Annotated in this window: 56 protein-coding genes and 1 pseudogene (1 of these 57 only partly in view); 27 read left to right on the top strand and 30 right to left on the bottom strand. The window is 61.4% G+C overall.

The features are described 5' to 3' along the window. A protein-coding gene (locus AACZ55_RS02690; RefSeq protein ID WP_339642778.1) for a copper chaperone PCu(A)C crosses the window boundary here: on the top strand, window positions 1-236 show its 3' portion. It extends 304 nt beyond the left edge of the window; only the last 236 of its 540 coding nucleotides appear in the window; the start codon falls outside the window, past its left edge; the stop codon is at window positions 234-236. Window positions 237-264: 28 nt separating this feature from the next. Here the strand turns inward: AACZ55_RS02690 and AACZ55_RS02685 are convergent, their stop codons facing one another. Continuing rightward, window positions 265-597: a nuclear transport factor 2 family protein gene (locus AACZ55_RS02685; protein WP_339642776.1), complete on the bottom strand. Its 333-nt coding sequence runs from the start codon at window positions 595-597 to the stop codon at window positions 265-267. Between the two features lie 58 nt (window positions 598-655). Between AACZ55_RS02685 and AACZ55_RS02680 the strand changes: the two genes are divergently transcribed. Then, on the top strand, window positions 656-1,075 hold the full coding sequence (locus AACZ55_RS02680; protein WP_339642773.1) for a helix-turn-helix domain-containing protein: 420 nt from the start codon (window positions 656-658) through the stop codon (window positions 1,073-1,075). A 106-nt stretch (window positions 1,076-1,181) separates the two neighbouring features. Then, on the top strand, window positions 1,182-1,388 hold the full coding sequence (locus AACZ55_RS02675; RefSeq protein ID WP_339642770.1) for a hypothetical protein: 207 nt from the start codon (window positions 1,182-1,184) through the stop codon (window positions 1,386-1,388). A 6-nt stretch (window positions 1,389-1,394) separates the two neighbouring features. Here the strand turns inward: AACZ55_RS02675 and AACZ55_RS02670 are convergent. The 4 genes and pseudogenes from AACZ55_RS02670 to AACZ55_RS02655 form a co-directional block, all read right to left on the bottom strand. After that, a pseudogene (locus AACZ55_RS02670) lies at window positions 1,395-2,046 on the bottom strand (LysE family translocator). Between the two features lie 127 nt (window positions 2,047-2,173). Continuing rightward, entirely contained in the window at window positions 2,174-2,668 is a 495-nt protein-coding gene (locus tag AACZ55_RS02665) for a TlpA disulfide reductase family protein (protein WP_339642767.1), read from the bottom strand. After that, window positions 2,665-2,961: an addiction module antidote protein gene (locus AACZ55_RS02660; RefSeq protein WP_339642765.1), complete on the bottom strand. Its 297-nt coding sequence runs from the start codon at window positions 2,959-2,961 to the stop codon at window positions 2,665-2,667. Before AACZ55_RS02660 ends, AACZ55_RS02665 begins: the two co-directional genes overlap by 4 nt. Window positions 2,962-2,965: 4 nt before the next feature. After that, window positions 2,966-3,262, bottom strand: a complete 297-nt coding sequence (locus tag AACZ55_RS02655) for a type II toxin-antitoxin system RelE/ParE family toxin (protein WP_339642762.1) — start codon at window positions 3,260-3,262, stop codon at window positions 2,966-2,968. A gap of 141 nt (window positions 3,263-3,403) precedes the next feature. On the opposite strand from AACZ55_RS02655, the gene ilvA reads away from it, so the two are divergent. Both ilvA and AACZ55_RS02645 read left to right on the top strand, forming a co-directional pair. Further along, window positions 3,404-4,930: a threonine ammonia-lyase, biosynthetic gene (gene ilvA, locus AACZ55_RS02650; protein WP_339642760.1), complete on the top strand. Its 1,527-nt coding sequence runs from the start codon at window positions 3,404-3,406 to the stop codon at window positions 4,928-4,930. Between the two features lie 65 nt (window positions 4,931-4,995). Further along, window positions 4,996-6,264 (top strand): MFS transporter, encoded by a 1,269-nt coding sequence (locus AACZ55_RS02645; RefSeq protein ID WP_339642757.1) that lies wholly within the window; start codon window positions 4,996-4,998, stop codon window positions 6,262-6,264. A gap of 64 nt (window positions 6,265-6,328) precedes the next feature. Here the strand turns inward: AACZ55_RS02645 and AACZ55_RS02640 are convergent, their stop codons facing one another. The 4 genes from AACZ55_RS02640 to AACZ55_RS02625 all read right to left on the bottom strand — a co-directional run bounded on the left by AACZ55_RS02640 (window position 6,329) and on the right by AACZ55_RS02625 (window position 10,270). After that, window positions 6,329-7,597, bottom strand: coding sequence for a TRAP transporter large permease (locus AACZ55_RS02640; RefSeq protein WP_339642755.1), 1,269 nt, complete (start codon window positions 7,595-7,597; stop codon window positions 6,329-6,331). Next, window positions 7,597-8,103 (bottom strand): TRAP transporter small permease, encoded by a 507-nt coding sequence (locus tag AACZ55_RS02635; RefSeq protein WP_338607397.1) that lies wholly within the window; start codon window positions 8,101-8,103, stop codon window positions 7,597-7,599. The genes AACZ55_RS02640 and AACZ55_RS02635 overlap by 1 nt, the downstream gene beginning before the upstream one ends. Beyond that, window positions 8,100-9,086 carry a TRAP transporter substrate-binding protein gene (locus tag AACZ55_RS02630; protein WP_339642752.1) on the bottom strand — a complete coding sequence of 329 codons (987 nt, stop codon included), beginning with the start codon at window positions 9,084-9,086 and terminating at the stop codon, window positions 8,100-8,102. The genes AACZ55_RS02635 and AACZ55_RS02630 overlap by 4 nt, the downstream gene beginning before the upstream one ends. A gap of 77 nt (window positions 9,087-9,163) precedes the next feature. After that, the gene (locus tag AACZ55_RS02625; protein WP_339642749.1) at window positions 9,164-10,270 is read right to left on the bottom strand and encodes a Xaa-Pro peptidase family protein; all 1,107 of its coding nucleotides are present in this window, start codon (window positions 10,268-10,270) and stop codon (window positions 9,164-9,166) included. 246 nt (window positions 10,271-10,516) lie between these two features. Here AACZ55_RS02625 and AACZ55_RS02620 point away from each other — a divergent pair, with 246 nt between their 5' ends. Beyond that, window positions 10,517-11,026 carry a winged helix DNA-binding protein gene (locus tag AACZ55_RS02620; RefSeq protein ID WP_338607400.1) on the top strand — a complete coding sequence of 170 codons (510 nt, stop codon included), beginning with the start codon at window positions 10,517-10,519 and terminating at the stop codon, window positions 11,024-11,026. A 169-nt stretch (window positions 11,027-11,195) separates the two neighbouring features. Here AACZ55_RS02620 and AACZ55_RS02615 read toward each other — a convergent pair whose 3' ends face one another. Genes AACZ55_RS02615 through AACZ55_RS02605 form a run of 3 tightly spaced genes read right to left on the bottom strand, consistent with a single transcriptional unit; the run spans window position 11,196 to window position 13,103 of the window. Further along, complete coding sequence (locus AACZ55_RS02615; RefSeq protein WP_339642746.1) at window positions 11,196-11,840, bottom strand: SCO family protein; 645 nt, start codon at window positions 11,838-11,840, stop codon at window positions 11,196-11,198. Then, on the bottom strand, window positions 11,827-12,705 hold the full coding sequence (locus AACZ55_RS02610) for a copper chaperone PCu(A)C (protein WP_339642745.1): 879 nt from the start codon (window positions 12,703-12,705) through the stop codon (window positions 11,827-11,829). The genes AACZ55_RS02615 and AACZ55_RS02610 overlap by 14 nt, the downstream gene beginning before the upstream one ends. 44 nt (window positions 12,706-12,749) lie before the next feature. Continuing rightward, window positions 12,750-13,103, bottom strand: coding sequence for a hypothetical protein (locus AACZ55_RS02605; protein WP_339642743.1), 354 nt, complete (start codon window positions 13,101-13,103; stop codon window positions 12,750-12,752). Between the two features lie 353 nt (window positions 13,104-13,456). Between AACZ55_RS02605 and ytfQ the strand changes: the two genes are divergently transcribed. The 4 genes from ytfQ to yjfF all read left to right on the top strand — a co-directional run bounded on the left by ytfQ (window position 13,457) and on the right by yjfF (window position 18,060). After that, complete coding sequence (gene ytfQ / locus AACZ55_RS02600) at window positions 13,457-14,431, top strand: galactofuranose ABC transporter, galactofuranose-binding protein YtfQ (RefSeq protein ID WP_338607407.1); 975 nt, start codon at window positions 13,457-13,459, stop codon at window positions 14,429-14,431. Window positions 14,432-14,546: 115 nt separating this feature from the next. Then, a complete protein-coding gene (locus AACZ55_RS02595) occupies window positions 14,547-16,064 on the top strand; it encodes a sugar ABC transporter ATP-binding protein (protein ID WP_339642740.1) in 1,518 nt (505 codons plus the stop codon). Then, window positions 16,061-17,074 carry an ABC transporter permease gene (locus tag AACZ55_RS02590; RefSeq protein WP_338607409.1) on the top strand — a complete coding sequence of 338 codons (1,014 nt, stop codon included), beginning with the start codon at window positions 16,061-16,063 and terminating at the stop codon, window positions 17,072-17,074. The genes AACZ55_RS02595 and AACZ55_RS02590 overlap by 4 nt, the downstream gene beginning before the upstream one ends. Beyond that, window positions 17,071-18,060 (top strand): galactofuranose ABC transporter, permease protein YjfF, encoded by a 990-nt coding sequence (yjfF, locus tag AACZ55_RS02585; protein ID WP_338607410.1) that lies wholly within the window; start codon window positions 17,071-17,073, stop codon window positions 18,058-18,060. The genes AACZ55_RS02590 and yjfF overlap by 4 nt, the downstream gene beginning before the upstream one ends. Before the next feature lie 10 nt (window positions 18,061-18,070). On the opposite strand, the gene AACZ55_RS02580 is transcribed toward yjfF, so the two are convergent. Further along, window positions 18,071-18,361, bottom strand: a complete 291-nt coding sequence (locus AACZ55_RS02580) for a GNAT family N-acetyltransferase (protein WP_339642736.1) — start codon at window positions 18,359-18,361, stop codon at window positions 18,071-18,073. A 413-nt stretch (window positions 18,362-18,774) separates the two neighbouring features. Here AACZ55_RS02580 and AACZ55_RS02575 point away from each other — a divergent pair, with 413 nt between their 5' ends. The 3 genes from AACZ55_RS02575 (at window position 18,775) to AACZ55_RS02565 (ending at window position 22,091) form a co-directional block, all read left to right on the top strand. Then, a complete protein-coding gene (locus AACZ55_RS02575) occupies window positions 18,775-19,206 on the top strand; it encodes a universal stress protein (RefSeq protein WP_339642733.1) in 432 nt (143 codons plus the stop codon). A gap of 82 nt (window positions 19,207-19,288) precedes the next feature. Then, entirely contained in the window at window positions 19,289-20,866 is a 1,578-nt protein-coding gene (locus tag AACZ55_RS02570) for an alanine/glycine:cation symporter family protein (protein ID WP_339642730.1), read from the top strand. A 214-nt stretch (window positions 20,867-21,080) separates the two neighbouring features. After that, window positions 21,081-22,091, top strand: a complete 1,011-nt coding sequence (locus AACZ55_RS02565) for a beta-1,6-N-acetylglucosaminyltransferase (protein ID WP_339642727.1) — start codon at window positions 21,081-21,083, stop codon at window positions 22,089-22,091. A gap of 114 nt (window positions 22,092-22,205) precedes the next feature. Here AACZ55_RS02565 and AACZ55_RS02560 read toward each other — a convergent pair whose 3' ends face one another. Beyond that, window positions 22,206-22,610 carry a MerR family transcriptional regulator gene (locus AACZ55_RS02560; protein WP_339642724.1) on the bottom strand — a complete coding sequence of 135 codons (405 nt, stop codon included), beginning with the start codon at window positions 22,608-22,610 and terminating at the stop codon, window positions 22,206-22,208. A 79-nt stretch (window positions 22,611-22,689) separates the two neighbouring features. Between AACZ55_RS02560 and AACZ55_RS02555 the strand changes: the two genes are divergently transcribed. Next, window positions 22,690-23,679, top strand: a complete 990-nt coding sequence (locus AACZ55_RS02555; protein WP_339642721.1) for an SDR family NAD(P)-dependent oxidoreductase — start codon at window positions 22,690-22,692, stop codon at window positions 23,677-23,679. 27 nt (window positions 23,680-23,706) lie between these two features. On the opposite strand, the gene AACZ55_RS02550 is transcribed toward AACZ55_RS02555, so the two are convergent. From AACZ55_RS02550 to AACZ55_RS02540, 3 genes are all read right to left on the bottom strand, one after another. Then, entirely contained in the window at window positions 23,707-24,090 is a 384-nt protein-coding gene (locus tag AACZ55_RS02550; RefSeq protein ID WP_338607417.1) for a VOC family protein, read from the bottom strand. A 120-nt stretch (window positions 24,091-24,210) separates the two neighbouring features. Beyond that, window positions 24,211-26,106 carry a glucose/sorbosone family PQQ-dependent dehydrogenase gene (locus AACZ55_RS02545; protein WP_339642719.1) on the bottom strand — a complete coding sequence of 632 codons (1,896 nt, stop codon included), beginning with the start codon at window positions 26,104-26,106 and terminating at the stop codon, window positions 24,211-24,213. A 152-nt stretch (window positions 26,107-26,258) separates the two neighbouring features. Then, window positions 26,259-26,897 carry a type VI secretion system-associated protein TagO gene (locus AACZ55_RS02540; RefSeq protein WP_339642717.1) on the bottom strand — a complete coding sequence of 213 codons (639 nt, stop codon included), beginning with the start codon at window positions 26,895-26,897 and terminating at the stop codon, window positions 26,259-26,261. A 155-nt stretch (window positions 26,898-27,052) separates the two neighbouring features. Between AACZ55_RS02540 and AACZ55_RS02535 the strand changes: the two genes are divergently transcribed. Next, window positions 27,053-29,956 carry an insulinase family protein gene (locus AACZ55_RS02535; RefSeq protein ID WP_339642714.1) on the top strand — a complete coding sequence of 968 codons (2,904 nt, stop codon included), beginning with the start codon at window positions 27,053-27,055 and terminating at the stop codon, window positions 29,954-29,956. A gap of 13 nt (window positions 29,957-29,969) precedes the next feature. Continuing rightward, the gene (locus AACZ55_RS02530; RefSeq protein WP_339642806.1) at window positions 29,970-30,323 is read left to right on the top strand and encodes an MmcQ/YjbR family DNA-binding protein; all 354 of its coding nucleotides are present in this window, start codon (window positions 29,970-29,972) and stop codon (window positions 30,321-30,323) included. Here the strand turns inward: AACZ55_RS02530 and AACZ55_RS02525 are convergent. Continuing rightward, a complete protein-coding gene (locus AACZ55_RS02525) occupies window positions 30,320-31,633 on the bottom strand; it encodes a sorbosone dehydrogenase family protein (protein ID WP_339642711.1) in 1,314 nt (437 codons plus the stop codon). The genes AACZ55_RS02530 and AACZ55_RS02525 overlap by 4 nt on opposite strands. Before the next feature lie 228 nt (window positions 31,634-31,861). Between AACZ55_RS02525 and ilvD the strand changes: the two genes are divergently transcribed. The 3 genes from ilvD (at window position 31,862) to AACZ55_RS02510 (ending at window position 36,954) form a co-directional block, all read left to right on the top strand. Next, a complete protein-coding gene (ilvD, locus tag AACZ55_RS02520) occupies window positions 31,862-33,706 on the top strand; it encodes a dihydroxy-acid dehydratase (protein ID WP_338607423.1) in 1,845 nt (614 codons plus the stop codon). 134 nt (window positions 33,707-33,840) lie between these two features. Continuing rightward, window positions 33,841-34,803 carry a DMT family transporter gene (locus AACZ55_RS02515; protein ID WP_338607424.1) on the top strand — a complete coding sequence of 321 codons (963 nt, stop codon included), beginning with the start codon at window positions 33,841-33,843 and terminating at the stop codon, window positions 34,801-34,803. A gap of 345 nt (window positions 34,804-35,148) precedes the next feature. Next, window positions 35,149-36,954 carry an ABC transporter ATP-binding protein gene (locus AACZ55_RS02510; protein WP_339642706.1) on the top strand — a complete coding sequence of 602 codons (1,806 nt, stop codon included), beginning with the start codon at window positions 35,149-35,151 and terminating at the stop codon, window positions 36,952-36,954. On the opposite strand, the gene AACZ55_RS02505 is transcribed toward AACZ55_RS02510, so the two are convergent. After that, window positions 36,951-37,649, bottom strand: a complete 699-nt coding sequence (locus AACZ55_RS02505; RefSeq protein WP_338607426.1) for a hypothetical protein — start codon at window positions 37,647-37,649, stop codon at window positions 36,951-36,953. The two genes, AACZ55_RS02510 and AACZ55_RS02505, sit on opposite strands and share 4 nt — an antisense overlap. Then, window positions 37,646-38,170 carry an RNA polymerase sigma factor gene (locus AACZ55_RS02500; protein ID WP_339642703.1) on the bottom strand — a complete coding sequence of 175 codons (525 nt, stop codon included), beginning with the start codon at window positions 38,168-38,170 and terminating at the stop codon, window positions 37,646-37,648. The genes AACZ55_RS02505 and AACZ55_RS02500 overlap by 4 nt, the downstream gene beginning before the upstream one ends. Window positions 38,171-38,316: 146 nt before the next feature. On the opposite strand from AACZ55_RS02500, the gene AACZ55_RS02495 reads away from it, so the two are divergent. Then, entirely contained in the window at window positions 38,317-39,639 is a 1,323-nt protein-coding gene (locus tag AACZ55_RS02495; protein WP_339642700.1) for a S8 family serine peptidase, read from the top strand. A 63-nt stretch (window positions 39,640-39,702) separates the two neighbouring features. On the opposite strand, the gene AACZ55_RS02490 is transcribed toward AACZ55_RS02495, so the two are convergent. The 4 genes from AACZ55_RS02490 to AACZ55_RS02475 form a co-directional block, all read right to left on the bottom strand. Beyond that, window positions 39,703-40,113, bottom strand: coding sequence for a hypothetical protein (locus tag AACZ55_RS02490; RefSeq protein WP_339642697.1), 411 nt, complete (start codon window positions 40,111-40,113; stop codon window positions 39,703-39,705). 79 nt (window positions 40,114-40,192) lie between these two features. Beyond that, window positions 40,193-40,882 (bottom strand): hemolysin III family protein, encoded by a 690-nt coding sequence (locus AACZ55_RS02485; RefSeq protein ID WP_338607431.1) that lies wholly within the window; start codon window positions 40,880-40,882, stop codon window positions 40,193-40,195. Window positions 40,883-41,024: 142 nt separating this feature from the next. Further along, window positions 41,025-42,062, bottom strand: a complete 1,038-nt coding sequence (locus AACZ55_RS02480) for a sensor domain-containing diguanylate cyclase (protein ID WP_339642693.1) — start codon at window positions 42,060-42,062, stop codon at window positions 41,025-41,027. Window positions 42,063-42,170: 108 nt separating this feature from the next. Continuing rightward, window positions 42,171-43,394, bottom strand: a complete 1,224-nt coding sequence (locus AACZ55_RS02475) for a lytic murein transglycosylase (protein WP_339642690.1) — start codon at window positions 43,392-43,394, stop codon at window positions 42,171-42,173. A gap of 216 nt (window positions 43,395-43,610) precedes the next feature. Between AACZ55_RS02475 and aac(3) the strand changes: the two genes are divergently transcribed. Beyond that, window positions 43,611-44,414: an aminoglycoside 3-N-acetyltransferase gene (aac(3), locus tag AACZ55_RS02470; protein WP_339642687.1), complete on the top strand. Its 804-nt coding sequence runs from the start codon at window positions 43,611-43,613 to the stop codon at window positions 44,412-44,414. Between the two features lie 12 nt (window positions 44,415-44,426). Here the strand turns inward: aac(3) and AACZ55_RS02465 are convergent, their stop codons facing one another. Beyond that, window positions 44,427-44,897 carry an SRPBCC family protein gene (locus AACZ55_RS02465; RefSeq protein WP_339642684.1) on the bottom strand — a complete coding sequence of 157 codons (471 nt, stop codon included), beginning with the start codon at window positions 44,895-44,897 and terminating at the stop codon, window positions 44,427-44,429. A gap of 158 nt (window positions 44,898-45,055) precedes the next feature. On the opposite strand from AACZ55_RS02465, the gene AACZ55_RS02460 reads away from it, so the two are divergent. Next, on the top strand, window positions 45,056-45,403 hold the full coding sequence (locus AACZ55_RS02460; protein WP_339642681.1) for a metalloregulator ArsR/SmtB family transcription factor: 348 nt from the start codon (window positions 45,056-45,058) through the stop codon (window positions 45,401-45,403). Beyond that, a complete protein-coding gene (locus tag AACZ55_RS02455; RefSeq protein WP_338607437.1) occupies window positions 45,403-45,894 on the top strand; it encodes an SRPBCC family protein in 492 nt (163 codons plus the stop codon). Before AACZ55_RS02460 ends, AACZ55_RS02455 begins: the two co-directional genes overlap by 1 nt. 144 nt (window positions 45,895-46,038) lie before the next feature. Here AACZ55_RS02455 and AACZ55_RS02450 read toward each other — a convergent pair whose 3' ends face one another. Both AACZ55_RS02450 and AACZ55_RS02445 read right to left on the bottom strand, forming a co-directional pair. Beyond that, the gene (locus tag AACZ55_RS02450) at window positions 46,039-47,478 is read right to left on the bottom strand and encodes a TrkH family potassium uptake protein (protein WP_339642677.1); all 1,440 of its coding nucleotides are present in this window, start codon (window positions 47,476-47,478) and stop codon (window positions 46,039-46,041) included. 141 nt (window positions 47,479-47,619) lie between these two features. Beyond that, window positions 47,620-48,024, bottom strand: coding sequence for a curlin (locus tag AACZ55_RS02445; protein ID WP_339642675.1), 405 nt, complete (start codon window positions 48,022-48,024; stop codon window positions 47,620-47,622). Window positions 48,025-48,276: 252 nt separating this feature from the next. Here AACZ55_RS02445 and AACZ55_RS02440 point away from each other — a divergent pair, with 252 nt between their 5' ends. Then, on the top strand, window positions 48,277-49,467 hold the full coding sequence (locus tag AACZ55_RS02440; RefSeq protein WP_339642672.1) for a hypothetical protein: 1,191 nt from the start codon (window positions 48,277-48,279) through the stop codon (window positions 49,465-49,467). Between the two features lie 53 nt (window positions 49,468-49,520). On the opposite strand, the gene csgH is transcribed toward AACZ55_RS02440, so the two are convergent. From csgH to AACZ55_RS02425, 3 genes are all read right to left on the bottom strand, one after another. Next, the gene (gene csgH, locus AACZ55_RS02435; RefSeq protein WP_339642669.1) at window positions 49,521-49,931 is read right to left on the bottom strand and encodes a curli-like amyloid fiber formation chaperone CsgH; all 411 of its coding nucleotides are present in this window, start codon (window positions 49,929-49,931) and stop codon (window positions 49,521-49,523) included. 77 nt (window positions 49,932-50,008) lie between these two features. Then, window positions 50,009-50,443 (bottom strand): curlin, encoded by a 435-nt coding sequence (locus tag AACZ55_RS02430; RefSeq protein ID WP_338607442.1) that lies wholly within the window; start codon window positions 50,441-50,443, stop codon window positions 50,009-50,011. 162 nt (window positions 50,444-50,605) lie between these two features. Then, window positions 50,606-51,055, bottom strand: a complete 450-nt coding sequence (locus AACZ55_RS02425) for a YcgN family cysteine cluster protein (protein ID WP_339642665.1) — start codon at window positions 51,053-51,055, stop codon at window positions 50,606-50,608. A 126-nt stretch (window positions 51,056-51,181) separates the two neighbouring features. On the opposite strand from AACZ55_RS02425, the gene AACZ55_RS02420 reads away from it, so the two are divergent. From AACZ55_RS02420 to AACZ55_RS02410, 3 genes are read left to right on the top strand one after another with little or no spacing between them, the layout of a single operon-like run. Continuing rightward, window positions 51,182-53,371, top strand: a complete 2,190-nt coding sequence (locus tag AACZ55_RS02420) for a PBP1A family penicillin-binding protein (RefSeq protein ID WP_339642662.1) — start codon at window positions 51,182-51,184, stop codon at window positions 53,369-53,371. 4 nt (window positions 53,372-53,375) lie between these two features. Next, window positions 53,376-53,951, top strand: coding sequence for a DUF1214 domain-containing protein (locus tag AACZ55_RS02415; protein ID WP_339642659.1), 576 nt, complete (start codon window positions 53,376-53,378; stop codon window positions 53,949-53,951). Continuing rightward, window positions 53,948-54,493 (top strand): hypothetical protein, encoded by a 546-nt coding sequence (locus AACZ55_RS02410; RefSeq protein ID WP_338607447.1) that lies wholly within the window; start codon window positions 53,948-53,950, stop codon window positions 54,491-54,493. Before AACZ55_RS02415 ends, AACZ55_RS02410 begins: the two co-directional genes overlap by 4 nt. Window positions 54,494-54,852: the final 359 nt, after the last annotated feature.

Below are 54,852 nucleotides of genomic sequence, written 5' to 3'. Positions count from 1 at the left end.
ACACCGGCGGCGAGCTGACCTTCACCGCCATTCCCGCCCTGCCGATCCCGGCCGGCGCCGATATGGTCTTTGCGCCCAACGGTCTCGCCATCGCGCTTTCCGGTCTCACCGCGCCGCTTGCCGAAGGCGAGCATTTCGATCTCGAACTGGAATTCGAGAGCTTCCATCTCGACCTCGAAGTCGAAATCGAATCCGCCACCGCCACCCAGCACAGCCACGCCGGCCACAATCACTGAGCGGCAGCCGGTCTGCCCGTTTCGGCGATCACCGGATTTTCAGCCTGGTGATCGCGTCCCCATCGAGGGTGAACGAAAACGTCAGCTTGACCGGACTGCCGGCGAATTGGCCCGCCACCGGACCCTTGAGGATCCAGATTCCCGCCTCTTCGTGCGCTGTTTCCGGGGTGAATATCGCGCGCACCGCGATGGTGGCACTCTCTATCCATGCCTCGATTTCCGCCCTGCCCTGCGGATGGTGCCCGTCGCCCGAATCGTCGACCACCGCATCCTCGGCGAAGGCGGCCGCCATGCCTTCGGCATCCAGCCTCTGGCCAGCGGCGATATAGGCGGCAATCGGGGCGGGCAAATCGAGGGGCATTTTCGTCTCCAGGTGGATCGATGTTGCGGGAAACAGAAGATGGCTCTAGGCTGTGCTTATGACAAGTACAGACGAAAAAGTAGGGTACTTACCAAAAGGTGAGCGTCATACCTATTCCGCGCTCAGCGGCGCCCAAAGCGTTCAGAACACGCTTCGGATCGTCGAGGGCCGCTGGAAGCTGGTCATTCTGTTCCAGTTGTTCGGCGGCCAGTGCCGCCGCTTTTCCGAACTCGAGCGGGCCATTCCCGGCATTTCCCAGAAAATGCTCATTCAGCAGCTTCGGCGGCTCGAAGAGGACGGGGTCGTGGCCCGCATCGTCCATCATCAGGTTCCGCCCAAGGTCGAGTATCACCTGACCGAATGGGGCCAGGCGCTCTGCCCGGCACTCGACGCCCTACTTGTCTGGGCCGAAGCCGCACCCGAGGCCGTTCGCAATGCGCTGATATCGAGTGATCCAGCCTTGGCGCAAGAGGCTTGAAGTTCGCCCTGCGCGGTCCCCGGTTAACCCAGGCTGGGCGTGTGCAACGAAACAGCGGCCGGCCGTTTTCCCCTGCACACCGAACCTCACAAAAGGAGTTCGCGCCATGCAAGGCAAGAAAACCCACGAGCAGTTCAAAAGAAATCTCGAGCACAAATCCGACGTGCCCAAACCGGGCGAGGTCGACCACCATCCCGAGCAGTCCCACGGCCGGGCTCCGCGCGACAAGGATGCCCGCGAGAGCGAGTACGCCGTCAGCCGCCACGGCATGGATCAGGAAGATCGCCAGCACAATTCAGGCGGCGATTCCTGAGGCCAATCAACTCGCTGGACGTTTGGCGAGGGTCAGCCCAACGCCAAGCGCAATCATAGCGCCCCCCCGATCCCTGCCGCAGGCGGCGGATCAAGCCCGGATTGCGGGCGGCTCCGGTTCGTATGCCTCCGGCGGCGATGGCTACAAAGATATCGGCCAGTGTGTTGAGCGCAACCGATACGAAGCCGAGCACAAGGAATTGCAGGGCTATATTGCCCGAAGCCGGGTCGACGAACTGCGGAATGAAGGCGAGGAAGAACGCCGCCGTCTTGGGGTTAAGCGCCTCGACCACCACCCCTTCGCGAAACGCCCGCCGCGGACCGACCGGAGGTTCGGCCGGGGCACCCGATAATGCCTTGGCCGCATCTCGGCGCGCCGAAAGAATGGTTCGGACGCCGATCCACACCAGATAGGCCGCGCCGATCACCTTCAGTAGGGTGAACAATTGGGCGCTGGCCAGCACGATTGCAGACACTCCCAAAGCGCCAGCCAGAACATGAACCATGCCGCCCAGCCCCGTGCCGAAACTCGAAGCAATCCCCTCGGCGCGCCCGCCAGCCAGCGTGCGCGCCGCAACGTAAAACAGTCCGGGTCCGGGCGTAATCGCGAGCAAAACGCACGCACCGACATAAAGGGCAATCTGGGTCAAATCAGGCATTTCGGTCTTAATGCTCCATTCCACGATAACGAGGGGCCCCACGCCGACGAGCCGCCATTTACGCTAAAGGAAATTCGCGGGTGGCGTGATCTCCAGTTGCTGCCAATTTCAGGGAACCAGTTCGGAGCTATTTGAACGGCGCAAGGGGGGCCATTATTTCGGCCCTGGTGCTCGGATCGTCCCAATCCACCGCCCCCTGCCGCCGAAACACGATCTCCCCGCCGCCATCGACAACGAATGTGCTCGGATAGCCCAGTATCCCCAGCACGCTACCCACATTGCCCTCGATCTGCTGGTGGCTCTCCAGCCCCACCCCGAGATCGCCGAGATAATCGGTGATCCGCTCATACCCGGCGGTATCGACCGAAACCACCACCAGGTCCCCCGGCTCCAGCCCCTGCGCAAAGGCATCGAGTTGCGGCAATTCCTCAAGGCATGGCGCGCACCACGTCGCCCAGAAATGGATGATCGTCGGCCCGTCAACCAGATCGCCCAGCGCCGCCGTCTCCCCCGCCGCGTCGCGCACCGTGACCGCCGAAAGATCGACGCCCGTCTCCTGTCCCGCGGCAGGCCCCGGGACGACCAGCAAAGTTGCGGCAAGGCAGAAACCGGCGAGTCTCATGCTGCAGACTTGAATCCGAGACGCAGCCCCAGCGCATGGGCAATTTTTACAATCGTGGCAAAGCTGGGATTTCCATCCTCTGAAAGCGCTTTGTAGAGTCCCTCACGGCTCATTCCGGCATCGCGCGCCAGCTGGCTCATATTTCGGGCGCGGGCGATCGTTCCAAGCGCCTGCGCGATAAAGGCAGGGTCGTCGCCGCCTTCTTCCATCACCGCTTCGAGATAAGCGATGATGTCCTCATCACTCTTGAGATAATCTGCCGTATCGTAGCGGCTGAATGTTTCGTTGTTCATCGTTTCAATCCTTCCACTGCGCGGCAATTTCCCTGGCCCGGACGATATCGGCTTTCTGCGAAGACTTGTCGCCACCTGAAAGCAGAATGACAACGACCGGTCCTTTTTGCATGTAGTAAACGCGGAAGCCCGGACCATAATCGATCCGCATTTCGGAAATCCCGCCGCCGACGGGTTTGACGTCACCGGGATTCCCGTTCGCAAGCCGATCCAGCCTTGCCAGAATGCGCGCCATGGCCCGTCTGTCACGCAGATCATGCAGCCAATTGTCAAATACGGCACTCTTTATCAGCGCGATCATATGTTAACTGTAGTTATCACCTTGGAGTGTGTCAACCATGGTTGACAGAAGCAGCCGGCGTGCCAATGCGTCGCGACGCCCAAGTGACACACACGCCCATCGGCGCTATGTCGGGGACACGACGCGACCGAAGGCTTTGTCATGCACGAAATCATCCGCTCCATCCTCTCCTCGTCGGTCTATGACGTTGCGGTCGAGACCCCGCTCGAAAAGATGGGCCCGCTGTCCGACAAGCTCTCCCGCCCGGTGTTTCTCAAGCGCGAGGATCTCCAGCCGGTCTTTTCCTTCAAGCTGCGCGGCGCCTACAACAAGCTTGCCGCGCTCACCGATGCAGAGCGCGCAAAAGGCGTCATCTGCGCCTCGGCCGGCAATCACGCGCAGGGGCTCGCCTATTCGGCCACCCGCATGGGCACGCGCGCGGTCATCGTCATGCCCACCACCACGCCCTCGATCAAGGTCGAGGCGGTCAAACGCCTGGGCGGCGAAGTGGTGATAAAGGGCGACAGTTTCGACGATGCCCGCATCCACGCGCTGGCCCTGTGCGAAAAAGAAAACCTCACCTTCGTCCACCCCTATGACGACCCCCAGGTCATCGCTGGTCAGGGCACCATCGGGGTGGAAATCCTGCGCCAGCATGGCGGCCCCATCGCCGCGATCTACCTGCCCATCGGCGGCGGCGGTCTTGCCGCCGGCGTCGCGGCCTACGCCAAATTCCTGCGCCCCGACATCAAGCTGATCGGGGTTGAGCCCGAAGACGCCGCCTCGATGAAGGCCGCGCTGGCCACCGGGCGCCCCGTGCCGCTGAACGAAGTGGGCATCTTTGCCGATGGTGTCGCGGTCAAACAGGCGGGCGCCCACACCTTCGAAATCCTCAAGGACACGCTCGACGACATCGTCACCGTCTCGACCGACGAAATCTGCGCCGCCATCAAGGATGTGTTCGAGCACACCCGCGCCATTGCCGAACCGGCGGGCGCGGTATCCCTTGCCGGCCTGCGCAAGCACGCCCCGACCCTTGAAGCCCGTGGCGCCGCCATCGCCATCTGCTCGGGCGCCAACATCAATTTCGACAGGCTGCGCCACGTCGCCGAACGGGCCGAACTGGGCGAGCGCGCCGAAGCGGTTCTGGCTGTCACGATCCCCGAAAAACCCGGCGCCTATCGCGCCTTCATCCGACTGATGGGTGCCCGCGCCATCACTGAATTCAACTACCGCATCGCGCCGGGCAATTCGGCCAATATTTTCGTCGGCATCGGATTGAAGCGCGGCGAGGCGGAAAAGGCCGAGATCATCGCCATGCTGCGCGAGCATGGCCACAAGGTGCTCGATCTGAGCGACAATGAAGTCGCCAAGCTCCACATCCGCTACATGGTCGGCGGTCGCGTCGAGGGGCTGGAAAACGAACTTCTCTACCGCTTCGAATTTCCCGAACGCCCCGGAGCGCTATTGCGATTCCTCGAGGGCCTGGCGCCCGACTGGAACATTTCCCTGTTCCACTACCGCAATCATGGCTCCGATTACGGCCGTGTCCTCACGGGCGTCCAGGTTCCCCCCGCCGAGCGCGAAGCCTTCGAGGCCTATCTCGATACGCTCGGCTATGCCCATTGGGACGAAAGCGAAAACCCCGCCTATACGATGTTCCTCGCCGCCAGTCCGCCCTCGACTTGACCGGCCCGGCAATCTGATCCACACCCACGGCAGGGCTTCCGCCCGGCGCCAACCACAGTCTCCCTATGTCCCTGACGTCACCATCACCCCCCTTGCGCGAACTCACCGGCCGCCAGCGAAGCTGGATCGGCGGCGGGTATCTGGCAATGTTTTCCTCGCTTGCCGGGCAGACCCTGTTCATTGCCCTTTTCGGCGCCGCCATCCGCGCGGAATTTTCCCTGACATCGGGCCAGTACGGGCTGATTTACACCGCGGCGACGCTGTGCTCGGCCATTGTCCTGATGTGGGCGGGCGGGCTGGCCGACAGGGTTCCGGCGGCCCATCTGGCTGCGGGCTCGGCCATCGGCGCCGCCATGATGTGCATCCTGATGAGCGTGGCGCCCAACGTGGCAATACTGGGGATCGCATTGTTCGGGCTGCGGTTTTTCGGGCAGGGCATGCTCACCCATGGTGCCGCGACCGCGCTCAGCCGGTGGTTCAACAGGTTTCGTGGCCGCGCGCTGGCCATTGCACAGCTGGGCCTGAACACGGGCGAGGCGGTTCTGCCGGTCCTTGTGGCGTTCGGGATCGCGGCGATCGGCTGGCGTCAGGTCTGGCTGGTCGCGGCCGCGGCACTGATCGTCGTGCTTGCACCGGTCATCGCCTATCTGTTCTCGAGCCCCCCGGACGGAAAACGCGCGCGGGCAGCCGGTGAAATCAATCCCGATCCCGCCGAAACCCACGCCACGGGAGACCAGTGGACCCGGCGTAAGGTGCTCGCCGACCCCCTGTTCTGGCCGGTCCTGATCGGGCTTTTGGCCATGCCGGCGATTTCCACCGCGATCTTTTTTCACCAGTCGGTTCTGGTTGCCGAAAAGGGCTGGGGCCTTTTGACCTTCGCCGCCTTCTTTCCGGTCATGTCGGTCGCCTCGGTGATATCCTCGATTGCCGGAGGCTGGCTCGTCGACAGGTTTGGCGCCTACCGGCTGCTGCCCCTTCTGCTGGTCCCGGCGAGCATGGCCTATATCGTCATCGCCACAACATCGGCCTTCTGGGCCATCCCGGCGTTCTTCCTGCTCTCGGGGCTGACCAATGGCGCGAATGGAACGGTGATGAACGCCATGTGGGCCGAACTCTATGGCACGCGTCATCTGGGGGCGGTGCGCGCCATTGCGACATCGGCAATGGTCCTGTCCTCCGCCGTCGGACCCGGGATCGTGGGCTTTTTCGTCGATGCCGGCGTTTCCATCGGCCAGCAGGCGCCCTTCTTTTCGGCCTATTGTCTGGGCGCTTCCCTGGTTTTCTTCATTTTGCAGAGCCAATTGGGTCGCCGCCGCGCTTCATTTATCGTTTGAAGGACCGGCCCCGGCGCAGCACCGTCCCGGACGGGGCCTGCGCCCCGCCCGGTCCGTGATGGGCTCACCGCATAAGACCCGGCAAAAAGGTCACGATCTGCGGGAAGATCACCATCAGAATGGTAATCCCCATCGTAATCGCCACAAACGGCCAGATATCGACCTTGAACACCGAAATCTTGGCGATGTCGGCGGCGATGAACAATTGCAGCCCCACCGGTGGAGTAATCGTCCCCACCATGATGGTGATGATGACGATCATGGCGAACTGGAGCTGATCGATCCCGAAACCTGCCACGAGCGGCATGAAAATCGGCACGAAGATCAGCATGGCCGCCGTGCCTTCCACAAACAGCCCGATCACCAGAAACAGCCCGATGACGATCACCATGAACACCAGCGGATCGTCGGTCACCGCCCGCAGCCAGTCCTGCATCAAAAAGCCGAACCCCGAAGTGGTCAGCGCAAAGCCGAACACCGAGCCCGCCGCGATGATGAACACCGGCACCGCCGTTGCCTCGACCGTTTCGGCAAGGATGGGCAGCATGTCTTTGGGTTTGAGTTCGCGATAGACCACGAAACCCAGAAACAGGGCATAGGCGCACGCGATCACCCCGGCTTCTGTCGGAGTGGTGGCGCCGCTGAAGATTCCGCCCAGGATCAGCACCGGCGCCAGAAGCGCCGGGATCGCCGAAACCACCGGCCAGATACGCTTGGTCCAGGGCGTATAGTCGTCGCGCGGATAGCCCCGGCGCACCGCCAGAAACCACACCACCAGCATCATGCCGATGCCCACGATCAGCCCCGGCACGATCCCGGCCAGAAACAGGGCCCCGACCGAGATATTGGTCACCGACCCGTAGATCACCATGGTGATCGAGGGCGGGATGATCGCCCCGATGGTGGCCGAGGCCGAATTGACGCCGGCGGCAAAGCCCTTGTCATAGCCCTGCCGCTCCATATGCGGGATCAGGATGCGCCCCTGCGAAGCCGCGTCGGCGGTTGCCGAACCCGACATGCCGGCAAAAAAGATCGAGGCCAGCACGTCCACCTGTGCCGTCCCGCCCGGCAGATGCCCCACGAATACCTTGGCAACACCCAACAGCCGGTCGGTCAGCCCGCCCCGGTTCATGATGACGGCGGCGAAGATGAAAAACGGCACCGCCAGCAGCGTATAGGAGTTGACCGAGCCCAGCATGCGTTCGGCGACGATAGTGATGGGCAGCCCGCCCACAAACAGCGAGAGAACCCCCGATACCAGCATTGCCGCGGCCACCGAGGTGCCGGTGAGCAGCAACACGACAAAGGAAGCCAGAAGCACTGCGAGTTCCATCACAGCACCTCCATCTGGGTCGTCTCGGCCTTGGTGTGGCGGGTCATCAGCCCACGCACCACATAGACCAGCGCGATCAGCCCTCCCACCGGAACGGCGAGATAGAAAACGACGCGGGGCACGCCCTGCACCGTATAAAATGTCGTCGTACGATACTGCCAGGCCACCAGCACGCCCGAATAGAGCATCATGACCATGGCCGCCAGCTCGACAAGTCGCCGGAATTTATCGAACACGCTCCATGGCCGCTCGGGCAACAATCCGACCAGCGCATCGAGACGGATATGGGAATCGCGTGAAAAGGCCACGGCGATGCCCAGAAAGGTAATCCAGACAAAAAGGTAGCGGCTGACTTCCTCGGCCCAGGCCTGGGGATTGCCGAAAAAGTAACGCAGGACAACCTGTATGAAGGTCAGAAGGACGATGGCTGCGACCAGCGCCGACCCGACCGCAAGGAGCAGCCGCACGGGGCGGCTGTCCTTTTTGTCGGAGACCGGCTCGGTCATTGGGCCGCCAGAAGGTCGAGCAGTTCGGCCGACCCGTCACCACGGGCCCGGATTTCCTCGATCAGGGGGGCCATCGCATCGCGGAATTCCTGCGGATCGGCGGGATCGGCCACCGTCACGCCCGCTTCGGTCAGCCGGTCATAGGCCGCTTCTTCGGCCGGGATCGACACGTCTTGGTCGAGCCACAATGTCGTCTGCAATCCCGCTTCCTTCATGAGCGCCTGATCGTCTTCCGACAGCGCCTCGAATTTCTGCTTGTTCATGGCAAACAGCATGGCGCCGAACATGTGCCCGGTCTTGAGCAGGGAACCAGTCACTTCCTCGAAATGCATGTCGAGCGCCGTGGCGGGCGGAGAATCGAGCCCTTCGGCAACCCCGGTCTGCATTGCTGTATAAACCTCGCCCCAGGTCACCGGCGTGGGCCGGGCGCCCATCAACTCGAACATGCGGATAAAGACGTAGCTCTCGGGCGAACGGATGGTCATGCCGTCCATTTCGGCCATGGAGGTCGGCGGCGTATCGGCGGTAAACAGCAGATCGCGGAACCCGAGCCCGAAATAGCCGAGCACTTCGGTGTTGCTCGCTTCACGCAGGCCATCGGTCAGCCTTTGGCCGAATTCGCCGGCAAAGGCGTCCATGGCGTGTTCCCAGTCGCGGAACACGAAGGGCAGCGAGGTTATCGACATCGGCGCATAGGCGGAATCGATGATACCGGTCGAAGTAATGGAAATATCGACCGCCCCCTGGTTGACCAGATCGTAGGCCTCGCGTTCCTGGCCAAGCTGTGCGGCGGGGAAAACCCGGATGGTGATCCGTCCGTCACTCATCTCCCCCACCAGTTCGGCAAAATGATTGGCCGCGAGATCGGCGGCGCCCCCAACGGCGTGGTGATGACCCAGCCGGAAGGTCTGGGCATTGGCCAGACCCGGCATCATGGCAGCAACCACAAGCGCGGCAGTGCCCAACAAGCGCGATAGACCCATGATATTCTCTCCTTTGATTTTGTTCTGATGTCCCATTCAAAAAGAGCCACGGCCCCTCAGCCGCAGCTCTTTGAAATTCAGTAGGTGATCGTCTGGCCGATCACGGGAAGCTCCCGTGGTGCCAGGCCGAGTGTGAGGAGCCTGAAGCCGGTATCGGTCACCACCAGAAGGTCTTCGGTGTGATACATCGCTCCATCCTCGTCGCGGGTGCCGGGCTCGATGTTGATGACCATGCCCGGCTTGAGCGGCGTCTTGTCGCCCGGTCGCAGCATCGGGGTTTCGTGCAATTCCACCCCGAAGCTATGCCCGATATGGGGCATGTGGAAAGGGATGCCGTGCTTGTCGAACTCGGCAACGCACAGGTGAAACAGATCTTCGGCCAGAACGCCGGGTTTTACCGCTTCGATTGTCGCCTTCTGGGCATCGCACAATGCGGCATAGGTCTGTTTCTGCATGTCGGAGGGTGAGCCGGCCGAATAGGTGCGGGCGAAATCGCTCGCATAGGCGCCATACGTGCCGCCCACGTCGAACCGGATCGTTTCGCCTTCCTGGGGGAATTTGTCGATCTCGGCGATGTGGTGCGGCTCGGCGGTGCGTTCCCCGCTCGAAAAGCACATGAACAGCGTGCCGTCGGCGCCGCCCTGGATGATGTTGGTGGCGATCCTGTCGGCCATCTGGCGCTCGGAATCCCCGAGCTTTGCCGCGGCCATGGCATCGAGCACGGCCTGGTGGGTCTGCTTTGTGGTCTTTTCGAGCAGGTCCACTTCCATGTCGGTCTTGATGGCGCGGACGGCGGCGATCTCTTCTGTGGTGTTGACCAGCGTCAGCTCAGGCAATGCCGCCATCAGCCGCGCATGTGAGCTGGCGGGCAGATAGTCGAGGTCCATGCCAAGCCGCCCCTTGCCCAGGCCGGCGCCCTTGAGCGCCTCGATCAGCATGTCGATGGGATTGTCGGCAAATTCGATATAGGTGCGCAGGTCGGTGATCCAGCTTTCCGACCGGGTGGTTCCCTCCTCGATCTTGCAGATCACGGCGAAGGGGTCGGCGTTGACCGGCAGCACGGCGAAGGCCTGGCGCGGTCGGATCTGCTTGACGGTCAGCACATAGGCGCCGGTCACGTAGGTGAAATTTTCCGGGCTCATGGCAATCAGGGCATCAAGGCCATGTGCCTTTGCCAACTGCATCAAACCATCCCGGTTGGGTACAAACTTCATAGTCACTTTTCCTCGCTTTGCGACCCGAAGGCCGTGTACCTCCTTACGCTTGCATCATTCTAAATACATTTCAACGGTAATTTGCATTCAATAAGTGCCCAATATAGGTGCATAATGCTTATTGATTGCGCACCAAAAACAAACATTGTATGGCAGCGCAAACCACAAAAAATCTGCTAGAGGAGATGGTAAGTGTTAATCAGCCTGGAGGGTGTGATGTCTCCGAAGTCCGATCTGGACACCGATGCCGTGATCATGGAAAATTCCCAGCTCATGACCCAGTTCGAGCAGGCGCTCAGCGTCTCCAAGAACGCTTTCGAGCAGTGGGTCGTGCGCTGCGGCGCTGCGGCGGGGATGAAGGGCTATTCGGCTCTCGAACTGCTTGTATTGCACAAGGTATCGGGCAAGGAGCGTCCCAAGCGGATCGCCGACATCTGCTTTTCGATCAAGATCGAGGACACGCACCTCGTGTCCTACGCCCTGCGCAAGCTGGCCAAGGCCGGCTACGTCCAGAGCCGCAAGCAGGGCAAGGAAACCTTCTATTCGGCCACGCCGGCGGGCGGCGAGGTGATCGATCGCTACAAGGCCGTGCGGCGCAAATATCTCATCCGCTCGCTCTCGATGCTGTCCTCGAGCGAGGTCGATCTCGAACATCTCGCCTCGATCCTGCATGCACTTTCGGGCATTTACGAACAGGCCGCCCGCAACGTCGAGTATTCGCTTTAGCGTTTCAGCACAAAAAAGCCCCGCCGGAATTGCCGGCGAGGCTTTGTCGCTAGAGCGTGTCCAGCAAAAGTGGAAACGGTTTTGCGGTTCGGACACGCGATAAAACAAGGGTTTAGAGCAAAGGATTTGAGTCAATCAAATCCTGAACGGCTCTAGACATGGTTCGCGATCAGCCCTCGGCGATCAGCCGCCGGATCTTGCCCAGCGCCGCATCGGGGTTTTCCTGATAGGCGATGGTGCCGAACAATTGCCCGGCACTGTCGATCAGGAACACGGACGCCGTGTGGTTGACGTTGTACCCGCCGCCCTCGAGCGGCGCCTTTTCGGCAAACACGCCCCAGGCATCGATGATCTTGTCGACTTCCGCGGGCTCGCCGGTGATCCCGGTGATCCGCTCGGAGACCCAGCCCACATATTCGCCCAGCACCTCAGGCGTGTCGCGTTCGGGATCGACCGAGACGAAAAAACCGTTCACCGCATCGGCGTCGTCGCCCAGTTCGGCGTACCAGTGCTGCATGTCGGCGAGCGTGGTCGGGCACACATCGGGGCAATGGGTGAACCCGAAAAACACCATCGAGGGCTTTCCGGTAAACACCGTCTGGTCCACCGGCGACCCGGTATGGTCGACAAGCTGGTAGTCGCCGGCTCCGTATTGGCCTTCGGGCGCCGCCGCCAGCTGGGTGGAGGGGCCGGGACGCATCTGGGTCGAATACCACAGAACCCCCGCCCCGGCGGCCGCAACCACGACAAGGGTCCAGAGCACGATCCGCACTGTGTGAAGCATCGAATTGGCCATCGGATCAGTGCCCCTCATGGCTGGACATATCCATGCCCGATGCCCCGAAGGCCTGCACCGCCAGGTCGATCTCGACCGCCCCGGCCCTCTCGAACACCAGCGTCACCGGCACGCTCTCGCCTTGAACGAAGGGCTGGGAAATGTTCATGAACATCATGTGCAGCCCGCCCGGGGCCAGCGTCACCGTCTCACCGGCCGGAATCTCCAGCCCCTCGGGCAAGTGCCGCATGTCCATCACGTCATTGACCACCGCCATCTCGTGGATCTGCACATCGGGCGAAAACGACGATTGCGCCGAGACCAGCCGGTCGGCCTCGTCCCCCGTGTTGGTGATCGTCACATAGCCCCCGCCAACCGGCGCGTTGGGCAGCGTGGCGCGGGTAAAGGCGCCGGACAGTTCCAGATCGCCAACCGTGATGGTGTCGCCGCCATGGTGTCCGTGATCGGCCGGTGCGTCGCCCAGGCTCACCGCCGGCTCCCATCCCAGCACGACATCGCCACACATCTGCTCGACGGCAAACAGAATATCGGTCTCGGGCAGATCGTCCGCGAATGTGCCGGTAAAGGCGAAGGTCTCGTGCCCGTCATCGGGCACCGCGCCGCCCGACCAGACGATCTGGCTGCCTTCGCCATCGTTGCCCGGCGTTTCCAGCGTCCAGCCGTCCTTGGCCTCGGCGCTCACATCGGTAAAGCCGTGAGGCAGCGTGACGCGAATTGTATCGGTTGGTGCGCCGTCGCAGCCATGGGGCAGAACCAGCACACCCCGGAACTGTTCACCGGGCGCCGATTGCGCGGTCTCGAAACTCATATGCGCCATGGCGGGCGATGCGATGGCAAGTGCGGAAGCGGCGGCAAGCGCCGCGCGGGAAGCGATGCGGATCATGAGTGATCTCCAGCATAATAGAGGACTGAACGGTATTTTTGGGTTCAGGCCAGAGCCGGCGGCGCCCGCGACTTGTGGATCGAGAACGGGTGCTGTTCGACCACCAGATCGTCGGCAAGCGTAAATCGGGCCCGCGTAAACCGGGCATAGGCAGGCTCGGACACACAGGGCACCGGCGGCAGATCGGCGATACCGGCCCGGCAGGCATGGCATGGCGCGTGGCCGCTGCCGTCTTCGTCGGGCGCTCCGCCACAGAACGAAAGATCGGCCACCGAGACTGAAAAACCGTCATCGGGCACATCGAGAACAATGGGCTGATGGGCGAACGAGAGAAACACCACCGCCAGCACGGCCAGCGCCTTGATGATTTCTGTGCCAATGTCGCGTGCAAGGCCCATGCCCACGCTTTCCCGCCATTCCGATCCCAGCGCTTTTACAGCAAAGGCACAAAAAGCCAATGCGGCTTTTTGTGCCCGCATCCCTGCGCTTGCGCGCTCAACGGCGCGACCAATTTAGTCATACTTTTTGACCTATTTTTGGCCTTTCCAATCGCTTTCCTCCTCCGTCTTCGGCGGCCCATGCCGGCCGCTATGGGCAAAATGTAACCGATAACAGGCCGCAATTCCGGGCTTTAATGTTCCCGGGTGCACAAGTTTTTCGGGCTTTACATATAGTAATACTATATGCAATCTTCCTTTCCGCGGCACGGCCAGGGGGAGGCTCTGGTCGGCGCCATCAGGAGGAAAAATTCATGAAATTGTTCAAGCAGCTTGCGCTCGGCGTGAGCACATTTGCCCTACTGGGGTCCGCCGCCATGGCGCAGGAAGGCCTTGAAGGCATGACCATCGGCTTCTCGCAGATCGGCTCGGAATCGGGCTGGCGCGCCGCCGAAACCTCGGTCACCCGCCAGCAGGCCGAGGAATGGGGCGTCAACCTGCAGTTCTCGGACGCCCAGCAGCGCCAGGAAAACCAGATTCGCGCCATCCGCTCGTTCGTCGCGCAGGGCGTCGATGCCATCCTGCTCGCCCCCGTGGTCGCCACCGGCTGGGAAGAGGTTCTGAGCGAGGCCAAAGACGCCGACATTCCCGTGGTGCTGCTCGACCGCGGCATCGAGGCGCCCGAAGATCTCTATCTCACCTCCGTCGCATCCGATCAGGTCCTTGAAGGCCGCGTCGCGGGCGAGTGGCTGGCCGAAACGGTCGGTGACGAAGACTGCCGCGTCGTCGAACTTCAGGGCACCGTGGGCTCCTCGCCCGCCATCAACCGCAAGCAGGGCTTTGAAGAAGCCATCGCCGAACACGACAATATCGAGATCGTGCGCTCCCAGACCGGCGATTTCACCCGCGCCCTGGGCAAGCAGGTGATGGAAGGCTTTTTGCGCGCCGAAAACGGCGGCCAGGACATCTGCGCCCTTTACGCCCACAATGACGATATGGCCGTGGGCGCCATCCAGGCCATCAGCGAAGCGGGCCTGAACCCGGGCGAAGACATTCTGGTGGTCTCGATCGACGCCGTCCCCGATATCTTCACCGCCATTGCGGCGGGCGATGCCAATGCCACGGTGGAACTCACCCCCAACATGGCCGGTCCCGCTTTCGAGGCGCTGGCCGCCTATCTCAACGATGGTGTCGAACCCGAAAAGTTCATCATCACCGAGTCCAAGCTCTATACGGCCGAGGACGATCCTGAAGGCGAAGCCGAACGCCGCCGCGATCTGGGGTATTGATCCCAAGCGGGGGAGCCCTTCGCTCCCCCGCCCACACCTCGCCCGAGGCGAAACAGAGGTCCGATGAGGAGCGCGGCGCCCGCTCTTACGGCCAATGTCCAAATACGAGACCCTTATGCCCCAACCCGCCCCCATCCTCGCCGCCTCGGGAATTGCGAAATCCTTTCTCTCCCACAAGGTCCTCGACGATGTCGGCATCGAACTGGTCCCCGGCGAGGTTCATGCCCTGCTCGGCGAGAACGGCGCGGGCAAATCGACCCTGATCAAGATCCTCACCGGCGCCTACACCCATGACGCCGGCACCATCACGCTCGATGGCGCCCCCATTCATCCGCGCGATACCCGCCACGCGCAGGAAATGGGCATCGGCACGGTCTATCAGGAGGTCAATCTCCTCCCCAATATGAGCGTCGCCGACAATCTCTATATCGGCCGCCAGCCCATGAAATGGGGACTGCTCGACACAAAAAAGATGCAGCGCGACGCCCGCGCCCTCCTCTCCCGCTACGATCTGAAAATCGATCCCGGCGCCCAGCTCGACAGCTTTTCGGTCGCCGTCCAGCAGATCGTCGCCATCGCCCGCGCGGTCGATATTTCGGGCAAGGTTCTGATCCTTGACGAACCGACCGCGAGCCTTGACCAGCACGAGGTCGAAATCCTGTTCGAGATCGTCCGGCAGCTCAAATCCCAGGGCATGGCGATCGTTTTCATCACCCACTTCCTCGATCAGGTCTATGACATCGCCGACCGTGTCACCGTGCTGCGCAATGGCCGCCACGTCGGTTCGCGCCCCATCGAGGGGCTGGGCCGCATGGACCTTGTCACCATGATGCTGGGCGAGGCGCTCGAACACGAAGACGCCATGCGCATCGGGGTCACCCGCCAGCCCGGCGAACTTTACGCCTCGTTCAAGAACTATTCGCTCACCGGCAAGGCCGCCCCGTTCGATCTCGATCTGCACAGGGGCGAAATCGTTGGCGTTGCGGGCCTCCTCGGGTCGGGCCGTACGGAAATGGCGCGCCTGCTGTTCGGCATCGACAGACCCGATACCGGCCAATTGACCGTCGCGGGCCAGCCCGCCACGCTGCGCGAACCGCGCGACGCCATTGCGCTCGCCTTCGCCTTCGCGCCGGAGGATCGCAAGCTCGACGGCATCGTGGGCGATCTCACCGTGCGCGAAAACATCATGCTGGCGCTCCAGGCCCATCGCGGCTGGACGAAACCCATGAGCCGCACCGAACAGGCCGAGTTGGCCGATCGCTACATCAAGGCACTCGATATCCGCTGCACCGGCCCCGAACAGCCGGTCAAATTCCTTTCGGGCGGCAATCAGCAAAAGGTGGTCCTCGCCCGCTGGCTGGCGACAAATCCCAAGCTCCTGATCCTGGACGAACCCACCCGCGGCATCGACGTCGGCGCCCACGCCGAAATCATCAAGATGATCAACAGGCTGTGCGATGACGGCATGAGCCTGTTCGTCATTTCCTCCGAGCTCGACGAAATCACCGCCTATTCCTCCCGCGTTCTCGTCCTGCGCGAGCGCGCCATAGCCGGGGAGCTGACGGGCGAGGCAATCAACACCAAAGCGATCATGGAAATGATCGCCAGCGAGCCCGAGGCAAGGCCCCAATGACCCGCTCGATCTTTTCGGTCGTCAAACCGCAATTTGTTGCGCTGATCGCCATTCTGCTCATCAACTGGATCCTGTTTCCCGGGTTCTTCAACCTCTTCATCCGCGATGGCCGGGTCTATGGTTCGCTGATCGACGTGCTCAATCGCGGCGCCCCGGTCGCCATTCTCGCCATCGGCATGACCGCCGTCATCGCCACGCGCGGGGTCGATCTCTCGGTCGGGGCGGTGATGGCCATTGCCGGGGCGGTCGCCGCCACAATGGTGCAGGGCGATGGCAACGCGCTCATTGTCGTGGTTGGCGCCGCGCTCGGCGTCGGCCTTCTGTGCGGGCTGTGGAACGGCGCCCTTGTCGCCGTGCTCGGCCTGCAGCCGATCATCGCCACTTTGATCCTCATGGTCGCCGGGCGCGGCATCGCCCAAACCATCACCGAAGGTTTCATCGTCACCTTCAACGATCCGGGCCTGATCTTTTTAGGCTCGGGCTCCATCCTCGGGCTGCCGACCCCCATCATCATCATGTTGGTCCTTGCCCTCATCACCACACTGGTCATGCGCCTGACCGCTTTGGGCCTGTTCATCGAATCGGTCGGCATCAACCGTTCGGCCTCGTCCTATGCGGGCCTGCGCGCCCGTTCGCTGCTCATTGGGGTTTATGCCTTCGCCGGCTTCTGCGCGGCCATTTCCGGCATCATCGCCGCCGCCGACATTCGCGGCGCGGATGCCAACAATGTGGGGCTCTGGCTCGAACTCGATGCCATTCTCGCTGTGGTCATCGGCGGCACATCGCTGATGGGTGGGCGGTTTTCCATTCCCATGTCGGTGATCGGCGCGCTGATCATTCAGGCCATGAACACCGGCATTCTGGTCTCGGGCTTCCCGCCCGAATTCAACCTTCTGGTCAAGGCCGCGCTCATCATCATCATCCTGATCGTCCAATCGCCGCTGGCCGGCCGCCTCTGGCACTTCGCCACCCGCTCCCGCACCAAACGCCCTGAGGTCAGCTCGAGATGAACCCACGCTACTGGCCGCTGATCGCCACCATCACCATTTTCGTCCTCGCCTATGGGCTGGCCGTCATGCAGTTCCCGGCGCTGTTTTCCACGCGCGTTCTGGGCAATCTCCTGACAGACAACGCCTTTCTTGGAGTCGCTGCGGTCGGCATGACCTTCGTCATTTTGTCGGGCGGCATCGATCTGTCGGTGGGCTCGGTCATCGCCTTTTCCTCGGTGCTGATCGCGGTGCTGGTCACCCAGCTCGGCATCCACCCCCTGCCCGCCTTCGCCATAACGCTCTTGGCCACCACCCTGTTCGGCGCGTCGATGGGCGCCATGATCCATTATCTGGAAGTCCCGCCCTTCATCGTCACCCTGGCCGGCATGTTCCTGGCGCGCGGGCTGACGTTCCTGCTCACCCAGGATTCGATCTCGGTCAGCCATGATTTCTACACCTGGGTGCGCCAGTTCTATTACGTCATGCCCGGCGGCGGGCGCCTCACCTTCAATGGCGGGCTGATGCTTTTGGTCTTTGCCATCGGCATCGTGGTCTGCCACCGCACCCGGTTCGGCGCTTACGTCTACGCTCTGGGCGGCAATGCCCAGTCCGCCGCCCTGCTCGGTGTTCCCGTGGCCCGCACAACCATTGGCATCTATGCCGTTTCGAGCTTTCTCGCCGGGCTCTCTGGCGTGGTCTATTCGCTCTACACGTCCTCGGGCTACCCGCTGGCCGCCGTCGGTGTCGAACTCGATACCATCGCCGCCGTGGTCATCGGCGGCACGCTGCTCTCGGGCGGGTTCGGGTTCATGCTCGGCTCGCTCGTCGGCGTCTTCATCCAGGGGATGATCCAGACCTACATCGTTTTCGACGGGACGCTCTCGAGCTGGTGGACCAAGATCGTCATCGGCGGATTGCTGTTCGGCTTTATCGTCCTCCAGCGCGTCATCATCGCCGCCTCCAAACGCGACTGGCGCAAAAAGAAGGTGGAGGCCGTTCGGGCCTGAATTGAAATGCCTACCCCCGCACCACATCCTGCCATTCGGGATGGCGTTCGATCTGTGCCTTGGCGAACGGGCACAGCGGGATGATCTTGACCCCCTCGGCGCGCGCGTCCTCGATGCCGCGCAGCACCAGCGCCTCGCCCACCCCGCGTCCCCGCAGGGCATCGGGCACGCCGGTATGGTCGATGATCCGCTGGCGCGTGCCCACCATGGTATAGGTCATCTCCGCTTCATGCCCGTCGATGCGGACCACATAGCGCCCCTTGCCCTCACCATCCTCGCGCTCGATGGAAAAGTCGCTCATTTGAAAGTCCTTTCAGATCGCCCGGATGGGCATCGGAAAACAAGGCGGGATAATCGATCCCCCAGGATCTGGCGATGAAGATGCAGAGCCGCGGTCATCGGGTGCACTCTTTTCGATTTCAGGAGCCGATTTTGCGCAGGTTGCAAAGGCGAGGGCAAGTCCACGGCCCGGCGCCGGCCTTGTGGAAAACCCGCCGCCGAATGTGTATCGGGCGCCATGATTTCCCCAGCCCGGAGCCCCCCGGATCGATAATTGAAGACTCCTGCGACAATTTGCGCTTAACTTGTCGTTAAGGGGTCAAAATGGGTATGCCGGGCTGTTGCGGATAATAGAAAACCAGATGGCGCCCTGTTGCGGCGCAAAGCCCCCTTCATCCGATCCGTACTTGTGCTGGCGAGTTGAGGGGAAAATGGATGTCGGACATCTATATAGTGGGCTTCGACGGGACCGAAGCTTCGGGGCGCGCCGCTGATCTTGCGGCCGATCTCGCCAAGACCTCGGGGGCCACGCTGCATCTTGTGCTGGTGCTCGAATGGTCACCTTACAGTTTCCTGAGCCAGGAAGAATTGGCCGAGCGTCACAAGCGGCGTGAGGAGGAACTGGTTCGCGCCGCCAAGGTCGTCGAGCCCATTGCCGCAAAATACCGCGCCATGAGCATCACCACCACCCATGAGGTGCGCTACGGCCATGCCGGTGAAATCATATCGGACATCGCCACATCCTCGGGGGCAAAGCAGATCTTTGTCGGCCGCCAGGGCTCGCGAAAACTCACCGACCGCCTTTTGGGCGGGTTGACCATGGCGCTCGTCCAGATCGCCACGGTGCCGGTCACCGTGGTTCCGTAAGCGGGACACCCAAGGCAAAACCAGACTTCGCCCGCGGCCGACGGCAAAACGGCCCGGAGTGAGCGTTCAAGGGGACATTGAAATGAGAAAACTGCTTTTGGCACTGGCGCTGCTGCTGCCGCTGTTCGCCCTCCCCGCCTTCGGGCAGGAAGCGGCCGGGGAGGCCGCTGAAACCGCCGTCGAGGCTCAGGAAACCATCGAGGAAACCACCCGCACTGTCGACATGATGGTCAACGACGCCATTTCGCCGATCTCCAACGCGGTCGTCAGCGTCATCTTCTATTCCGTGCCCATCGCCGGGGTCGACTTCCCCCTCATCGTGGGTTGGCTGGTCGTCGCTGCGACCATCTTCACGGTCTATTTCGGCTTCATCCAGTTCAGGGTGTTCGGTCACGCCATCGCTCTTGTGCGCGGCGATTATTCCGATCCCAAGGATGCCGGCGAGGTCTCCCACTTCCAGGCGCTCGCCACCGCGCTGTCGGGAACGGTGGGGCTGGGCAACATCGCCGGGGTCGGCGTTGCCATCGCGGTCGGGGGGCCGGGCGCCACCTTCTGGATGATTCTGGCCGGTCTTCTGGGCATGGCGTCCAAGTTCACCGAGTGCACATTGGGCGTCAAATACCGCAACGAGCTGCCCGACGGGCGCGTCTCGGGCGGTCCGATGTACTATCTGTCCAAGGGCCTGGCCGAGCGCGGCATGGCCGGGCTGGGCAAGTTCTTCGCCATCTTCTTTGCCATCTGCTGCATCGGCGGGGCGCTGGGCGGGGGCAACATGTTCCAGTCCAACCAGTCCTTCCAGCAGCTCGTCAACATCACCGGCGGCAACGATGTCAGCCCGCTCGCCGGCTTTGGCTGGCTGTTCGGCATCATCATGGCGCTGATCGTCGGCGCCGTGATCATCGGCGGCATCAAGTCGATCGCCAAGGTCACAGAAAAGATCGTGCCTCTCATGGGCGTTCTCTATGTGGGCACGGCGCTGGTCATCATCCTGATGAACATCGGTTCCATCGGCTGGGCCTTCTCCCAGATCATCGGCGGGGCGTTCTCGCCCGAAGGCGTTGCGGGCGGGGCGATCGGCGCGCTGATCCAGGGGTTCCGCCGGGCGGCGTTCTCCAATGAAGCCGGCATCGGCTCGGCGGCCATCGCCCACTCGGCGGTGCGCACCAAGGAGCCGGCAACCGAAGGCATCGTCTCGCTACTCGAGCCGTTCATCGATACGGTGGTGATCTGCACGATGACCGCGCTGGTCATCATCTTCACCGGCGCACTGAGCACCGGGCTTACGGGCGTGGAGCTGACATCGGCCGCTTTCGGTGCGCAGTTCAGCTTCTTTCCCTATCTGCTGGCTCTGGCCGTGCTGTTGTTCGCCTTCTCGACAATGCTCAGCTGGTCCTATTACGGGCTCAAATCGTGGACCTATCTGTTCGGCGAGGGCAAGACGAAGGAAAATGTCTTCAAGATCATCTTCTGCGTCTTCGTGGTGATCGGCGCCTCGATGAGCCTTGGCCCGGTCATCGATTTCTCGGATTCGATGATCTTTGCCATGGCCCTGCCCAACATCATCGGGCTCTACCTCTTGATGCCGGTCGTCAAGCGCGAGGTGAACCAGTACTTCGCCAAGATCAAATCGGGCGAGATCAGGAAGGTAAAGGGGCACTGAGCGAGAAAACGCTGGCCTCATAAGAGGGTTGCGAGGGGCGGGACAACACCCGCCCCTTTGCCATTGCATCAGCGCTCCTTGTAACGGCAGCGTCCGATCACCATATATTACAATACGCTGTGCCGCTCATCGGAGCGCAATTCTGTCCGGCGTTGTCTCTTTGCGATCAGAAATAGATTTGATTGGTTTTCCTGAGACAGGAAACGCAATCGTTGTGCTCCAGGGTTTCGACAGCTGGGGGCGGCGATCTGTAGAGGTACGCCTGATGATCGCCTATTTTGTGCTGGTTCACCGTTATCCCGCGCAGTTCAAACGTCTCTTCAAGGCGATTTACCTGCCTGGCAATCAATATGTCATTCACGTGGACAAGAGTTCGGGGCCTGAGTTGGCAGAGGACATCGCAGCGTTCCTCAAGCCCTATCAGGACGTGGAACTGCTCGAGGCGCAAGATGCTCTCTGGGGTGGATACAGTCTGGTCGATGCAGAACTGCGTGGCATGGCCCGCCTGCTCGAAATGGACGGCCACTGGACCCATTACATCAATCTCTCTGGGCAGGATTTTCCGCTCAAGAGTCAGAATTACATCCGCGAGTTCTTCGCCGCCAACCCCGGCAAGCAGTTCATTCGCGCGCTCGACCAGCGCAAGGAACGTCCCGACACTCTCAACCGCATCAGCCATCTCTTCGTCGAAGAGCAGGGAAAGATGACCGCAACCGGCGTTGCCCGCCCGTTCCTGTCAAGCGATACGCCGTTTATTGGGACTCAGTGGAAAGCCGTCACCCGCAGCTTTTGCGAATTTGTCTGTCATGATCCCCGGGCCGACCGGTTCAAGACGTTCTATCGGAACAGCTTCATCGCGGACGAAGCGTTTTTCCAGACCGTGATCATGAACAGCGGCGACCAGGGCATCGTCATGAACGACGATTTGCGCATGATCGACTGGGTTCCCGATGGCGATATCAAGCTGCGCCCGCGCAATTACGGCGAGAAAGATCTCGACCAGCTCCAACAAAGCCCCGATCTTTTCGCGCGCAAATTCGATGCAGAGGACGACACGGCAATCCTTTCCCTGCTCGAACGCCATCTGCAATCGCCGGCAGCCAATACTTACCGCATCCCGGCGCCGGCACCCAGGACACCTTCCTATTCGAACACGGTGGACATGGCCTTCGTTGATCGGCCGACCCGTGATGATCGAGTGCACCCGTCGTCATTGACCAACTGATTCCAGTTGTGTCGCATCTGGCATGAATGCCGGCGTTGGGGGCAAATTGTGCGATTGTTCCCTCGCCAACGGCCCACGCCTTCAAGCTTTCCATGCCTTGACGCTGCGCCGGTTTCAATCGCAACCGTCCGCGGCGGCGTATTTCAGGCTGGGATGCTCGAGTTCGGGTGGATCACCGTTCGAGCCTGCATTGATCCATTCGATTTTCTCATCAAGGTAGCGGGCGAGTCGCAGCAGGTCTTCGCCGCGCGCCCGCAAATCGTCGCGGCGCTCCTTGAGGATTTCGAGCTGGCTCTCGTAAGGGGCATGCAAGACCGCGGAAATTTCCTTGAGCGACATCCCCAGCGCCTGACCAAACCTGATGACGTCGGCGACCCGGATGTCGGCCTCTGAGAACTCCTGATACGGGTTCCGCCCGCCCCTGGTGCCTTGCTGAGGCGTCATCAGGCCGGCCCTGACGTAATAGCGGACGGTGTCGACGCTGAGCGCCGTGCGGCGGGCAAATTCGGAAATAAGCATTTTCTTCCATTGACCATGGACCTTACTCCTGGGTTACTAGCTGGTCTCCAGTCCCGCCGCAAGGCCAATGGAGATCAGCATGCAACATCAACAGACCGTCATCATCACCGGGGGCAATTCAGGACTGGGCCTGGCGTGTGCCAAAGCTCTTCTAGCCAATTCACCCGATCTGCAAGTGGTCATTGCCGCCCGGGACGCAGGGCGGGCCCGCGCTGCGGTCGAAGCGCTGCGGCAGGCAGCGCCGCAGAACGGCGCGAATGTCGAAGCGATGATGCTCGATCTGGCGTCGTTGGCTTCGGTGCGCGCCTTTGCCGAAGAACTGGATCGCCGGCTGGCGGCGGGCAGTTTGCCGCCCGTCAAAGGGCTCGTCTGCAATGCTGGCTTTCAGGGCGCTCGCGGGCTGACGGCAGATGGCTACGAGAGAACATTCGGCGTCAACCACCTGGGCCATTACCTGCTGGTCAATCTGGTGCTTCCCCTGCTCGCCCCCTCGGCGCGCATTGCAATCGTGGCCAGCGGCGTGCATGATCGTGCTCAACTGGCAACCCTTCCGTCTGCCCTTGCAGCCACAATGCCCGGTCCGGCATGGAACGAACCCATAAAGCTTGCCCATGGAGAAATGGGTCCCGAGGCCGGAAATGACGATGAAGCCGCCGACCGGGGCCGGCGCTATTCAACCTCAAAGCTTGCCAACATCTACTTCGCCTACGAACTTGCGCGGCGCCTTCCGGCCGGTACGACAGCGAACGCATTCGATCCGGGGCTGATGCCCGGTACGGGCCTTGCCCGCGAATATCCGGCGCCGGCCCGCTTTCTGTGGCGGGTGGTGCTGCCCAGGCTCCTGCCCCTCATGCGCCGGCTCGTCACACCCAACATCCATTCCACCACGGAATCGGGCGCAGCCCTTGCCCGGCTCATTGTCGATCCCGCCCTGGAAAACACCAATGGCCGCTACTTTGAAGGCCTGCGGGAAATCCGCTCCTCGACAGAATCCTACGACCCCAAAAGGGCCCGGGACCTTTGGGACACCAGCGCTCTTCTGACCGGTCTGGCCCCCGTTCCGGCATAGGAGTCAAGAGCCGTTGACCCTGTTCAGTCAGGCACTGTTCAAGTGCAAAATGTTCCCGTCGGGGTCCTTGAACCAGACCATCTTGAACCCGCCCGCGCTGTGGATGCCGTCCTTATAATCGACGCCCATATCGGGATAGTGCTCGAAGGTGACGCCCTTGTCGCGCAGGTCGGCGACAATCGCCTCGATATCGCCGCCGCAATCGAACACCACCGCGTTGGCCTTGTTGGTACCGGCAAAGTCCGAAGGATAGACGAGCAGGTGGGTGCTGCCGGTTCGGTAGACCAGAACGCCGCCCATTCCGTCCTCCTTTAGGTCGAGGCCGAGTGTTTCGCTGTAGAATGTGCGCGCCCGTTCGATGTCGCTGACCGCGACGATGGCCGACGAAACCTTGTCTTTGAGCTGGGCCATGATGGTTCTCCTGTGTGATTACCCTTCAAGGACGCAGGGTGCAGGACCGTTCCGACACGGACCAAAAAAAAGGCGGGATCGCTCCCGCCTTTCAGAACTGAGGTTCAAAAGCGTTCCGCCTCAGCGGGCCGCCGCAACGTCTTCGGTGGTCAGAATACCGAAATCATTGCCGAACGAATTGCGGATATAGGTGCCGATCTCGGCGATGTCGTCATCGCTGAGCTGGTTGCCGAAGGCGGGCATATAGCCGAAGCCGTGAACGATGGTGTTGGCCACAAAGCCGGCATCGGCGAGTTCGCCATTGCCAGCCAGGACCGCACCGGCGCCACCCTGCCCGGCCGGGCCGTGGCACATGGCACAATTGGCCGCGAATTTGGGCGCACCCAGATTGGCGACTTCGGTAACGTCGGACTCGCTGGTGATGCCAGTGGCCGCCGCTTCGTCGCCCGAGTCATCCTCGGCCGGCGCAGGTTCATTGCCCGTGTTGGGATCCTCGAACTCGGCCGGGCCCGCTTCAGCCTGCGGGCTCGCGTTGAAGTCGTTGCCTTCGACAACGCCGCCCAGGCCGCCGCCCTCTTCACCATAGGTGAACATCAGGATCGCACCGGGGTTGTGCAACACCGAGGTGTTGAGACCTTCGCCGAACTTCTGTGCGGCCGAACCGAACGCATCGGTTGCGATGAACACAGTCTTGTTGTCGGGCGAAATGATGACGTCGCGATAGCGGTTCTGGGTCGAGAGCCAGGCGGTCGGCAGGCCATCGGCCTCGGTTCCGTCTTCGCTCAGCGCCTGCACATAGAGCGTGCCGTGCTTGAGGGTCGGGATCAGCACCGAATTGTCCCATTCGGTGATGCCGTCTTCACCCGCGTCGTAATACAGGATCGAGGACGGTGCGATGGTGGGGTCGCAGATATAGCCGCAGATCTCGCCGATCGGATAGTCGTCTTCGACGGCAAAATAGGCAGCCAGCGGATCGACCATGTCGCCTTCGAAATCGCTTTCCTCGAACTGCGGCACGCTGTCGGGCAGCGGGTCGGTATTCTGGTCGACGTCTTCGGGAGCTTCGCTCCAGTTGATGTAGGTGTAAGCCTGATCGTCGATGAAGCCGGACACATTGGGCCAGCCATAATTGCCGCCGGGCTCGATGATGTTGAGCTCATCGCCGCTGGCCGGACCGTGCTCGGCCTCATAGAGCGTGCCATCGGGGCCGAACGCGATCCCCTGCGGGTTGCGGTGACCGTAGCTCAGGATGTGGCTCTTGACGCCATCGATCTCGGGATTGTCCTCGGGGATCGAACCATCGAGGTTGAGGCGCAGGATCTTGCCCGAATAGGTGTGGTAATCCTCGCTGTCGACCTCGTCCTGGGTGGGAAGGGCCTGGGCCAGGTTGGGCCGGCGGAAATTGCGGCCGAAATTGGCGCCCTGTTCACCGATGGAATAATAGATCTTTTCGTCGGGACCGAACACCACACGACCCGCGTTGTGGTCGTTCCAGGCCGGAAGTCCCTCGATCAGGATCATCGGATCGACCAGCTGCTGGAGGTTTTCGTCATAGGTATAGCGCACGATCTGGGCCGAGGGATCGGGCTCTTCGGCAGTGCCGTTGTTGATCGTATAGCCGATATAGACGTAGTCGTTGCCTGTGCCTTCGAGCAATTCGGGATGCAGCGCCATGCCGAGCAGACCCTCATGCTGGGGGCCGGTATAGACGTCCTCGAGAGTGAGGAGCACCTGTTTGGCGCCCGAAACCGGGTCGACACGCGTGACTTCACCGCCGGTGCGCTCGGTCACCCAGATCATGTCATCGGGGCCCCAGCGCAGTGCCCATGGGTTGTCCAGACCGGTGGTCAGCACGCGCGAGGAAAACAGCGAATTGTCGCCGCTTTCGATCTCGACCGGCGTCACCTGGGCAGCAACCATGCTCGTGGAAAGCATAAGGGCTGCGGCGACCGCGCCTCCCATTAGCACTTTCGCAATAGGCGCCCTGCCTTCGCGTCCCGTTTGTCGCGTAGCCATGAGCAATCTCCTGTAAATTTTTGAAAATAGTCTGTGAGGATGCGGCCGCGAAACAGTGCGGCTGCCCGCGCAGGAAACGCACATGCGGCCCGCGCGTTCCACAACAATCAGACTTTAGTTCTATCAAACAAATGTGACAATCGCGAACTGCCCTACCACCCGCATGCCTCGCGGACCGGCTGCAGCGCGGCCTCGATTCCCTCGAGCTGAAAACTGACCGTCACCGAACGCTGGGACTGCGGCGTGGCCCGGACCAGAAGGCGCTCGCTCTGTCGCAATTGCCCGATCACCGCCCGGGCGGCTTCCGTCTCGAAAAATCCGACGGCCAGCCGGTCGGGGGCAAGAGCGACCGATTGGGTCCGGGGCGGCTGGCGGTCGTATTGCAGCGTGAGTGCGGCGCTGTTGGATGTGGGGGTGCCCATCGCCGAACCGGCGAAGCCGAACTGCACGGTCGTCTCGCCATCGAGGCACAATATCGTCAGCCGCGCCGGTGCGCGCCCACCGGCCAGGGCGGGGATAAGCTGCTCGGATTCGAGCGTGGCGAACGGCACTTCGGTCCCCTCGATCTGCGAGACCTCGATCCCGCTCGTCCAGAGCCCCTGGTCGGCATCGGTCTGACTGCCGCCGCCGGTAAACTGGCCCGAGCGGAAAATCGAATCATAGCATGCCAGTCTCTCGCTGGCCGGTCCGATGGCGGCACAACGTTCGGGCGCCATCTGGGCCAGAGCGGGCACCGGCGCTGCCGAAAATCCGGCTAACGCCATTATCGCCGCCAACCCAAATCTATTCATCCGCCCGGTCTCCCGCGATATTTCTCATTGTTGGGCAATGTGGTGGCCCCGAACGCTCAAGTCCATACATTTTCACGACATTGTTTGGGGGAGGTTGGCAGCGGCCATGCCCGCTCCTACATTGGCGCACACGTCCCGCCCAAGAGGAGCCCTTCATGCCGCACCATCCCGCCTTTGAGCTGATCGCCGAGGAAAAGATCAACGAGATCAATTCCTTGGCGCGCCATTACCGGCATAAAAAGACCGGTGCGGAAGTGCTTTCGCTCATCAATGACGATGAAAACAAGGTGTTCGGCATCTCCTTTGCCACGCCCCCCCAGGATTCGACCGGTTTGCCCCATATCCTGGAACATTCGGTCCTTTGCGGCTCGGAAAAATTCCCTGTCAAAAAGCCGTTCGTGGAGATGCTCAAAGGCTCGCTGCACACCTTCCTCAACGCCATGACCTTCCCCGACAAGACGGTCTATCCGGTGGCCAGCCAGAACCTTGCGGACTTCTACAATCTCACCGAAGTCTATATGGACGCAGTGTTTTTTCCGCTCCTGACCCGCGAGACCTTCCAGCAGGAAGGCTGGCATTACGAGATCGAGAACCCGCACGATTCCATGATCTTCAAGGGCGTGGTCTTTAACGAAATGAAGGGCGGATTCTCATCACCCGACCAGGTCAATTACGCCTACGCCCTGCAATCACTTTTCCCCGATGCGGTCTATTCGAACTATAGTGGTGGCGATCCGCGGGTCATGCCCGATCTCACATACGAACAGTTCAGGGATTTTCACAAACGCTACTATCACCCCTCCAACGCCCAGATCATATTCTACGGCGACGATGATCCCGAAAAGCGGCTCGAACTGCTCGACGCCGTGCTATCACGCTTTGAAAAAGGCGAGAAAGCACAAGCACATACGCCGCAAAAGCGCTTCGATTCCCCGCGCCGGTTCGAAAAGACCTATCCGGCCGAGGACGCCAACAAACGCTCGTCTTTCGTCACGCTCAACTGGATGGTCGATCCCACCGACGACATCGAGGAGCAGCTGGCCCGCACCGTGATGCGCCGTGCGCTGGTCGGCAATTCCGCAGCGCCGCTGCACAAGGCCCTGATCGAATCCGGGCTGGGTGAAGCCATCATCTCGTCGGCCATCGAACTCTCCCAGCCGGTCCTCAATTTCGGGCTGCGCGGCGCCAATGGTGACGACGCCGACCGGATCGAAACGCTGATCCTGAACACCCTCGCCCACCTTGCCGAGCACGGCATTGATGACGCGACCATCGAAGCCACACTCAACTCGCTCGAGTTCGAACTCCGAGAGCAGAACACCGGCGGCTATCCTCGCGGAATCGCTTACTTTTTCGGCGCCCTGAACAATTGGCTCTATGGTCGCGATCCCCTTGACGGACTGCGTTTCGAAGCGGCGCTGGCCAGTCTCAAGGCCCGCATCGCGTCGGGCGAGAAGGTCATTGAAAATCTCATCCGAACCACCCTTCTCGACAACACCCACCGCACCACGCTGGTCCTGCGGCCCGATCCCGAACAGGCAGAGCGCGAGGAAGCCGCCGAACGCGCCCGGCTCGATGCAGCCCGCGCCGCGATGAACGACAACGATATCGCCGCCGCCATCGAGACAACCAAAAAGCTCAAGGCTCTCCAGAACGCCGCCGACAAGCCCGAAAATCTGGCGAAAATCCCGACCCTGACCGTCGCCGACCTGCCGCGCGAAGGGATGACCATTCCCACCGAGGAGTTGGCCGTGGAGGGCGTGCGAACGCTGGTTCACGACCTCCCCACCAACGGCATCGTCTATCTCGATTTAGGCTTTGATCTCAAAACCTTGCCGCGCGATCTGCTGCCCTATCTGCCCGTGTTCTCCCGGGCGCTCAAGCAGACCGGGACCTCTAGCGCCGATTTCGTCGCGCTCACACAACGCATCGGCCGCTCGACCGGCGGCATCGGGATTTCCCGGATCAATTCGCCCATCCTCGATAGCGCCGAAGCCGCTGCGTTTTTGATGGTCCGTGCCAAGGCCACGTCCGAAAAGACCGGTGAAATGCTTGATATCGTTCACGATATCCTGACAGATGCCCGGCTGGACAATCGTGACAGAATCCGCCAGATCGTCGCCGAAGACAAGGCGCGGACCGAGGCATCCCTGGTCCCCTCGGGCCATCAATACGTCTTCACGCGCCTGCGCGCTTCGCTCCATGAGGCCGACTGGCTGTCCGAGCAGACCGGCGGCGTCACCCAATTGCTCTTCCTGCGCGAATTGGCGCAAAAGATCGAGAATGACTGGGCTTCGGTGCAATCAGCACTCGAAGACATCCGCGCTCATCTCATCAACGCCAATGCCGCCATTGCCAATGTGACCACCGATGGATCAGCGTGGCCCGGCTTTGCCGATGAGCTCAAGAGTTTCATCGGACGCCTCCCGCGTCACGATTTCGTCCGCGCCGACTGGTCGCCCCTGCCCCATCCGGCCAATGAAGGACTGACCATTCCGGCTCAGGTCAACTACGTGGCCAAGGGGGGCAACCTCAAGGCGCTCGGCCATGAGCCGTCCGGCGCGCTGTCGGTGGTCACCAAATATCTCGGCACCACCTATCTCTGGGACAAGGTCCGCGTCGAAGGTGGCGCCTATGGCGGGTTCGCAAGCTTCAATCCACTTGCCGACACCTACGCATTCGGCTCGTACCGCGATCCCAATCTGGTGGCTACGCTCGACGTTTACGACGCCGCTCCGGCCTTCCTGCGCAAAGGCGTTTCAAAGGCCGATATCGCCCGTTCCATTATCGGCACGATCGGCGATCTCGATCCCTACCTTCTGCCCGATGCCAAAGGCTACACGGCGCTGATGAGGATCCTTACCGGCGTTACCGAGGACTATCGGCAGAAGCGCCGCGAACAGGTGCTGTCGACTTCGGAAGCCGATTTTGCCAAGGCGGCGGACCTTCTGGACGAAGTGGCCCGCAACGGACACATCGTTGCCATGGGATCGGAAAAGTCCATAACCGCCGCAAACCGCGAGCGGAACGGATTCCTTAGTGTTTCCAAGGTGCTCTGAGGTGTCGGCCGGCATCTTTCATAGGAAGGGGTTCGACGATTTCGTCGCGGCACTGGCAGGCACTTCACTTGTCGATCAATGGGACGCCCACGTCGCCAAGGTCGGTGGGAAGGTGTTCGTTCTGCTCAGCGCAGACGAGGAGGGAGCGGCCCTGACCTTCAAGTGCAGCGAAGAAAGCTTTGAGCTTCTGACCACGCTCGATGGCGTCGGACAGGCTTCGTACTTCGCCAAGCGCAAATGGGTTACAGCCGCAGAACGCGCGCCCCTATCGGCCACCGAACTCGAAGCCTATGTGAAGCGCTCCTACGAACTCGTAGCAGCAGGCCTGACGCGCAAGGCGCGTCAGGCCCTTGGGATCGACGGTTAGGCCGCTGTTACACGCCAGACGATGTGACCGACGTCGTCGGCGACCAACAAGGCACCGTCCTTGGCGACAGTGACGCCGACCGGGCGGCCATTGGAGAACTTCTCGTCTTCCGAAAGGAAGCCACCGAGAATTTCGATTGGCTCGCCGGAGGGCTTTCCGCTCTCGAACGGCACCAGAATGACCCTGTAGCCGGAGAGTTTCGAGCGGTTCCACGAGCCATGCTGCCCGATCACCATGCCCTCTGGAAGGCCCGGCAGCGTGCCCGCCGGAAGCCAGCACAGGCCCAGCGAAGCGGTATGTCCGCCCAGCGCATAATCGGGCGCCGTGGCCCTGGCAACCAGGTCGGTCCGCTGTGGCTGCACACGGTCATCAACCGTGTTGCCCCAATAGGAATACGGCCAGCCATAAAAGCCGCCATCCTTGACCGAGGTCAGATAGTCGGGAGGCGTTTCGTCGCCCAGACCGTCGCGTTCGTTGACCACGGTCCACAGTTTCCCGCCGGTCGGCTCCCAGGCCATGCCGACCGGGTTGCGCAAGCCACCGGCAAATTCGCGGTTCTGGCCCGTCTCCAGATCGAGTTCGACAATGCAGGCGCGGCCCTCCTCGGTTTCAAAACCTTCTTCGGCAATGTTGGAAAGCGAGCCGATAGCGACGTAGAGCTTGGTCCCGTCCGCGCTGGCAATAACGTTGCGGGTCCAGTGGCCGCCATCCTTCATCGTGAAGATTGTCTTGCCCTGGGCTGCGATGGTGGTCTGGCCGTCCTCATAGGGGAACGCCACGACACTATTGGAGTTGCCGACATAAAATGTCGAACCGATCAGGGCCATGCCGAAGGGCTGGTGCTGGTCCTTGAGGAACACTTCACGGATTTCGGGCACACCATCGCCGTCGGCATCGCGCAAGAGCGTGATCTGATTGGCGTTCGGAAAGGTCGCGCCGGCCCGCTTCATCGTCCGGTTCATGGCATAATCCATAAAGCCCGAGACCTTGCGGGGAATGGTTGCGGATTCGGCAACGAGCACATCACCATTGGGCAGCGCATAGACCCAGCGCGGGTGTTTGAGCTTTTCGGCGAATACGCTGACCTTAAGACCGGGAGCGGTCCGTGGCTTGGCGCCACCCTGCCAGCCCCGCGCCGTAGGCATCTTGAGCATGGGAACCGCGCCCTGCGGCTTTGCGGACGGAATGGCTGGCTTTGTGCCAAATTGTGGCGCATGCGTTTTGACACGCGTGGTCCACCACACGTAGCCACCGCCGATAATGACGACCGCAAGGATTGCGATCACCAGCAAGATTGTCCAGACCGACATAGGGCCCTCCCAGAGGCGAAACTTCCAAAAGGCGATCTATTGCGCGATCCGGACGGTCCGGGCAACCGAGCAGCGCAACTTTTTGCCGTACCGTACGTTACGGTACGGTTTATCTTTACACTGCGTGCCAGCGGCGTTAGAGATAGGACATGGTTTCGGCAGCGCCCGAGGAGACGCTGGCCGGAACGGGCCAAGAGCCGACAATTTTTCTTTTCCGCAGGTGACCTCATGCCCGCATATCGTTCACGTACAACCACCCATGGCCGCAACATGGCCGGTGCCCGCGGCCTTTGGCGCGCCACCGGCATGAAGGATGGCGATTTCGGCAAGCCGATCATTGCCGTCGTCAATTCGTTCACCCAGTTCGTGCCGGGCCATGTGCATCTGAAAGACCTCGGGCAGATGGTAGCGCGCGAAATCGAACGCGCTGGCGGTGTGGCCAAGGAATTCAACACCATCGCGGTCGATGACGGCATCGCAATGGGCCATGACGGAATGCTCTATTCCCTGCCCAGCCGCGAAGTGATCGCCGACAGTGTGGAATACATGGTCAACGCGCACTGCGCGGACGCCATGGTGTGCATTTCCAACTGCGACAAGATCACGCCAGGCATGCTGAACGCGGCAATGCGACTCAACATTCCCGTGGTGTTCGTTTCGGGCGGACCGATGGAAGCCGGCAAGGTCGTCCATCGCGATAAATTGCAGGCTCTCGATCTGGTCGACGCCATGGTCGTTGCTGCCGACGACAGCTATACCGATGAGGAAGTGACCGCCATCGAGGAGGCTGCCTGCCCGACCTGTGGATCCTGTTCGGGAATGTTCACGGCCAATTCGATGAACTGCCTCACCGAGGCACTTGGTCTGTCGCTGCCGGGAAATGGCTCGACACTGGCGACCCACGCCGACCGCAAGCGGCTGTTTCTGGAGGCAGGGCATCTGATCGTCGATCTCGCCCGCCGCTATTACGAACAGAACGATGAAAGTGTGCTGCCGCGTTCGATCGTCACCAAAAAGGCTTTCCAGAACGCCATGGCGCTCGACATTGCCATGGGTGGCTCGACCAACACCGTGCTGCACATCCTGGCCGCTGCCTATGAAGGCGAGGTCGATTTCACCATGGACGACATCGACGCGTTGTCGCGCAAGGTGCCGGTGCTGTGCAAGGTGGCGCCCGCCAAGCAGGACGTTCACATGGAAGACGTCCACCGCGCCGGCGGTATCATGAGCATTCTGGGACAACTCGATCGCGCCAACCTTCTGCATCGGGAGTTGCCGACCGTCCACAGCGCAACCCTGGGGGATGCGCTGGATCGTTGGGACATTTCGCGGACCAATTCGGAAAGCGTGCGACAGTTCTTCATGGCGGCACCGGGCGGCGTGCGCACGACGCAGGCGTTCTCGACCGAAAACCGCTGGGCTGAACTCGATCTCGACCGCAAGGATGGCGTGATCCGCTCCACCGAGCATGCCTTTTCCAAGGATGGGGGCCTTGCCGTTCTCAAGGGCAATATCGCGCTCAATGGCTGCGTGGTCAAAACGGCTGGCGTTGACGAATCCATTCTCAAATTCACCGGCAAGGCTGTGGTTTTCGAAAGCCAGGACGACGCGGTCTCGGACATTTTGACCGGCAAGGTAAAGGAGGGCGACGTGGTCGTCATCCGCTACGAAGGCCCCAAGGGCGGGCCGGGCATGCAGGAAATGCTCTATCCTACCAGCTATCTGAAATCGAAGGGGTTGGGGAAGGCCTGCGCCCTGGTGACCGACGGGCGGTTTTCCGGCGGCACCTCAGGGCTTTCCATCGGACACGCCTCGCCCGAAGCGGCGCAGGGCGGGGCCATCGGGCTGGTGGAAAACGGAGATACCATCGAGATCGATATCCCGAACCGCACGATCAACCTGCTGATTTCGGACGCCGATCTGGCCGCCCGCCGCGCGGCCATGGATGCCAAGGGTCCCGATGCGTGGAAGCCGGAAGCGCCGCGCAAGCGCAAGGTGACCACCGCGCTCAAGGCCTATGCGGCCTTTGCGGCAAGCGCCGATCTGGGTGCTGTCCGCATCCTTCCCGAATAGAGAGAATGCCGGCTCTGGGAGCCGGCATCTCCATTTCATATGCGGCACAGTGCTGCATATGAATTGGCCCCTTGCATAGCGGTGCAATTGGGCTAGGTTCGGCCCTACCCTCCCGTTCCTGCCAGGCGTGCTTCATGTCCAGTTCGACCGTCGGGCACCAGGATCGCCGTTTGTTTGCGATCGGCCTGGCGCTTGTCACCTATATTTTCTTCACGATCTGCGACACCTGCGCCAAATGGATGGCACTTTCGGGGATGCCGCCCACCCAGGTGGCGTTCGGGCGCTATTTCGTGCAGTTCGCCTTTATGGCCGGACTGCTGCTGCCGCAATTGGGTCTGGCCAGCTTCAAGACACGGCGTCCCGTGTTGCAAATCCTGCGCGGGTTCGGGCTTTTGGGCATGACGGCGTTCAATTTCTTTGCGCTGCTCTACCTGCCGCTGACCGTGACGTCCTCTATCATGTTCGGCATGCCATTGCTGATCACCGCCCTGTCGGTACCATTTCTGGGCGAACAGGTCGGCTGGCGGCGCTGGATGGCCATCCTCGTGGGGTTCGTGGGTATCGTCATCATCATCCAGCCGTGGGACGCGAGTTTCCATTGGGCGATTTTCCTGTCTCTTGGCAGCATCCTGTCGGCCGGGCTTTATTTCATTCTGACGCGCAAGCTGACGGAAACCGAAACCACGGCCAGCCTGCAACTTTATGCCGGTTTGGTTGGCACCGTTTGCCTGTTGCCGTTTGCGCTGGCCAATTGGACCTGGCCCGAAGGACCACTGACCTGGATCATCTTTCTGGGCGTTGGACTGGCCGCCATGACGGGTCATCAGATTTCGATCATCGCCCATCGCTACGCGCCGGCATCAATTCTCGCGCCGTTCGGTTATAGCCAGATCATCTGGATGACGCTCTCGAGCTGGCTGATCTTTCATCAGCCGCCCACGCTGTGGCTGTTTGTTGGCGGGCCCATCGTGATCGGGTCTGGGCTTTATATCTGGCTACGCGAGCGCCAACTGGCCAAGAAGGCCGTCCGCCCCGTCACGACGGCCGATGCCGATATCGCCGCTGAGAAAAAGGACGCAGAAGGCCATCCGGCCTGACCGAGCGATCGTCGTTTTTGGACAATCCTTCCCCATGTGGCAAATTTTTCTACCCAAAAGCTCTTGGCGAGACATTTTTTCGCATCTATAAGAAGTGCTCGTTTGGCGCAAACCTGCAAGGAGGCGTTGCATTGACCAGTATCACCGCACCCTCCCAGGGTTATGAACGCCACCGTTAGGTTGCCGGCCATGCCCCGCGTCCGCCGCCTCTAGAGGCCGTTGCGCATCTTCCTTCAAGTTCAAGCGACCGTCACACGGGCACCAGTCCGTCTGTCGTTCGTCCATACCATTTCCAGTTCATAGGACCGGCGCGCCTGCATGCTTGCGGCAACCGGTATCGGGACCATGACTCGCAAGAAACTCGATATTAAGGGAACGACTTATCGGTCCGTTCTCGGCTACACTTTCAGACATTGGCAACGCCAGCCCTGGCGCATCGCCGCGATTTTGGGCTTCATCACGCTGGCGACGCTGGCCGATGTGATGACGCCCTATTTCGCGGGCCGGCTTGTCGAGGCTATTGCCTCGGGTTCGGTGGGGAACGAAACCACGCTTGAGGCGGCATTTTCGGCCCTGGCTATTCTTGTCGCCCTTGGCGCAACGGCAGTCGTCCTGCGGTTCGGCGCGTTCCGCAACATCATTCGGCTAACGCTTTTCATGATGGCGGACGTGGTCAACGAGACCTTCCATCGCGTACAGCGCTTCTCGACCGACTGGCACGCCAACACCTTCGCCGGCTCCACCGTGCGCAAGATTACGCGCGGGATGTGGTCGCTCGATCTGTTGAACGACACGCTGCTTGTCGCTCTGTTTCCCTCGACGATCATGCTTGTGGGTACAACGGTGCTGCTGGCCTCGTTCTGGCCAATCATGGGGCTGGTAATCGGGCTTGGATCGCTGCTCTTTATCGCCGGAACCATAGGCATCACCGTCGCTTACGTCTCGCCGGCGGCTTCGCTTTCCAATGCCTGGGATACCAAGGTGGGCGGTGCCTTGTCCGATGCCATCGGCTGCAATGCCGTGGTCAAGGGCTTTGGCGCTGAAGCGCGCGAAGAAACCCGGTTGGGCGGCGTTGTCGCCAAATGGCAGAAGCGCACGCTGCGGACCTGGAACCGCTACAATCTCAACGGGGTCGCCCAGGATACTGCCCTGCTCATTCTGCGCGCCACCATCCTGGGAACCGGTGTCCTGCTCTGGCTGCAAGGCGTGGCAAATGCAGGCGACATCACCTTCGTTCTGACCTCGTTTTTCGTGCTTCAGGGGTATCTGCAGGACGTGGGGATGCATTTCCGCAACCTGCAGCGCTCGGTCAACGAGATGGAGGAGCTGGTCGAACTCGACGCGGCACCCTATGGCGTTGCCGACGTGGCCGGAGCCACGCCGATCCGTATTGGCGCCGGAGCCATCGATTTCGACAGGGTGACATTCCAGTATGGCGGACACGAATCCCCGCTCTACAAGGATTTTTCTGTGACGATCAAGTCAGGCGAGCGTGTCGGTCTCGTGGGGCATTCGGGCTCGGGCAAAACGACATTCGTCAAGCTCATCCAGCGCCTCTATGACATCAATGACGGCCAGATTCTGATCGATGGGCAGAACATTGCCGAGCATGAACAGGCCAGTCTTCGCAGCCAGATTGCCATCGTGCAGCAGGAGCCGATCCTGTTCCACAGGACACTGGCCGACAACATTGCCTATGCGCGTCCCGGTGCAACGCGCGCCGAAGTGATGGATGCGGCCAGAATGGCCAACGCCCATGACTTCATCGTCTCCCTGCCGAAAGGCTATGAGACCATGGTGGGTGGGCGCGGGGTGAAGCTCTCCGGCGGTGAACGTCAGCGGGTGGCCATTGCGCGGGCCTTTCTGGCCAACAACCCGATCCTGATCCTGGACGAAGCCACATCGAGCCTGGATTCGGAGAGCGAGTTGCTGATCCAGCAGGCCATCGAACGCCTGATGACCGGTCGCACGACGCTGGTCATCGCGCACCGGCTCTCGACAGTTCGCGCCCTCGACCGGATTCTTGTGTTCGACAAGGGCCGAATTGTCGAGGAAGGCGATCATATGGCGCTGATCCGCCGCGAAAGCGGCATCTATCGCCGGCTGTTCGAAAAACAGGCTCTGGAATTGACCAAGGGACTGGTCGCCTAAAATTGCCCGAACCGCTCGGCCTCCTCGTCAGGGCCGAGCGGCGAGCCCGCGCCAAGCGAGGACAGGTAGGCGTCGATGCTGGCCGATACGCCGTCGGACGCCGCGGCAAAGCCGTCCGTCACACCTCCGGCCAGGGCCAATTCAACCTGGTATCCCGCCCCCCGGTCGCACGCGACCCCGCTCAGGCTCTCGCTCGGGTCCTGGTAAGCAAAACTGCGGCAAAAGCCCTGATCGAGAGGATAAGAACCAAGGACCGTGAGTTGGCCGTTTTCCAGCGCCGTTGGCACACCGGCAGGCGCGGTTGCGATGATCGAGGCAATCTCGGCGGTGCTGGAAAACGGGCCGGGCGTCGCCCCCCGTCCCAGCAGATAACCGCCACCGACCCCTAGGGCCAACACGACGCATGCAGCGAGCGGCAGGGCGGCGCGGACCCAGTTGCGGGCCGGAAACGGCAGTACCGTGCTGCGCGACCCATCCCGGACGGCTTCGACCAGTTTTGTTGGCGGCGGGGCCGACAAGATATCGGCAAAAGCCATGCGTGCCGCGTTGGCGCTGGCAGAAAAAGCCTGCGCACGCTCGGCGAGCACCGGGTCGGCGGCAATCGCATCGGCGATGGCCCTGCTGGTGGCCGCGTCGAGTTCCCCGTCGATGTGAGCCATAAGCATTTCGTCGGTCACTTCCTTGGATTCGGTCATTGTCTTTCCGCCGTTCTGGTCGCCGAAATATCGGTTTGGCTGAGTTCATCGGCCAGTCGCAACCGAGCCCGTGCCAGCCGGCTCATCACCGTGCCCACAGGAATATCGAGCACGTCCGCCGTATCGCGGTAGCTCAGCCCCTCGACGCAAACCAGCGTCAGGACGCTCCGTTGTTCTTCGGGCAAGGCCGAGACCAGGCGCCAGGTGCGCGCAAGTTCGGACCGGCTTTCAACAAGCGCTCTGCCATCGTCGCCCAACCTGTCGTTTATGGGATCGGTGGTATCCTCGAGCGTTTCGCGCCGCCGTTTGCGGTAGACGTCGATCCACAGATTGTGGATGATCCGCATCATCCACGCATCGAGCCGCGTGCCGGGCGCAAATTTTTCCGGTGCCCGCAGCGCACGCTCGCAGGCAGCCTGGACAACATCGTCTGCATCGGCCGGGCCGCGCGTCAGAGACAACGCAAATGCCCGCAACCGTGGAAGCAAATCGACTATCTGATCACCGATATCGGGCGGCACCAATATCTCCCGTCGTCATGACACTGCGGCGCTAACGGTTCAGGGTCCGACTTATTCCACGCGGCGTTCACTTTTTTACGCGGGCATGAATAATTTTCCATACGCGACGTTATAACAGCATGTTCCGTTCCAGATGGTGAGGTCCGATGCCGGCCCGTCAAATTCTCAGTCTTGTTTTTGTTCTCCTGGCGCTGGCTTACGGCGCACTGGGCACCAGCCTCGCCTGGACAGGTCTGCCTCTGGTTTCGATGGCAATGGCGCAGGAAGAAGATGACGATGAGGACGACGAAGAGGACGATGAGGATGAAGACGACGATGAGGACGACGGCGGCCGTCGGAACAATGATCGCGACGACGATGATGATGAGGAAGAGGGCGAACGCGGCAATCGGGTGGTCCGCACCGTGTTTGTGCCCGCGCCACCCGCTTTTTTGCCCTCGCGTCCCCAGCCCTCCCCCGAATTGCTGATCACGCTGTCGGAAACGCTTACCGTCCGGCAGATCGAAAGTCTGGGCTTCAATGTTCTGGCGACTGAAACGATAGATCTTATCGGTCGCACTGTGGCTCGCTTGGCTCTGCCGGAAAACCTCCCGGTTTCCGAGGCCCGGCAACTCCTCGCCGAACTTTCCACGGACACGCGACCCGTCGAGAATACGCTCTATGCGCTTCAGGCCTTGCCCTGCACGCCCGAGGGGTGCGCATCGCTCGATATGATGGGCTGGAACCCCGGCAGGATGTGCGAAGCCAGCCCGCGTATCGGCATGATCGATACGCCTGTTGACGCCGCGCGCACCGGGCTTGAAGGAGGTCGGATCGAGACGTTCTCTGCACTGTCGTCCGACAGGCAACCCGCGCCGTCCGACCATGGCAGCGCGATTGCCGCGCTGATGGTCGGGCAGCCCGGCAGCGCCGCGCCGGGGCCGTTACCCAACGCAGAACTGATCGCGGCGGGCGCCTTTCATCGCGGGGAATTCGGCGCGATTTCCGCCGACGCGTTCGATATCGTTCGCGCCCTCGATACGCTGTCCCGGCGCGATCTTGACGTGCTCAACATGAGCCTGGCGGGTGAGGACAATGCGCTCGTTGCCGCCGCAATCGATGAGATGCTCGTCAGCGGCGTGCAGGTCGTGGCAGCGGTCGGAAATCGCGGCCCTGCCTCGCCACCCCAGTTTCCGGCAGCCCAGGAGGGCGTTGTCGCTGTAACGGCAGTCGATGCGGAGTACCGGATTTACCGTCAGGCGCTCCATGGTGAACATGTGGATTTTGCGGCGCCGGGCGTGGACGTTTGGGTCGCAGACCCAGAGGGCGGCAACCTGCGGTCAGGAACTTCTTTTGCGTCCCCGCTGGTTGCCGCTGCCCTGGCGCTTGGCGCATCTCCCGAGGACCTCTCCGCGGATGCCATTGATCTGGGAGAAACAGGCCGGGACCCGGTTTTTGGATACGGCCTGGTCCAGTTTCCCGGCTGTTGAGAGAGCATGATAACAAGAGCCCTCCCGAGCGTTCGCCGGGAGGGCTCTGTCAATGACTAGAGATCAATCCTCTTCGTCATCGTCATCGTCATCATCATCGTCATCATCATCATCATCGTCGTCGTCGTCGTCGTCGTCATCGTCATCGTCATCGTCACGATCATCGCGGTCGTCTCGGTCGTCTCGGTCGTCATCATCGTCATCGCGATCATCGTCGTCGTCGTCGTCGTCGCGATCGTCGTCGTCATCCCGCCAATCGTCGTCGTCGAAGTCAAAGCCGCGGTCTTCGCAGAGGTCCTCGGCGAAACCGATGCTGGTGCCCAAAAGGGCCCGGGCACGACCTTCGGTGGGATCACCGCTCAGGTCTTCGCAGGTGCTGCGAATATCAATAGGCGATTGCGCCTGGGTCGGCAGTGTCAGCAGTGAAACGCCGGCGAGCAGTGCAGTTGCAGTTATGAGGGCGCGGGTTTTCATCTCTACCTCCTTGGGTGTGGTTGGCCATCGGCCGTTTACAAAGGAGCTAACGGATGAAATCTGTTCCTATTCCCCGACGTCACATCCGGATGAGAACCATTGCCTCAAAAATTGCGATGAGGTGCAGCGTTGCACCGGTCACAACGAAGGCGTGCCAGAGCACGTTCTGGAAGGCGAGTTTTTCCCAAAGATGGAAAATGACACCCGCCGAATAGGCCACGCCACCTGCGACCAGGAGCCAAAGGGCCGTCGCCGGGAGAGCGGCTGCCAGTGCCTGGAAGGCCAGAATGCCGCTCCAGCCGATGGCGAGATAAAACGGGATGGCCAGCCTACCGAAATGTTGCGGCACCAAAAGCTTGAGAGCGATGCCGATCAGGGCCGTTGCCCAGACGAAGATCAACAGCTTGTCGGCTACCGCGACATCGCCCAGCGCAATCAGCAGTGGCGTATAGCTTCCTGCGATGAACAGGAAGATCGCCGCCTGATCTATGCGCGCGAGCCATGCCTTGATGGGTCCCATCGGGCAGAGATTGAAGGCCATCGACGCGCTGAGCAAGGCAACGAACGAGCCAACATAGATGGCCACGGCGGCAATTTCCGCGCCGGTCGCGTGAACCACCGCAAGGGTGATCAGTACTGTACCGGCAACAATTGCGACCAACAGGCCCACGCCGTGGACGATGCCGTCGGCAATCAGCTCGGCCAGCGTGAAGGCCCGCCTGTGTCTCAGGACGTATGCCCTGGCGTTGCGGCGCAAATTTGAGCCCATGCCTGCCACCTCCTGGTGCCTTTTCCAGCCTGCCATTTATCCTGGCAAGACTATTATAACGCCTGGTAAGGCAGAATGGTGAACCGGTCGGTGAGATTTTGCCGAAACGGAAGATGCGGGCGCTTGTGTCGCAGCCTGGGTTTCAGTGCATGCCCAGGGGGCGAATGGGATCACCCTCTTCCGATACCGGATCGGTGGCTTGTGGCAAGGCTGCAAAGCTGACGCAGTTGCGGCCGGCCTTTTTTGACTCGTAGAGCGCAATATCGGCCTGGGCGAACCACTGGATGGGCGAGCGCAATCGGGAATCGAATGGGGCAATGCCAAAACTGGCGGTGACGGATACGACCTTGCCCGAGTACCGAAAGCGCAGCCCACTGATTTCTTCACGAAGGCGTTCGGCACACTGGCTGGCCTCATAGGCCATCGTCTCGGGCAACAACATGCCGAATTCTTCGCCGCCCAGCCGGCCCAGCCGGTCGGTGGTCCGGAGGCATTCGGCGGCGCGGTTGGCGACCGATTTGAGCACCTCGTCGGCGATTTCGGCGCCGAAGGCCGTGTTTACCCGGTGAAATCCGTCGATATCGACGAAAATCAGCGTGGCCGGCCGGTCATAGCGCAGCGCCCGCGCGTATTCGCGGTCGACCTCGGCCCTGAAGCTCCTGCGCGTCAGGGCGCCAGTGAGATAGTCCGCTTCACCCGGTTGGTGCGATACAAGTTCGGACATGACCAAGTCGGCAAGGTGGCCAGCAAGCGCCATCTCCCGTTCACCGAACACACGCGCGTTGTTATCCATCACCTGGAGCGCACCAATGACATATCCATCGGCGGTTTGAAGGGGTGCGACAAGGCAGGAGCCGACAGGCGTTCCGCCGGGGCTGCATTCCAGACTGGAGCAACGGGGGTCGGTGGCCACATTTTCGATGGCCAGCGGCTGATCCAGCCCGATGCTCAGCGTCGCAAGAGACCGGTCGCGCTCGACGCGCCGGTAGCTCAGGCCCGTAGCCGCGAGGACGATTTCGGCATGCCGGTCCACGATGGAAATCGCCACCATCGGAGCGATGCTGATCCGCGCGAGTTCCAGAATGTGGTCCAGGGATTCGATCGGGGCGACCAAAGCGGCGGTCAGCCGATTGAGCGCCGCCAACCTTCCCTCTTCGCTCGTCGATACTTCCATAACCATGGGACGGTCCTCTTGCCCTCCGGGTCAACGTGAGACATTACCTCAAATTGTGCATTTTATGGTGTTTCACCGGGTTGGATGGTTACCCAATCCTCACTTTCGCGAATTCTAGCGCAGTGCGGAAAGCAGGGCGCTTGAAGCGTGACCATCGGCCAGAAGCCCGGCAGCGCGCTGGAAGGCGATAATGCCCTGTCGGGTTTTGGGGCCAACGACCCCATCGGGTGTGCCGACATTGTATCCGCGGCGGTTGAGGAGGCTTTGCAATTCTTCGCGCTGTGATCGCGTCAGGCCCGTCTCATTGGCGGGAAACGAGCGGATGAAGGGACCGACGCCAAGGATGCGGTCGGCCAGATGGCCGACGGCGAGGGCATAATTGTCGGAATTGTTGTAGCGCTTGATGACGTCGAAATTGGCAAGCAACAGGAAAACCGGACCACTGCCGCCCGACGGCATGAAAATCCGTCCCATGTCTCCGGAGCGCGGAAAGTTTCGCCCGCCGGTGCGGCGGACACCCATGGCTTCCCATTGGCCAAGGGTCTGGCGCCCGATATCCCAGGCGCGGCCATAATCGAAACCGGAGGGGAGCTGGACTTCGTAGCCCCAGGTTTCGCCGCTCCGCCAGCCATGCGATTTGAGATAGTTGGCGGCCGACCCCAATGCATCGGGCACGGAGTTCCAGATGTCGCGCTTGCCGTTGCCATTGTAATCGACGGCGTAGGCCACAAAGCTCGACGGCATGAACTGGGTGTGCCCCATCGCCCCGGCCCATGACCCCACCATTTGCGGCGCGGCAACATGGCCCGCCTGCAGGATCTGCAGCGCGGTCAGCAATTCGCTCTTGAAAAAGTCGCGCCGGTAATTGCCATAGGTCAACGTTGCCAGCGCATGGATGACATTGTTGCCGCCCATGTAGGATCCGTAGTTGGTTTCCATGCCCCAGATGGCAAGGATGATCTCGGACTGGATGCCATAGCGCTGCTCGGCTCCACCCAATGTCTGGGCCCACTCCCCGCGCATGCTCCGACCGTTGGACACGCGCGTGGACGATACTGCGTCGGCAACATACTGACCCGTCGTCTTGACCGTTTCGGGCTGGCTGCGCGTGAGGCTCATGATGCGGTCGGACGGCGTAAAGCCTGCAAAGGCCTGCTCGAATATGGCGCGGGAAACGCCACGCGAGGACGCTTCGGGCCAGACCGAGGCAACGAAATCGGAGACATTGGCAAAGGCCGGGCGCGGCAGAATGAGCGCTGCGCCAGCGCCCAACCCGAGCGCCATCGCACGACGGCGCGAAAGAACGGGCAAATCAGTCGTGGGGGCGGTGCTACGCATGGAGGGACCTTTTCCGCTTCCAATCGCCAGTTATCCTGTCACGCCTTTATGGCGAGACGCTGTCCGCCCCCAACGGACAGCATGGGATGACTTGGCGCTAACAAAACAAACTCAACGGCATAAAATCTGCCAGAAGGGACTTAAGGTCGTGTTAAGCACGTTGGCGCACGGCGCTCTGATGCTTAAACTCATGTTCACTCTATCGTGAGCGTCCGCATGTCCGACTTTCTATCCTGCGCCGATCTTGTCACCGATCTCTCCCAAATCGGGGTGCGTGCCAGCGATGTCGTTATGGTCCACGCCGCCATGAGCACCGTGGGGAATCTCATCAATGGACCCGATACACTGATCGATGCGCTCCTGAGGACGGTTGGACCCAGCGGCACCATCATGGCCTATACCGACTGGGATGCCCGCTACGAAGCGCTGCTCGATGAGACCGGTCGCGTGCCCGCCGGGTGGCGAGACAGGATTTCAGGGTTCGATCCGCAGCGCTCACGAGCCGTCCGGGACCATGGCGTGTTGCCCGAGTTTCTCAGAACCACCCCTGGCGCCCTGCGCAGCGACAATCCCGGAGCGTCGATGACGGCTATCGGGGCGCGGGCCGATTGGCTGGTTGCCGATCACGCGCTCGATTATGGCTACGGGCCAGGCTCGCCGCTGGCCAGGCTGGTTGAGGCCGGTGGCAAGGTGCTGATGGTCGGCGCGCCGCACGATACGATGACGCTGATCCATCACGCAGAACATCTGGCCGACATTCCCAACAAGCGGATCAAGCGCTGGGCGGTACCGTTTGCCGGCCCGGACGGAACGGTATGGCGGATGTGCGAAGAGTTCGACACCTCGGACGCCGTTGCCCCCCAACTCGATGGTATCGACTATTTTACCGCGATCGTGACATCCCATCTCGAAAAGGGACGCGGGCGGCAAGATAAGATCGGAGCAGCAGGAAGTTTGCTGGTCGATGCCAAACAAATGCTCGAGCACGCCGTGGCGTGGCTCGAGCGGAATGGTCAATAACGCCAGGCGCGTTCAGAGCGTCTTGGCCAGCGCTTCGAGTTGATCGGCGCATATGCCCCAACCCTCGTGGAATCCCATCTGCTCGTGTTGCTGCTTGTCTTGCAGCGTCCAGTGCTTGGCCCGGGCGATATACCGGGTCTTGCCGCCTTCATCGGCGAAGGTCAGCTCGCAGGTGAAGAACGCCTTGTCGGTCGGTTGCCATCCGGCGGTAAAGGCATCGGTGAAAACCAGTTTTTCGTTGGGAACGACTTCGAGATAGATGCCGGGATTGGGATATTCGTTGCCTTCGGGGTCGGCCATCGTGACCGTATTGGCACCACCCGGACGGACGTCGATCTCCACATTGGGCGTGGTCCAGGGCTTGGGCGCGAACCACTGCTTGATAAGGTCTGGCTCGGTCCAGCAACGATAGACCTTGTCGCGCGGCGCATCGATCAGGCGATCCAGCACGAGTTCCTTGTCGGTGTTGGGCGTGGCGGGCATTTGTCGTCTCCATTTGCAGCATTGATGCATACAGGACGTGTCAGTTTGGTCCGATCCGACAAAATCGGCAAATTTTTTGCCCAGCCGCCAGGCTGTGCATATTGACTCGGAAAGCGACCTTATATAACTAATTAGATATCAATCTATACGGTTATGAAATGACGGATTCCGAACGCCTCGACGCCACATTTATCGCCCTGGCCGACCCAACGCGGCGCGCCATTCTGGCGCGGCTGATCGAGGGTGAGGCAACGGTGATGGAACTGGCGGCGCCCTTCGATATGAGCCAGCCTGCCATTTCCAAGCACATAAAGATGCTGGAGCGAGCCGGGCTGGTATCGCGCAGCCGCGACGCGCAAAAGCGCCCGGTCAAGATCGAAGGCATTGCGCTCAAGGAAGCCACTGACTGGCTGGAGAATTATCGTCAGATCTGGGAAGCCAACTTTTCCCGGCTCGACACCCTGCTGGACGAGTTGAAGGCTCAACGCAAAAAGGAACGGAACTGATGAGCTTTTCCACTACCCTTACCGTTTCGACACCGAGCGATCTCGAAGTGGTCATCGAGCGCCTGTTCGATGCCCCGGCCGATCTGGTTTTCGATTGTTATACAAAGCCCGATCTCGTTCGGCGCTGGATGACCGGGATGGACGACTGGTCGCTTGCCACGTGCGAGATCGACCTGAGGCCTGGCGGTACGTATCGCTACGTCTGGTCGGGACCGGATGGGGCCAGCATGGGCCTCAAGGGAATTTTCCACGAGATCGAGCCCCCGGCCCGCCTTGTGACCACCGAGACGTTCGATGACGATTTCGGCATGGGAAAAATGCTGATCGAGTGCGCGTTTCAGGCCGAAAACGATCGCACGCGGCTCAAACAGACAATCACCTATGAATCCAAGGGCCAGCGCGATGCATCACTGGCAACCGGCATGACCGATGGCATGGGCATAAGCTTTGCTTCGCTCGACGCTCTGCTCGCCGACCTCACCGGCAAGTAGAACGAGAAAACGACGGGCTTAGAGCGTGTCCAGCAAAAGCATGTCCTCGACGCGATCGGGGATGGAAACGGTTTTGCGGTTCGGACACGCGACAAGACAAAGGTCTGGAGCCGAGGATTTGATTCAATCAAATCCTGGACGGCTCTAGCGCCGCCAGAAGGCTGGGCTGAACAGAACCAGAATGGCAAGGATTTCAAGGCGCCCAGCCAGCATTGCAAAGATCAGGGCCCATTTGGCCAGCGGCTCCAGCGAGGAAAAATTGCCCGCCGGGCCGATTATTTCACCGAGGCCGGGGCCGACATTGGTGAGGGCGGTAAGCGCTCCGGTGAAGGCTGTCAGGGTATCAAGGCCCGTAAAGCCGAGAACCAATGTGACGGCCAAAAGGAGCGCGAGGAACGCTGCGATGAAATGGTGCACCGATTTGATGGCCTGCCAGGGCACTTCGCGACCCTCGTAGCGCACCACGAATATGCCGTGGGGATAGATCAATTCCTTGAGCCCGTTGCGCAGCGACTGGTAAATTATGATGAGCCTGTAAGTCTTTATTCCACCGCTGGTCGAGCCGGCGGCCCCGCCCAGGAAGGTGGCGAGCAGAAAGACGGTGTTCACGAACGGCCCCCAGAGCGTGTAGTCGGTCGAAGCAAACCCGGTGGTTGTGACCACCGAGACGATATTGAACGCCGAATGGACCCCCAGTGACCTCAGGTCCGACGGCCAGTGGGCGAGTGCCGAAAGGAACACTGCAAAGCTCAAAACCGCCAGAATCGAGAGCAGCACTGGCACTTGTGCCTCAAAGGCTGCAGAAATCCGTCCGGTGGTGACCGCACGCAAAATCGCGATGAAGGGCATCGCGCCGCCAATCATGAAGACGATGCCGACGACGAGAACCGGAAGGCCAAAATGACCCATCGAGGAATCGTGGGTGGAATAGCCGCCGGTCGAGACCGTGGTCATGGCGTGGTTTACGGCATCGAAGCTGGACATGCCCGCCACCCAATAGGAAAGGGCGCAGGCGAGCGAAAGGGCGAGATAGAGCCCCACCATCGCCCATGAGAATTTTGTGAACCGCGCGAAGGGTGAATCGGCCTGTGTCGAGGATTCGAGCTTGTAGATCTGCATGCCGCCCACCCGCAGGAAGGGGAGGAGAAGCAGCCCCATCGCGATGATGCCCAGCCCGCCGAACCATTGCGTCATCGAGCGCCACAGCAGGAGGCCCGGAGGCATGTCGTCAAGGCCCGCAAGTATTGTCGATCCCGTGGTGGTTATTCCCGATGTGGCTTCAAAAACCGCATCGGTAAAGCTGATGGAGAGCCCGGAAAGGAAAAGCGGCAATGCGGCGACGATCGAGGTGGATGCCCAGATCATGTTGACGAGCAGAAAGCCGAATTTCAGGCTGAAGGGCGGAAGCTCACGCCTTGTGGCGAGCGCAAGGAACCCCGAAGGCACGCCGGCGGCGAGCGCGGAGATGAGGAAGGCTTGCCAATCGGGGTTGCCGACGGAGAGATCGGCCAGCATTGGCACAAGCATCATGCCGGCAAGAACGAGCGTGAAAAACGCGGTGACGTAAGCGGTTGCACCAAGCATGTCCCGGCCCCTCCAGCGTGGCGCGGGATCGTTTACGCCTATGGATGCCGGAAATCAACGCTTTGAAGTATGTCACACGCCCCGGGGAACGGCGCCCGTACCCATACGGTCGAGTACGGACACCGGATCGGAGCCGGGGAATTACCAACCGAAGACCAGGCCCAGACCTGTCTGGCCGCCCGACTGATTGACGTGGGCATCGGTCCCTTCACCGAACTGGAACAGGCCGTAGCTGTTGTTCCCGCCCTGCTGGTTGAGGGTGCCGTTGTGGTTGTTGCCTTCCTGATGGACGATGCCGAGGTTGCCGCCGCCGCCCTGGGTCAGACCGGCCATGTTGTTGACGCCATCCTGGGTGATCGAGCCGTTCTGGATGCCGTTGTAGAGGGCATAAATGCCGAGCCCGGCCTGCATCATCTGCTGCTGTTCGGCATTGGCGGGGTTCAAGTTGATCGACACCTGCCCGGCGTTGGCGGGGGCCGTGAATGCGCCCATTGCGATAATCAGTGCGAGGCCGGCGGCCTTTGCTGTGTTGGTGTTGCATCCCATGATCGTGCTCCTCTGGTTTTGCTGTGGCGGTGTTGCGCCTCCATGACCACGACTATGAATTGGGCGAGCTGAACCGCCGTCGAAGGTCACGTTTATCTGGCGTTAAGGTTGCCTCGCCCCTCAAAGCGCCGTCATATTGGAACCCGTGCGGCGCGTTGCTTGTTGTTCGTGCGAGGGACAGCGCCAAGCCGGGACGCTCCTGCCATTTTCGCTTTACCAATTCGCTCCTCAACGGAGCCAAAAGGATTTGCCATGGACGACGACACCGAAACTCAAGACCGCTCGAGGAACCCGCTCGTTATCGCGCTGGGCGCTGCCGCCGTATTGGGCTGGGCGGCGTTCGTGATCTTGTGGTTTGCCTCATCGACAACGACGGGCGGCCTGCAAAACGAAGTCAACGCCCTGACGTCCGAGCGCGATCAGTTGGCAGCCGATGTCCAGACCATGGAAGAGTCGGGGACAACGCTCGAGGAACTCGAGGCCGAAATCAGCACGCTGACCGAGGAACGCAACCGGCTGACCGAAGACCGCGATACCATTGTCGCTGAACGCGACGAGGTACAGGCCGCCCTCGAGGGAGCCAACGCCGAACTTGAGACAGTCGCCGACGCACTGGCCGAGCGCGAGGGTCGCATCGAAGAATTGCAGGCCAATCTCGCCGAAGCCGAAAGTTCGTTTTCCGAAGTGCAGGACCGAATTGCCCAGAGCACGGCAGAGTTGGCCGATGTGGGCAGCCGGTTGCAGACGGCGCGCAGCGAGGAAGCCGAGCTGCGCGAAACCGCGGCCCAGTTGACTCAGGAAGCGGCCGACGCCACGCGCACGTCAGCGGAAATGGAAAGCGAAGTGCAGGCGGCGCGCGAAGCGCAGGCTGCCGCCCAGACCCAATTGTCCGAGCTGCGCGCCAGCCAGGCCGAATTCGAAGACCGGCGCGAAAGCCTCGAAACCGTGGTGGCCGAACTCGAAGGTCAGCAGACCGAACTGGAAAGCCAGGTTACCGACGCGCAGGCCCAGCGCGAGGAGGTGCAGGCCCAACTCGAAACCTTGACGGCCACGCTGTCGGACCGCACCGACGAGCTTGAGGCTCTCGAAGCCGAGGTCGCGTCCCGTCAGGATGAAAGCGACGCGGCCGCGCAGGCCAGCATCAGCGGCATCGGGCCGGGACGGTTCGTGGCGCAGGGCGAGGGCACGAACAGCCTGACCTTCCTGTTCGGCAATGACGGATCATTTGCCGCCTGGGAAGGTGTCGTGCTCGATGCCGAAGCGACAGAGCCCGCGCTGAGCGGCACCTATGCGGCAAGCGAGGGCTCGTTGATCATCGAGGAGATCGATGGCGGCAGTTCGGTGCCCACACCGATCGAATGCGAGATCGTGGCCGGGGACAGCGGTCTGGCTGTCGAAGGAGACTGCGTCCTCTCGGGCCTGACGCTGCGCCAGGTCCAGTAGCGCTGCGATATACGCCAAAGAAAAGGGGCTCCCGTTTCGGAGCCCCTTTTTCGTCAGGCCCAATTGCCCTGCGGATCGAGGCAGGTGTGGACCACCCCGTCGACCTCGACGGTCAGGGCGATATCATATGCCGGCGCGTTGCCGACCGAGACGCGCCCCAGGCTGACAGGCCCGGCGTCATGTGCGGCAAAGCCGCCACCCTGATTGATTGTGGAGCTGTTGGCGCCGCCGACCGACTTTACCGAAAGACGGTAGGTGCCGTTGGTCGGTCCCTGGGCGTTATAGATGGCCTCGAGGGTCATGCCATTGCCGGCTGCGGTCGAAACCACCTCGCAGGGCACCGGGCGTGTTGCGCCGGTGACATCGTCGGTCGAGCGGGCATAGCTGGCCGTACCGACAGCGACAAGTGCGACGGCGGTGCCGAGAATGGAAAGCGAATAGGCTTTGCGGCGATCAATGGTCATCGGATGCGTCCTTCCTTGGCGCCGGGGGGCTAAAAGCCCTGCCCGGCTGGGGAAAATGGGTGAGCCATGCGCGACTGTCAGGGGCAGACCTGAACGAAGGCGGCGACATTGCCCGATCCGTTCTGATCGACCGCAGCAGTGCAGCCATCGCCGACCTGGACGCCGGCAGCCACGTTGCCATTGCCGTCCTGAGTAAGGACCGAGGTATGGTTGGACCCGAACTGGCCAACGCCGGCCTCATTGAAATTGCCGTTCTGCCAGGTTTCGGACTGGTTGTCCCAGCCGCTCTGGCCGCTGGCGGCGACATTGCCGTGGCCCGACTGATGATGGGTGCTCGAATTCCACCAGCCGTCCTGGAAAGCACCGATGGCGTTGCCCGTGCCCGACTGGGTGCCGCCGGCCGAATTGCCCCATCCGAACTGGTTGATGTAGATGTCGTTGGCCATGGCCGGAACGCTCACGGCGCCGAAGCTGGCAGCGAGGGTGGCTGCGATGATGATCTTTTTAAACATTGTTCCGTCTCCTGGTTGGGTTGGGCGGGTGTTGCGTACCGCCGGTTGCCTCTTGCAGGATCAGGTTTAGCTCTATCGGCCGGAACCGGCCGTGAACTCGATATTCAGAAAGCGTTCATCACGATTTTTTCCCGGTCCGAACCGTTTGCAGGGCCGGGTTGGTTATTCGGCCGGTTCCCAGTCGACCCAGTCGATGATGTGGCTTTCCCAGTCGGAGGTGTCGGCATTTTCTTCGGCAATGGTGCGGCCGCGAACGGAAATTCCGGCGGCGTGGACGGTTTCGGGATCGCCCGAAACGAGCGGATGCCACCAGGCCAGCCCCCTGCCCTCGGCGATGCGCCGATAGGCGCAGCTCTTGGGAATCCAGGCGATCTCGCGGACCTTTTCAGGGGTAAGCTTGATGCAGTCGGGAACCTTGGCCTGCCGGTTGGGATAGTCCGAACAGCCGCAAGTGTCTCCATCGAGCAGCTTGCAGCGCACATTGGCGGGGAAAATCTGGCCGCTGTCCTCGTCCTCGAGCTTGAGCAGGCAGCATTTGCCGCAGCCGTCGCACAGCGCCTCCCACTCCTCGGTGGTCATGGCTTCAAGCGGTTTTTCGTCCCAGAATGCCATTGTCGGCACCAACTCCACACTTTTAACCCCGTTGGCAAAACCACATAAAATTGTGATGACCCATTGGGGCTTAACGCCATACAATACCATCGGTTCGGGATCGAGCGCACCCGGACGGGCAAACAATTGAAGCCGAGCAGCAAAAGGCCCAAGGTGCAGGACCCGTTTTACACAAAGCAGAAGCGTGCCAAAGGCAAGAACCGGCTGCTCGAGGCCGACGCATGGCTGGATTCGTTTCTTTACGACGGCATGCGCTCGACGGGACGAGTCTATACCAGGACTCAGGATTTTTTCTCGCTTTTTTCGGTGCGTGGGCTGCGGCGGATTTTCGTCGAGCTGGCATCGGACGCCTTGAGCTTTGGCGCCATGGGCTCTGTGCTTATGGTGGCGCTGGCGCTTTCGGCGATGGATGCAACCGCCTCGGGCGAGTTCAACCGGGCCGAGGACTATTCGGTGATCTTTCTGGACCGCTACGGCAACGAAATCGGGCGGCGCGGCATCCGGTCCGACGATTCGGTGGCGCTGGCGGAAATCCCCGACTTTTTGATCAAGGCGACGCTGGCGACCGAGGACAGGCGGTTTTACGAGCATTTCGGCATCGACGTATGGGGTACGACCCGGGCGCTGCTCTCCAATGCCGGGGGCGATTCGGGCCTGCAGGGTGGGTCCTCGATCACCCAGCAATTGGCCAAGCTCCTGTTTCTGACCAATGAGCGGACCTATGAGCGCAAGATCAAGGAGCTGTTTCTGGCCTTCTGGCTGGAAGCCAATTTCACCAAGGACGAAATCTTAAAGCTCTATCTCGACCGCGCCTATATGGGGGGCGGCAATGTCGGGGTGACGGCGGCGGCGGAGTTCTATTTCGGCAAGCCCATCCAGGATATCGATCTCGCCGAGGCCGCAATGCTGGCCGGGCTTTACAAGGCGCCGACCCGCTGGGCTCCTCACGTCGATATCGCTGCGGCGCGCGGGCGGGCCAATGTGGTCCTCACCAACATGGTCAATGGAGGCTATCTGACCGAAGGCCAGGTGACGGCAGCGCGGCGCCGGCCGGCTGAGCCGGTCGACCGTTCCGCCGAAGCCAATTCGCCCAACTACTTTCTCGACTGGGCGTTTCTGGAAACCAAGCGCCTTGTCGGCGACAGCCCCGAGGTCGGGTTCGTGGTGCGCACAACCATCGATCCCGACCTGCAGGTTCATGCCGAAGACGCCATTATCTCGGTCCTGCGCGAACAGGGCACCGCTTACAATGTGAGCCAGGGCGCCATGGTGGTCATGGAGCACAACGGCGCCGTGCGCGCCATGGTGGGCGGCACCGATTACGGACAGAGCCAGTTCAACCGGGCGGTGGCGCCCAACCGGCAGCCGGGATCGGCGTTCAAGCCATTCGTTTATGCCACCGCGTTCGAGATGCTCGGGCTCACGCCGCGCAGCCCGATCACCGATGCACCGATCTGTATCGGCAATTGGTGCCCGCAGAATTACGGGCGCTCGTTTCGTGGCGGGACGACGATCCGGGCTGCCATGGCCGCTTCGATCAACAGCGTTCCGGTTCGCCTTTCCACCCAGACCGGGCGTGAGCCGATTGCCGAAATGGCGCATCGTCTCGGCATCCGCAACGCGTTTCCGGTGACCCGTTCGCTGGCGCTGGGCGTGGCCTCGGTGAGCGCACTCGACATGGCTTCGGCCTATGCGGTGTTTGCCAATGGCGGCTATCGGGCGACCGGGTTCGGGGTCACGCGCATCACGACGTTGCGCGGCGAAGTGATCTATGAGGCCAATCCCGACGAGAACCGGGTGCGGCTCCTTGATGAGCAGATCGTTTTGTCGATGAACGACATTCTCAACGCCGTCAATTATGGCGGCACGGGCGGACGCGCGGTTGTCGAGGGTGTCCCGAGTGCGGGCAAGACCGGAACGACCAGTTCGTACCGCGATGCGTGGTATGTGGGATATACCGGCAATTACGTCGCCTCGGTCTGGTACGGAAACGACAATTACACGGCCATGAACAATCTGACCGGGGGCAGTCTTCCGGCCATGAGCTGGCAGAAATTCATGGCCTACGCACACACCAATATCGAAGTGAAGCCGGTTTTCGGGGTGGATATGGAGCCTCGGCCCTTCATCATCGCAGATTCGGCAAACGGGGAAGATGGCGAACAGGCGCCCGAGCGCGCGCCGACCCTGGCCCCGGCAGCGGCGATCAAGCTGCTTGATCTGTCGGAAAAAATGCGCCAGTCCCTTGCCGTTGGGGGGAGCGGGGCCATCGATCAGGCAACGGCTCCAGTCGCCGGCGCCAACGAAAGTCTGTGACGTCTTGGGTTTGATTTTCCGACTGCTGGTTGGCCTCGTGGTCGCCCTCTCGGTGGGGTTCGGGGCAAGCTATTACGCGCTGACCGACGGCAGGCTGTTTGCGGCGGTCCGGGTCGGCTCCTGGGCCGCGTGGCCCGATGTGGGACAACCCATGCCCAACCCCTACAGCCGGGCCTATCTGGCGCGGACGGGCCATCTTCAGCTTGGCTATGCCGAGGGCCTTCAATTTCGCGCCTACACGGACGATTCGGGCGATCCGCTGGACGCGCGGTGCCAGTACCTGGTGGCTGGGAAAGTGCCCGGTGCCAGTTTCTGGACGCTTGTGGCAACCGACCCGGACGGCGCCAATATCGCCGCTTCGCCCGAGCTTCCCGCGCTGCACAGCGAACGCGTGGCGCGATGGGGCGATGGTGGGCTCAATGCGACCATCGGGGTCGAAATGGGCCCGGGCAACTGGCTGGAAATCGAAGGAACGGGACCGTTCACGCTCGCTCTGACCCTTTATGACGCCGTGGTGTTTTCAGGCGCCAACACAACAATCGAAGCCATGCCGGCCATCGAAAAGGTGTCCTGCCAATGAGCCGGCTGTTGTTCTGGATATTGGGCGGGGTGGTTCTGGGCGGGCTTATCCATCTGGTTGTCATCCTCACCCTGCCCGACGCGGCCGTGCGCGATGTGTGGCATCGGCTGGAGGCTGTCGCGCCGCTTGAAACCTTTGTGGTTTTCGATGATCTGGCTCCCGGTGAAGCCAACCCGATGGGGCTGGACCCCGAACTGCTCTATGGTGTGTGCAGGCTGGAGCTGGGCGACGGGCCGGGCATCGTCAACGGAGATTTGCCGCTCGCGTTCTGGTCGGTCGCTGTGTTCAACGCCGATGGGCATGTGATCTATTCCACGACCAATCGTTCGGGTTCGGGTGATCTGCTGGACATGGGCCTGTTCAATCCCGCCCAGACGCGCCTTCTGGCCGAACAGCGCTTCGAGATCGACGAAGGACTTTTGATCGTTGAGGCGCAGGGCAACGACGTTGCAGTCGTCGTGCGGCTGGCGCCGCCCCATCAGGCCATGCGGGAGCGCTATCGTGACGCGCTCTCCCAACTGAGCTGCTCGATCATCCGTTAGAGCCGTTCAGGATTTGATTGACTCAAATCCTTGGCTCTAAGCCCTTGTTCTGTCGCGTGTCCGAACCGCAAAACCGTTTCCACTCTTGCTTCTCCCCGCCGCTTTGCGTCCCCCCTCGCTGCCCCGGCGCACGCCGGGGTCCATGTGCCTTTCCATTCGCTTGTAAGCATGGACAAGGCTGCTGGGTCCCGGATCAAGTCCGGGACAGCGATGGGTGTTGAGCCGCGCTTGCGGCTCCATCACCACCATTCACTCCACCCCCATCGTCATCCTCGGGCTCGACCCAGGGAGTGAGTGCCGTCCATAGGCAAATCGCTCCGGTGGAGCGATTTGAGGCGCGAACGCCCGGAGCGCTATGC

Origin of the sequence: uncultured Pelagibacterium sp., assembly GCF_963972885.1 — a bacterium.
GTDB classification, from domain to species: Bacteria; Pseudomonadota; Alphaproteobacteria; order Rhizobiales; family Devosiaceae; genus Pelagibacterium; species Pelagibacterium nitratireducens.
Note: the sequence above shows the minus strand (reverse complement) of the source record. Positions and strands in the feature narration are given on the sequence as shown.

Excerpts from the sequence above, each read along its gene's own strand:
- AACZ55_RS02665 (WP_339642767.1), bottom strand. The coding sequence starts at position 2,668 with ATGAGACTCGCCGGTTTCTGCCTTGCCGCAACTTTGCTGGTCGTCCCG.
- AACZ55_RS02490 (WP_339642697.1), bottom strand. The coding sequence starts at position 40,113 with ATGAAAACCCGCGCCCTCATAACTGCAACTGCACTGCTCGCCGGCGTT.
- AACZ55_RS02625 (WP_339642749.1), bottom strand. The coding sequence starts at position 10,270 with ATGCAGTTGGCAAAGGCACATGGCCTTGATGCCCTGATTGCCATGAGC.
- AACZ55_RS02660 (WP_339642765.1), bottom strand. The coding sequence starts at position 2,961 with ATGAACAACGAAACATTCAGCCGCTACGATACGGCAGATTATCTCAAG.
- AACZ55_RS02685 (WP_339642776.1), bottom strand. The coding sequence starts at position 597 with ATGCCCCTCGATTTGCCCGCCCCGATTGCCGCCTATATCGCCGCTGGC.
- AACZ55_RS02495 (WP_339642700.1), top strand. The coding sequence starts at position 38,317 with ATGCCGGCCCGTCAAATTCTCAGTCTTGTTTTTGTTCTCCTGGCGCTG.
- AACZ55_RS02445 (WP_339642675.1), bottom strand. The coding sequence starts at position 48,024 with ATGGGATGCAACACCAACACAGCAAAGGCCGCCGGCCTCGCACTGATT.
- AACZ55_RS02430 (WP_338607442.1), bottom strand. The coding sequence starts at position 50,443 with ATGTTTAAAAAGATCATCATCGCAGCCACCCTCGCTGCCAGCTTCGGC.
- csgH (WP_339642669.1), bottom strand. The coding sequence starts at position 49,931 with ATGACCATTGATCGCCGCAAAGCCTATTCGCTTTCCATTCTCGGCACC.
- AACZ55_RS02550 (WP_338607417.1), bottom strand. The coding sequence starts at position 24,090 with ATGGCCCAGCTCAAAGACAAGGTTTCGTCGGCCATCGTCGCGGTCAGC.
- AACZ55_RS02615 (WP_339642746.1), bottom strand. The coding sequence starts at position 11,840 with ATGAGGGGCACTGATCCGATGGCCAATTCGATGCTTCACACAGTGCGG.
- AACZ55_RS02485 (WP_338607431.1), bottom strand. The coding sequence starts at position 40,882 with ATGGGCTCAAATTTGCGCCGCAACGCCAGGGCATACGTCCTGAGACAC.
- AACZ55_RS02555 (WP_339642721.1), top strand. The coding sequence starts at position 22,690 with ATGCAACATCAACAGACCGTCATCATCACCGGGGGCAATTCAGGACTG.
- AACZ55_RS02455 (WP_338607437.1), top strand. The coding sequence starts at position 45,403 with ATGAGCTTTTCCACTACCCTTACCGTTTCGACACCGAGCGATCTCGAA.
- AACZ55_RS02570 (WP_339642730.1), top strand. The coding sequence starts at position 19,289 with ATGAGAAAACTGCTTTTGGCACTGGCGCTGCTGCTGCCGCTGTTCGCC.
- AACZ55_RS02675 (WP_339642770.1), top strand. The coding sequence starts at position 1,182 with ATGCAAGGCAAGAAAACCCACGAGCAGTTCAAAAGAAATCTCGAGCAC.
- AACZ55_RS02595 (WP_339642740.1), top strand. The coding sequence starts at position 14,547 with ATGCCCCAACCCGCCCCCATCCTCGCCGCCTCGGGAATTGCGAAATCC.
- AACZ55_RS02410 (WP_338607447.1), top strand. The coding sequence starts at position 53,948 with ATGAGCCGGCTGTTGTTCTGGATATTGGGCGGGGTGGTTCTGGGCGGG.
- AACZ55_RS02630 (WP_339642752.1), bottom strand. The coding sequence starts at position 9,086 with ATGGGTCTATCGCGCTTGTTGGGCACTGCCGCGCTTGTGGTTGCTGCC.
- AACZ55_RS02580 (WP_339642736.1), bottom strand. The coding sequence starts at position 18,361 with ATGAGCGACTTTTCCATCGAGCGCGAGGATGGTGAGGGCAAGGGGCGC.
- AACZ55_RS02545 (WP_339642719.1), bottom strand. The coding sequence starts at position 26,106 with ATGGCTACGCGACAAACGGGACGCGAAGGCAGGGCGCCTATTGCGAAA.
- AACZ55_RS02645 (WP_339642757.1), top strand. The coding sequence starts at position 4,996 with ATGTCCCTGACGTCACCATCACCCCCCTTGCGCGAACTCACCGGCCGC.
- AACZ55_RS02680 (WP_339642773.1), top strand. The coding sequence starts at position 656 with ATGACAAGTACAGACGAAAAAGTAGGGTACTTACCAAAAGGTGAGCGT.
- AACZ55_RS02525 (WP_339642711.1), bottom strand. The coding sequence starts at position 31,633 with ATGTCGGTCTGGACAATCTTGCTGGTGATCGCAATCCTTGCGGTCGTC.
- AACZ55_RS02450 (WP_339642677.1), bottom strand. The coding sequence starts at position 47,478 with ATGCTTGGTGCAACCGCTTACGTCACCGCGTTTTTCACGCTCGTTCTT.
- AACZ55_RS02640 (WP_339642755.1), bottom strand. The coding sequence starts at position 7,597 with ATGGAACTCGCAGTGCTTCTGGCTTCCTTTGTCGTGTTGCTGCTCACC.
- AACZ55_RS02655 (WP_339642762.1), bottom strand. The coding sequence starts at position 3,262 with ATGATCGCGCTGATAAAGAGTGCCGTATTTGACAATTGGCTGCATGAT.
- AACZ55_RS02590 (WP_338607409.1), top strand. The coding sequence starts at position 16,061 with ATGACCCGCTCGATCTTTTCGGTCGTCAAACCGCAATTTGTTGCGCTG.
- AACZ55_RS02510 (WP_339642706.1), top strand. The coding sequence starts at position 35,149 with ATGACTCGCAAGAAACTCGATATTAAGGGAACGACTTATCGGTCCGTT.
- AACZ55_RS02480 (WP_339642693.1), bottom strand. The coding sequence starts at position 42,062 with ATGGTTATGGAAGTATCGACGAGCGAAGAGGGAAGGTTGGCGGCGCTC.
- AACZ55_RS02515 (WP_338607424.1), top strand. The coding sequence starts at position 33,841 with ATGTCCAGTTCGACCGTCGGGCACCAGGATCGCCGTTTGTTTGCGATC.
- AACZ55_RS02610 (WP_339642745.1), bottom strand. The coding sequence starts at position 12,705 with ATGATCCGCATCGCTTCCCGCGCGGCGCTTGCCGCCGCTTCCGCACTT.
- AACZ55_RS02440 (WP_339642672.1), top strand. The coding sequence starts at position 48,277 with ATGGACGACGACACCGAAACTCAAGACCGCTCGAGGAACCCGCTCGTT.
- yjfF (WP_338607410.1), top strand. The coding sequence starts at position 17,071 with ATGAACCCACGCTACTGGCCGCTGATCGCCACCATCACCATTTTCGTC.
- ilvA (WP_339642760.1), top strand. The coding sequence starts at position 3,404 with ATGCACGAAATCATCCGCTCCATCCTCTCCTCGTCGGTCTATGACGTT.
- AACZ55_RS02535 (WP_339642714.1), top strand. The coding sequence starts at position 27,053 with ATGCCGCACCATCCCGCCTTTGAGCTGATCGCCGAGGAAAAGATCAAC.
- AACZ55_RS02560 (WP_339642724.1), bottom strand. The coding sequence starts at position 22,610 with ATGCTTATTTCCGAATTTGCCCGCCGCACGGCGCTCAGCGTCGACACC.
- AACZ55_RS02475 (WP_339642690.1), bottom strand. The coding sequence starts at position 43,394 with ATGCGTAGCACCGCCCCCACGACTGATTTGCCCGTTCTTTCGCGCCGT.
- AACZ55_RS02620 (WP_338607400.1), top strand. The coding sequence starts at position 10,517 with ATGTCTCCGAAGTCCGATCTGGACACCGATGCCGTGATCATGGAAAAT.
- AACZ55_RS02575 (WP_339642733.1), top strand. The coding sequence starts at position 18,775 with ATGTCGGACATCTATATAGTGGGCTTCGACGGGACCGAAGCTTCGGGG.
- AACZ55_RS02465 (WP_339642684.1), bottom strand. The coding sequence starts at position 44,897 with ATGCCCGCCACGCCCAACACCGACAAGGAACTCGTGCTGGATCGCCTG.
- AACZ55_RS02540 (WP_339642717.1), bottom strand. The coding sequence starts at position 26,897 with ATGAATAGATTTGGGTTGGCGGCGATAATGGCGTTAGCCGGATTTTCG.
- AACZ55_RS02460 (WP_339642681.1), top strand. The coding sequence starts at position 45,056 with ATGACGGATTCCGAACGCCTCGACGCCACATTTATCGCCCTGGCCGAC.
- AACZ55_RS02425 (WP_339642665.1), bottom strand. The coding sequence starts at position 51,055 with ATGGCATTCTGGGACGAAAAACCGCTTGAAGCCATGACCACCGAGGAG.
- AACZ55_RS02605 (WP_339642743.1), bottom strand. The coding sequence starts at position 13,103 with ATGGGCCTTGCACGCGACATTGGCACAGAAATCATCAAGGCGCTGGCC.
- ilvD (WP_338607423.1), top strand. The coding sequence starts at position 31,862 with ATGCCCGCATATCGTTCACGTACAACCACCCATGGCCGCAACATGGCC.
- AACZ55_RS02505 (WP_338607426.1), bottom strand. The coding sequence starts at position 37,649 with ATGACCGAATCCAAGGAAGTGACCGACGAAATGCTTATGGCTCACATC.
- ytfQ (WP_338607407.1), top strand. The coding sequence starts at position 13,457 with ATGAAATTGTTCAAGCAGCTTGCGCTCGGCGTGAGCACATTTGCCCTA.
- AACZ55_RS02635 (WP_338607397.1), bottom strand. The coding sequence starts at position 8,103 with ATGACCGAGCCGGTCTCCGACAAAAAGGACAGCCGCCCCGTGCGGCTG.